Here is a 56,528-nt window from a genome sequence, read left to right as displayed (position 1 = left end):
TCAGAAGATCCGTAGATATCGAGAATATTATATATACTTGCACTATTCAAAACAGGCGGTACGGAACTTCCCGAAAAGGTAATATTCCGCATCTTCGCAGGAACGTTTACCGTTACCGTTTTACTGGTTGCTGTAAAGCCGGAATTGCCATCGAAAAAAACATCGTCCGTTTGCCCAGGTACAACCAAAGGGATTCCTGAACCTCCTGAAGAAGTCCTCCAGTGGATAAGCTCACTCCAGTTTCCGCTGCCTCCCACCCAATAATAATTGGCAGCAAATCCTTTTACCGAACATAAAAACAGAAAAAGGAATAGTACATATTTAAAATTTTGTTTTTGTTTTATCATAATTTCCAATCCATTAATTAATTTAATCTATTATTTAACAGACACTTACTTCACCACAAAAACAACATTCATATACGTTGGCTTGCTCTTATCCGCTGTACTTTTAACTTCATAGGTGAGTTTTCCACTCGCATCAATGACTACGTTTTCAAAAATGGTATTGTCATACCACGTGACATAATACTCCAGGGCATTGGCTGCATAGATGGGAATACTGCCAGATGCACCGGTACTGCTGGCCATAGGGGAGGAAAACTGTCCCGTATAATTGGTATACAGGTCTATAGAACCTGAAGCCACACTGGTTGTGATGGGAATAGAGGGAGAATAGAAGAATTTGGGAGCATTCACCAATACCGGCTCCCATTTATCGGTGGCATCTTTCCAGTACCAGTAGCCAATTCCTGTAATGTCTTTGGCAGCTGCCGTAGATGCTGAGGTACTGTAGACCAAAGTTCCGGATTTCAACCCGGAAGTATTAATCGCTTCTATATCATTTCCAGATAGTTGCGGAAAAGCTATTCCGGCTTTGGTTCCAGAAGCATATCCGGCAGGCAGGTTTACATCCAGCGTTGCCTGAGGATTTGTTGTGTTTATTCCGACCTGCGCACAGGTAATACCTGAAATCATAACAAACAGGGGTAACATGTTTTTTCTCATCATATTTATTTAAAAAATGTTTTTAGTACAATGAAATAGAAGCGGACTCTGTAAAGAAAAGTATTAAACCCATTCCAAAATCAAAATGTTGCTTATGAAAAAAGAGTCCACTTCTAAAGAACGGTAAACATATATCGATGTAAAGAATCGCACAAGGCAAAGGCTGTCACTATTCGCGAATAGTGACAGCCTTTGTCTCGTAACCAGTTATAAAACAACTTTTTAAAAAATTATCATTTTTAATAATTTCTTATTGGTAATCCCGGATTAATCATATTAGGTATACATCTTTTCACGGTAATACTTTCTTCCACTACACAATAATCACCAGATCCTACGGTAGAATACGTTACTTTAATATGGTACTTTCCATATCCGAAACTTCTCATATCCAGAGAATTTTCGGTTGATATAATGCCCGGATAAACCAGGTCATCAAGTTTAGTCCATTCATATAAGGTAGATGGATTTCCATAAAATCCGGCAGAACTTAAAGTATAGGAAGAGGAATCATTGTTATTGAATCCCGCACAGTTCCAGTTCTGTCCGGCAAAACCAGAAAAAGATCCAGGACTATAGGGATCAAATGTAATATGATCATTGTTCCCAGTATCTGAAGACTTGCTTCCAAAATGCAGAGGCTCTCCCACAGCACTGATATCTTTTACATTGGCAAAATCAAAATGGGTAGATGATGCCTGTACATTCAGATTTGCTCTTGTTCCGCCTGCAGAACTCTTTAAGAACAGGATAAAACATGAGTTTCCACTTGCGTATAACTGATCGGTCACGGTTTGTGTTTTTCCGGATTCAAGGGTATAGGTCCTTCCTGCCATTAAGACCAGTTCTTTGATCTGGTTATCCATCATCAGTTTTCCATTTCCTTTAAACTCTACATAATCATAAAATGCTTTGTCTGTCTGGTTCTGGCCCAGCTGGCCTGAGGTACTGCTTTCATCAAAGCTTATCTTATTAAATACGTGACCTGCATAAGGATCCATTATTGCATTTTCTCCTGAAAAATGAATAAAAGAAGTTCCTGAATGTAAGGTCAGCGCAGAAGCATTGGATGAAAAAGTTCCGTTATTACCTGTTATATAAAAATCAGAGCTTCCCATATTAATCGTTTTGGGTCTTGTTTTAAAATAATTCCCAAAATATCCGGATCCTAAAGTTACTTTATGGTTATCTGTTGTCCATGTTCCTACATTATGCTGCAGTTTTCCTGAAGCAGCAAAATCATCCAGGAGGCTTATAGAATCTTCTTCATCAAAGTAGACATCTCCCGTTATTAAACTTCCATTGCTTTTTATAGTTTTAGCCTTACCACTGTTTCTGTAATATATAGACCGGATGTCTACTTTCATCCCTGGCTGCCATTCTGATGATCCGTAAATATTAAGTTCTCTATTGATACCTGTTACTGTAGGTACAGCCAGACTTCCTGAAAATAATATATTGTGACAGTTGGCGGTCACATTCACCGATACTGCTTTATCTGAAGCACTGAATCCTGAGCTTTCGTTAAAAAAAACATTGTCAAAAGGTCCGGGTATACAGAATCCGCCTGTTCCTCCGCTTGTCTGCGACCAATGGGTTTTATCATTCCAGCTTCCGCTTCCTCCTACCCAATAGAGATTTTGAACAGCAGAGGTTGAAAAATTCCATCCTGAATTGTTACCGCCATCTGCTGAAGCTGATGTAGTAAATGCAGCCCCACCTGATGCAGCGATATCTCTGATGATAGTCCTTGAGATATCCATGGCCACTCCGTGCGCTGCCACCAGTCGTGCCTGTGTACCAGATGTTGAGGAATTGATCATAATCCAGTCCCCGCAATCCAAAGCATGAGCGACCAATGAAGAAGTTACCGTCTGTGTGGCAGTATCCTGTAAGCTGTATGTTTTTCCTTCTGCAAAAATCAAATCTTTAATCTGATTATCACCAATAAAGCTTCCGTCACCTTTGAATTCTACGCGGTTATAATATGCTTTAGCCGTTTGGTACTGTCCCAGCATTCCTGTAGTTCCCGCTTCAAACGTTATATTATAAAAAGTCTGATCTTTGTATGGACTCATAACAGGTGCTGTGCCCAGGAAATGAATATGAGAGGTCCCCGCATTCACGGTAATGGCCGTCGAGCTGTTGGTAGAAAAAGTACCGCCGCTGCTTCTTGAAATATAAAAGTCTGAACTTCCCATATTAAGGACTCTCAGCCGAGTTCCCGAATCTCCGTAGAAACTTCCCAGTGTAAGCTTATGGTTATTGGTATTCAGTGTTCCAGCATTATGGAATAGGGCACCTGCTACTGTTAAATTGTCTAAAAGACTTATAGAATTTTCTTCATCAAAGAAGACATTATCCCCCACCATCGATACTCCATTGGTTTTTACGGTCCTGTTTTCTCTGCTGTTTCTGTAATATACAGACATGATACCCACGGACATTCCCTGCTGCCATTCTGATGATCCGTAAATATTAAGTTCTTTTCCTGATCCTCTCAATGCAGGTGCTACAGAACTTCCGGAAAACGTTATATCATGACAGTTGGCAGTTACATTAATAGTTATCATCTTAGCTGCTGAAGTAAAACCTGACTGACTGTCAAAAAAAACATTATCTGTAGGTCCGGGCATACAGTATCCACCTGGCCCGCCACTGGTCTGAGACCAGTGGCCTTTATCGTCCCAGTTACCGCTTCCGCCTACCCAATACAAATCCTGACTGGCAGAAACCGGAAATGTCCACCCGCTGTTATTACCACTGTCAGCTGATTTTACAGCTGTAAATGCTGCTCCACCTGATGCATCAATATCTCTTATAATGACTCCTGAAACATCTATATTGACTCCAGGTCCGGCAACGATGCCTGCCTGTGTTCCGGACAGTGAAGAATTGATCATGATCCACGCTCCGCAATCCGGTGTATGCGCTTTCAGCGAAGATGTTATGGTTTGTGTCGTATTGTTCTGAAGACTGTATGTTTTGCCTTCTCCCAGGATCAGTTCTTTGATTTCATTATCTCTGGTCAGTTTTCCATCGCCTTTAAACTCAACCCGGTTATAGTATACTTTGTCGGTCTGGCTGAGTCCCAAACTGGATTTGAGTCCACTGTTTTCAAAGGTTATATCATAGAATACCTGTCCTGCATAAGGATCTAATGTTGTACTATTTCCTGTAAGAATGATTCTGGAGGTTCCGGAATTCAATACCAGTGATGGAGTCTTTGAAGAAAAAATCCCCGAAATATAGAACTCCGAACTTCCCATGGTGAGAGTCCTTGGTTTTGCACCGGAATTTCCTATATAGCTTCCTAAGGATACTTTATAGTGATTAGTCAAAAAAGTTCCTGCATTATGCTGTAAGTTTCCAGACACAGAGAAATCATCTGCGAGGCTTACTGTACTTTCTTCATAAAAAAACACATTGGAAGCTGTAACTGAAACCCCATTACTTTTAATGGTTTTTGGTGTATTTTTGTTTCGGTAATAAATGGAGGTCACTGTGATTGACATCCCTGCCTGCCATTCTGATGATCCGTATATATTGAGCTCTTTCCCGGTCCCTGTCAAGGCAGGAGCTATTCCACTTCCTGAAAACATGATATTGTAGCAGTTGGCTGTTACATTCAGGGTTATTGTTTTACTGGTTGCTGTAAAACCGGAATGGGAATCAAAAAAAACGTTATCAGTAGGTCCTGGAACGACTGTAGGCAATGCAGTTCCACCGGAAGCCGTACGCCAATGCCCAATTTCACTCCAGTTTCCACTCCCTCCTACCCAATAGTAATTGGCAGAAAATCCTTTTGCTGATAAGCAGAACAACATGAGAAGTGAAATGATAGATTTAAAAATATGTTTCTGATTTTTCATAAGGAATAATCTGTTCGTTAGCAAAGTATCTTGGGTGAACTTTTCACGGAAGTACTTGAAGTACTTATTGTTTTAATTACTTTTCCGATGATAGGACAACATTTTTTGAAGCAGGTTTCCGCTACCAAAAGAGTTCATCAGATCATGACTTAAAAACAGAAACCGATCAAAAAATCTTTGCAATTTTCTCCTATCTTATTTTACTTTTAAAAGAGCGAAATAAAAATAGGATGCTGAAATAAATGTCATTTCCCCGCAACCAACCGGCACTGTTTTAAGGGGCTGCAAAACTAACCCGAAAAGATGCGATATACAAGGAAAAGGCTGTCACTATTCGGGAATAACAACAGCCTTAATAGAGCATTAAAATACTGATAAACAATACAATACAACCAAAAACAAGATAACAAACCCAACCAAGGCTATTTCTATAATTTCAGGAGTTTTCAATAATAATTTTTCATAAAAAACAAAAATAAGATGAAAAAAACACATCATTTCGCGACCACTTTTTCAGCTCTTTTTGTCGTAGCTGATCCATTCCTTAAAAAAAGAAGCCACAGAAACGAAAGCAAAAAATATCGGGGTTAAAATCAAAGAATTCAAAGCTTCTTCAAAAAGGAGCTTTGCTTACAAAAAGTTTATTTTTTTAAGGTTTTACATTATATTTGTGAGATCATTTAACTTCACAAAAACTCAACATATGAAATTCGGCCAGGTAGAAGATCCATCAGCAATAGATTTTACGTTACCAAAAGATCATTCAAGAACCAAAGAAATTTTAAGTCAAAATAAAAAAGGCTTAGAGAATATTTCCATAGGATGTGCAAAATGGAATAAAACCGATCTTAAAGGATTTTATCCAAAAGGAACGAAAGATGAGCTAACATATTATGCGACGCAATTCAATTCTATTGAACTGAATGCTACCTTTTATGGAATGCCCACTCCTGAACAGGTATTGGTATGGAAAGATAAAACTCCTGCAGATTTTAAATTCTTTCCGAAGATTACCAATACCGTATCCCACTTCAGAAGACTGATCGACGTAACGGAACCTGTCACTCATTTTGCCTCAGCGATCATGAATTTTGATGAAAAACTGGGTATGGCTTTCCTACAGCTTCATGATAATTTCAAACCTAAAGATTATGACAGACTGGAAAAGTTTGTCAAGGACTGGCCTAAAGAGGTTCCCCTCGCGATAGAACTTAGAAATACAGAATGGTTTACCAACGAAGAAATCCTCAATACAACCTGCGAACTCTTTGAAGCGAACAATATTACCAATATTATTGTAGATACTGCAGGAAGAAGAGATATGCTTCATATGCGCCTCACGACCCCCAATGCGTTCATCCGCTATGTGGGTGCCAATGCAGAAAGTGATTACGAAAGACTGGATGACTGGTTGAAACACCTCAGCCAATGGAAAAAGGACGGGCTTCAAAATCTGTACTTCTTTGTACATCAGAATATTGAAAAAGCCTCACCTCTTCTATCTGCCTACTTCATCAAAAAACTAAATGAAGAATGGAAAACCGATATTCACATTCCACAAATGGCCACTGAAAATACGGGTACTCTTTTTTAGTAAAAATGCATCATTATCCTCCAAAAACAATAATTATTTAACTGTTAAAAAATTAAATAGACTCATTTTAATTTACCCTCACAACAGCAATAAAAGTCCTTTCATATCGGAAAATTTTATACATTAGAGTACATCATATTTCACTAAACGAATACGATGTACTTAAAAAAATTGATCATGGAAAAGGAAATTTGTAAAATCAGTGTTTCGAGCAGCTGGCTTGGCGATGAATATATCTTTTATGAGGATCATACCATAAAAAGAGTATATGATAATCACAGCCTGAACTCCAATAAAACGGAATGGCTGAAACCTAAAGAAATCAGTAAAAAAATTAAAGACAAGATCGTGAAAGGCTGTCCGGAAGAATGTAAGGAACAAGTTATGCAGATATTAGACTACCCTTGATCAACAACCATTAATAATTAACAGGTAATGAGTATTTTTCACATTACTCATTACCTATAAAATATTTATTTTTTATTCTTTTTCAAAAGCAGCGCCAGATTAAGAAATAAAAGCAGAAAATCTAACGTAATCCAAATTCCTAACTTCGTATTTTCATAATTGTAAGCGTCTACCTGCTTCTTTGCGGCATCAGAAAGCTTCATACTTTGGTTTATATAATTCTGCACTTCTACAATCTGATCCATATTCTTATTAGGAACAGAATGCTGGGAAAAGTATACAAGATTCTTTTTTCCCAGATACCCCACAATCCAATATTCATCAGACTTATCCATCTTCAGGTATTCTACCCTATAATATTCTGGTCGTACTTTACCAATGTGCTTGGGCTCTAGTGAAACGTTTTTATCAATCTTATTAACATTAATCAGATAAAAATCCAGGGTTTGTGGGAGTTTATTGATCACCTGCAGCCCTACAGAGTTGTCTACAAATGCTACAGCACTTTTCTTAATAAACCAATAAGTGAAAACAGAGATGGATGAAACCACCATTACAATACGGAACAACCTTGCCCATTTTGCCAATCTTCCTGATTTTATTTTATACAAAATCAAAGAAAGGATACAAGCCCAAAAGATAACAAGAATGAAAAATACCATACTGCAAAGATACTGATTTCAAAATTTTTCAGAGAATGTTAATCCACATTCCACTCTTTATAAAACTCGTCAAGGAAATTGAGCATATAATGATGCCTTTCTTCAGCCATTTTCCGCCCTTTTTCAGTATTCATGAGATCTTTCAGGAGTAATAATTTTTCATAAAAATGATTAATCGTTGTACCATTAGATTTCTTATACTCTTCTTTGGACATTCCTAAGTTAGGCTGTATAGCAGGATCATACATTGGATTATTCTTAAATCCTCCAAAATTGAAAGTTCTGGCAATACCAATAGCTCCAATGGCATCAATGCGGTCAGCATCCTGTACAATCTGCAATTCAAGAGACGGTTCTATAGGGGCATTGCCTCTGTTTTTAAAGGAGATATTTTCAATTATATATAGAACCTTTTCAATAGTTTCATCAGAGACATTCTGCTGTTCAAGAAACGCTCTTGAGATTTTCGGGGCAATGGTTTCGTCCCCATCATGAAATTTAGGATCCGCAATATCATGCAGTAATGCAGATAATTCTACCACTTCCTGATTACAGTTTTCTGTTTCTGCAATTTTTTTAGCCAGTTTCCATACTCTTTCAATGTGAAACCAATCGTGGCCTGCTTCTGCTCCTTCTAATTTTTCCTTTACAAATTCTACGGTGTTGTCAATCGTACTTTTCATTTATCTATCAGTTCATTTAAAATAATATTCCAAAGTTTATGATTGTAGCTTCTAAAAAAATTAATGTGCCCGATTTCTTTTTTCTCAGATTCCGAGGTTTTTACGAGTCTGTAGGTGGGTTTAAGGTTAGGATAAGTAGTATTTAATAAACTCAATACTCCTTTTTCTGTCAGCCAGACATCATCCTCCGCACGAATTACAAAGACTTTTTGTGTTAAATTTTTAGAATAATCATCAATCTTTTCCAACAATCGGTTGGTTGATTTCTTATTTAAAATTAAGGTTCTCCAGTCATATGCGCAATTTTTTGGAAGACTTTCTCCAAGCCCAAACCAATTTGCCGGAAAATAACCTAGTAATGAAGTGGTTACAGGCTGAACAATTCCAAATCCCAAATAGGCTTCAATTTTTGTTTTCAACTTTAGATTACCCACAAAGGCATTTTGAGTTCCTACAAAAATAAATTCCTCAAACATTTCTGAATCATCATTCATTCCCAGGATCAATGCACCAACAGAATGTCCCAGGCAATATTTTCTGTGGTCAGGAAACTGAGTTTTGATATATTCGGTTAACGCTTTATAATCTCTTGTTCCCCAAACTCTCATGGAACTATGAAAACCTTTCATATTCTTTGGTTTAGAAAGTCCGATTCCCGTATAATCATAGGTTATTACTGTAAAACCTTGCTCGGAAAAGTAATTGGCAAATGAAAAATATACCTGCTGTTTCACACCGGTTGCAGAGTTGATTAACAGTAGTTTTCCATTATTTTTTTCAGGTTGAAAAAGATGTACAGCCAGTGAAGCATGATCTTGTGTGGTAAGTATTAGTTTTTCCATAGGATAAAAGAAAAAATCCACTATAAAAGTGGACATTTTCAATATATTTTTATGTTAAGTTTCTGACTTTTGATATGTCTTAAATAGCTTTAGGGCTTGAAATCTGATCTTCTTGGTAATCCTGTCTGAGATCCTTTCCCTCCGGAAACCCTTGAAGATACCTCATTTCCAAATTTCACACATTCTTCAATGGAATTCCCATGGCAAAGTGCTATGGCAAACCCCGATGTAAATGCATCTCCCATTCCCATCTTATAAACAGTGGTATCTTTATCGTTTCTGTAATATTTCATCTCTGTTCCATCAAAGTAAATGGTAGAATTGGAATCATCTCTTACAAAAACCTTATTAAAGTATTTTTTTAGTACCTCTTCTCGCTGTTCTTCACCAAAAATAATATATAGTTCACTGCTTTTGGTTACAATAAAATCGACAGCCTCCAGGATTTCATCACTTACCCTCATGGCAGGAGAAGCATATAACCCTACTTTTTTGCCATATTTCTTGGCTTTTTTAACGGTATATTCTACAACTTCCATGGAAACTTCAAGCTGAACAAGGACAAGATCAGAGGTATGAAAATACCGGTCTGCCTCGTCAATATGGGATGTATTAAGATATTTGTTGGCGGCAGGCACTACTACAATGGCAGCATTACCCCCAGAGGTTGTCACATAGGCAGTACCTGTAGATTCTCTATCTGTTTCATGTACAAAACCTACATTTACACTTTCGCTTACCAGATTTCTCATGATTTGCTGTCCCAGCGGATCCATTCCTACACACCCTATAAAATAAACACTCGCCCCCAATCTTGCAGTACCTACCGCCTGGTTAGCCCCTTTTCCTCCAAAATAACTTTCTGAATTAACAGCCAGAACAGTTTCGTTAGGTAAAGGAAGTTTATCGGTTTCTAAAACAAGATCTATTGAGGAACTACCTACAACAATAATTTTGGGTTGATCTGATGAGAAATTCATTGTGTTTTATATTAGTTTTAAAAATTATAACAGACAAAATTTCATGTCAAAAATAACTAATTTTATTTAACTTATTTCAATAAATTCAGTAATAATCTTCACAGGCGATTGATCTTTACTATAACCAATATAACTAGCATAGAACCCTTCTCCATAACCGGTCTCAAAAGCAAATATAGTTCCGGGATGAGCTGCTGATGGTTTCAAAAATGCATATTGATCTATGGCTCCATTCTCATCAAAGAAATATTCATGGAAAAATTCTTCATAGATTCCCATGAAATCAGCAGCTTTGTTATGATATAGTTTTTGTTCCAGATCATTAAGGCTGTTTTGAGTATCTACATCCATGAAGCATCCCATTCCACTTTCTACAGGATATCCAAAAACCTCTTCCTTTGCCAGTTCTTTGATATTTTGTCCTGCTGTAGTCGCAAGCTTCCAGTCTGTAATTTCATCATTACTGAATACAATTTCTGTATAAGCAACACAGTTGCTTTCTCTCTCTTTATGAAGCATTACAGAGAATTCTCCTTTCGGAAAATTTGTAGAAAAAGCAAGCATATCATTCGTAATTAACGGATCACAGGCTACTAACTTTCCACTGGAAAGATAAATTTTTCCTACCTCAAAACTTTCTAACAAAGGGCTTTCTACAAAATCCTTCGAAAATAGTTTTTTAATGTTTTCTATATGTGTCATTTTATATCTTTTCTTAAACCATCAGGCTGGATACAAGTTTTCATCTGTACCCAGCCTGATAGTAAGACAACATGTTGTCTCTATTTTAAATTTACAAACTTTTCAGCTTCTCTTCCAAGATCGCAATCTTGTCAATAGCATCTTTTTGCTTTTTACGTTCAACTTCTACCACCTCAGGTTTTGCATTAGCAACAAACTTTTCATTGGAAAGTTTCTTATCTACTGAAATCAAGAACCCTTTTAAGTATTTTAATTCTTCTTCGGTTTTTATTTTTTCTTCTCCTAAATCTAAGTTTTCACTTAAAGGAATAGAAACCTCAGTTGATCCTACCAGGAAAGTAAAGCTTGGTTTATCTGTTTTTTGCCCGAAGTTAATTTCAAAAACATTAGCCAACTTTCTTACGACAGCTTCGTTGGCAAATCCTGTAGCATTGGTAAATACCTCAACTGTTTCCCTTGGTGAAATTCCTTTGGTCTGACGGTAGTTTCTAACACCGGAGATCAATTCTTTTGAAATCTCAAAGTTCTTAATTACGTCTTCGCTGAAGTCATCTGCATTTTTCTGCTGGGCAATAACAAGAGCATCCTCAATGCTTCTTTCTGAAATCAGATGCCAGATTTCTTCTGATTGGAAAGGCATAAACGGATGAAGTAATTTCATTAATTCTTCAAAGAAAATAATCGTTCTGTCATAAACCTCCTTAGAAATTCCCTCTCCATAGTTCGGCTTGATTGCTTCAAGATACCAACCACAAAAATCATCCCAAATTAATTTATAAATCAAATGAAGTGCATCTGAAATTCTAAATTTCTCGAATTGATCATTGATCTCAACAATTGTTTTGTTTAATTTATTTTCAAACCATTCGATAGCCTGATGGTCTGTCGCGATTGCCGGCTTATCTTCATGGTTCCACATGTTGATTAAACGGAAAGCACTCCAGATTTTTGTCATAAAGTTTCTTCCCTGAAGCATTAGATCTTCATCAAAAAGAAGGTCATTTCCTGCTGCAGAACTCAGTAGAATCCCTACACGAACACCATCTGCACCATATTTATCCATCAGTTCAAGTGGATCCGGAGAGTTTCCTAAAGATTTTGACATCTTTCTTCTCTGCTTATCTCTTACAATTCCCGTGAAATAAACATTCTTAAAAGGAACTTCTTTTCTGTATTCCAATCCGGCCATGATCATTCTTGCTACCCAGAAGAAAATAATATCCGGACCTGTAACCAAGTCAGAGGTAGGATAGTAATAATTAATATCCTTGTTTTCAGGGTCAAGAATTCCATCAAATACAGACATTGGCCACAACCAAGATGAGAACCAGGTATCCAGTGCATCATCATCCTGTCTAAGGCTTTCTACTGTTAAATCCTGATTTCCTGATTTCTGTTTTGCCAATTCTAAAGCTTCTTGCTTAGTTTCAGCTACTACAAAATCTTCATCTCCTGTACCATAAAAGTATGCAGGAATTTGTTGTCCCCACCAAAGCTGACGGGAAATATTCCAGTCACGGATGTTTTCCATCCAGTGTTTGTAGGTATTTTTAAACTTCTCAGGATAGAACTTCACCTCATCATCCATTACTACATCCAATGCAGGCTTAGCAATTTCAGACATTTTAAGGAACCATTGTACTGAAACCTTAGGTTCAATAACGGCACCTGTTCTTTCGGAAGTTCCTACTTTATTTACATAATCTTCTGCTTTCAGTAAAAGATTTTTTTCTTCTAATTCTTTTGCGATTTGCTTTCTTACCTCAAATCTGTTTTTTCCTGCATAATGCAGACCATGCTCGTTAAGGTTTCCGTCATCGTCTAAAGCATCAATCATTTTCAACTGGTGCTTTTGTCCGATTTCATAGTCATTGATATCGTGTGCCGGAGTAATTTTCAATGCTCCTGTTCCAAACTCAATGTCTACATATTCATCTTCTATGATCGGGATAACTCTATTTACGATTGGTACAATTACGTTTTTACCTTTTAGGTGGGCATATCTTTCATCATTAGGATTGATACACACCGCAGTATCCCCGAAAATTGTTTCAGGACGTGTTGTAGCCACTGAAAGGAATTCTTCAGACCCTTCAATTTTATATTTTAGGAAATATAATTTCCCGTTCTGCTCTTTAAATATTACCTCTTCATCTGAAATATTAGTCTTCGCTTCCGGATCCCAGTTTACCATTCTGTAGCCTCTGTAGATTAATCCTTTATTGTAAAGGTCTACAAAGCTTTTGATAACCTGCTGAGAAAGCTTCTCCTCCATCGTGAAACGGGTTCTGTCCCAATCACATGAACATCCTAGTTTTTTAAGCTGCTCAAGGATCGTTCCTCCATATTTATTCGTCCATTCCCAAGCGTGCTCCAGGAATTGTTCACGAGTAATATCGGACTTATTGACCCCTTCAGACTTCAACTTAGCAACAACTTTAGCTTCGGTAGCAATGGAAGCGTGATCTGTTCCAGGAATCCAACAAGCATTAAACCCGCGCATTCTTGCACGACGGACCAGAACATCTTGAATGGTATTGTTCAACATATGTCCCATGTGTAGTATCCCCGTAACGTTTGGCGGAGGAATAACGATGGTATATGGTGGTTTGTCATTAGGCTCTGAGTGGAAATATTTATTTTCCAACCAGTAATTGTACCATTTTTGTTCTGTTTCCTGTGGATTGTACTTTTCTGAAATCTGCATAAATTCTATTTCTTTGGCTTGCAATTTGCAAAAATAGTCTAAAGAAAAAAATTTTTAAGCATGAATTAAAATAATTTTTAACTTTGTTTCACAAAATTTATCTAACAAACATATTAACATTCAAGAATATGAAGAAATTAATCGCAGGAATTGCATTATTCGGAACATTTGCTCTTGCATCTGCACAAACTATTACATTTGATAAAACTACTTTCGACTATGGTACTATTAAGCCTAGTTCTGATGGTACAAGATTCTTCACAGTAACTAATACTGGTGATAAACCCTTGATTATTTCAAATGTAAAACCATCTTGTGGATGTACAACTCCTGAATTCAGCCAAGACCCGATCATGCCAGGAAAATCTGCTAAGATCAAAGTTGGATACAACACTGCCCTTACAGGAGGTTTTAACAAAATGATCGAAGTTTTTTCTAACGACCCTGCAAACAGCAGAAGCGTAATCTACATCAAAGGTAACGTAGATGCTAATGCTCCTGAGCCAAAAGTTTTGACTCCTGCAGAGCAAAAAGAAGCTGCTAAAGCTGAGAAAAAAGCTGCTAAACTAGCTAAAAAGACTGCTGCAAAGTAAGCTCTACACAAAAAATAAAGAAACCGCCTCCACTGAGGCGGTTTTTTTATTACATTTATGTAAGAGTAGATCAGAGACATAAAACAATCTTTTAATCTTAAACAATATATGGACACCAATTTCTCAGATGATTTTAAAGTAAACGGAAAATTTTCTATAAAAAAGACATCAACATCCTATCAGGGAAAACTAACCAAAGAAGAAGGAACTCAATTATTAATTCAGGAAAAAGAAAAGCTTCGTGAGTTACAGGAAAGACTTTATGCAGATGGAAGCCAATCTCTTTTGGTAGTACTTCAGGCAATGGATGCTGCGGGAAAAGACAGTATGATAGAGCATGTCTTTGGTGGAGTAAATCCGCAGGGATGTAATGTAACCAGCTTTAAGACACCAAGTTCCAAAGAGTATTCTCACGATTTTTTATGGAGGCATTATCTGGCCTTACCTCAAAAAGGAATGATCGGAATCTTTAACCGTTCACACTACGAAAGTGTTTTGGTTTGCAAGGTTCATCCTGAATATAATTTAAATGAAAAAACTTGGTCTTCTGTAAAAGATTTTGACGATAAATTCTGGGAAAACCGTTATGAAAGTATCCGAAATTTCGAAAAGCACCTTTCACAAAATGGAACCACCATTATCAAGATTTTCCTGAATGTATCTAAGGATGAACAAAAGAAAAGATTGTTAGACAGAATCAATGAACAGGAAAAAAACTGGAAATTCTCTGCAGCTGATCTTCCTGAAAGAGCTTTATTCAGCCAATATATGGAAGCTTATGAAACAGCCATTAACGAAACTTCAAAAGATCATGCTCCTTGGTATGTACTTCCTGCAGACAATAAATGGTTTGCAAGAGTAGCCGCAGTTCAGATTATCATAGATACTTTAGAAAAAATGAACCTGAAATATCCAAGGCTTTCGGAAAAAGATAAGGAAGATCTACAAAAGGCTAAACAGCAATTATTGGATGAGTAATCCGGAATTAATATATTTCTAAACCGATTTACCGTGAACATATTTAAAGACTTTTGAATGTAAATTTTCAAAGGTCTTTTTCCATGTAAACTGCCCAGTAACTTTTATCTTATTATTTTCCGGCAATAGGAATGGGATAATTTCTTTAGGAATTCGCCAAAAAACTTCGGGTGGGTTCTGCCTGAAAATATGGATGTAAAGTTTTAGGGTTTCCAAATACCAATCCTGATGCTTATTATAATCATTAATTCCGCCTACATTCGGGAAATGATGAAGTTCTCTTTCCAGAATTTTCGGACAGAATTCTTTCCAATATTCTGTGGTATAAAGCAGATGCAGATGCCATACTTTATCTACTGCTATGGATGGAGATGCTCCGTTTTTGGAAACACAGCATAAGTAAACAAATTTTTTATATTCTTCAATAGCAAGCAAACAGAATCTTCTCGTCCAGCCTTCTGTCTGAGCCAGTTTTCTGGAAAATGGAATGGCTACTTCAGCCTGATCAATCTGATAGTCTGAAATCCTTTTCCATAAAGGGTGATGGAGATAATCCAACGATGCGCTATCTAATAGAACGGAGGTAAATTCAGGTTTCATGATGCTAAAATGTTAATCCATTAATCTTTTTAAATGAGTATTTAATCAACCGCCACATCCACAGGATGGAGGGGTGTAGTAAGTGTGAATTTCTTTTTTATAATGATTTCTGAGTAGTTTTTCAAAATCCTCTCGGGTCATTTGACTGTAAATATCTGTATCGGATAAATTCAGCTGAAAATCTTTTTCGGGATGAGGATCTACCGTTACCGAAAGAATTGAGTCAATAATCTGAATTTCAGAAATTTCTTCCCAGTTCAATTGCTTTTTTGCCCTATAATTAACAATTCCTTTTGAGCTGATGGATAATTTTTTTTCGGGCTCTTCGTCCGGCTTCATTCTTTCAGTAATACATCTGATTAAAATTTTTACTGAAGCATAGAAAAATACAGAAATCAATAAAAGAACAATGAGGGATGTTACAACCTTAAAGAGGTTTTTATTGGTAAACAAAAGATAGATGAGTATACCAAGAACTACCAGTAAGCCCACCGACGATATCATAAAAAAAAGAATGGTGATATATCTCGGCTTTTCTTCTGATGACTTGTATAAAGTAATTTCTGATTCCATTTTGATAATACTATTACAATTAACAACCACACCCACAGGATGATGGCGTATTGTAAATATAGACTTCTTTTTTATAATGATATTTCAGTAGTTTTTCAAAACGTCCCAGTGTCATTTGCTTCTGAAGATCTGTTTTGGACAGGTTCAGCTTAAAATCTTTTTTAGGATTAAGATCCACGGTTACAGAAAGTACAGCATCTATAATTTGTATTTCTGAAATACTTTCCCAATTTATTTCTTTGCTTTCTGTGTAATAATTAATTCCTTCTTTCGAAATACTTAGCACAGAATAAATAACAGGCCGTTTTCTTTGTTTATTGATCAGGTAAATAAAATATTTTACAATTACATAGTGCAAAAACATAAATGCGATCCATAGAATATTATTGAGAATTTTTATTAATAGTTCATTGGTGATGTCCTGAAAAAAATACATCAGACATTGATTAATTCCCCAAAACAATCCATATATAAAAGCCACATATAGTATTATAGCAATAAAGCCTGGCTTTTCTTCCGGAACTGACTGTAAAGTAACTGCTGTTTTCATCTCGATTTCTTTATTGTAAAGTTGAGATAACAGAAAAATATAAAAGTCGTCTGTAAATCTTATTTGGCAGTTTTAAAGTCTTATATTAGAATTATAAAAACATAAATAACTGTATAACAAATAAATGTAATATTATTAGGTTCAAAAATAAAAGCTTAAAGAAGTTGAATTATAAGAAAACGAGAAAATCTATAAGCCGGATTTTGTACTTCCTGAGAAGCGCTTGTTATTTATCTACGCTTTACATTGCTGCAAAACTTGAGCTGATTACCCCTCGGTTTTCAGGACGAGCCGCCCCTATTTTCATTACTGAAAAGAACCGATATACTTACCATTGCACCGCAAAGAGTTTACCTGGTTTCACTACAGCCGAACTGTACCTGCTTTCTGTTGCACTTGTCCTACCCTCACGGGTGACGGATGTTATCCGCTTTGCTGCTCTATGGTGTCCGGACTTTCCTACCCCTGCCGAAACAGGAATCAACAAGCCGATTTTCTCGTGGGCGCAAAGATACATAAATTTCGTGGTAAAAGGGTGAAAAGATGAAACAGTAAAGGGATTGGGAAGAGAAAAAATATTTTTATTAATTTTACCTGTTTCCCAACAATTTCCATGACATTGATAAAATCAGCAGATTTATAATCTCCCATTAACTACATTATTTTCAGCATTATTGTTTATCCATCTTTTGGAATTTTACCTTTTCGCGGTTTTGGAATTATTATTCTTCATCAATTACCACATTATTGTTATCTTCGTGCCATTATATATCTATGAATTCCAGAGAAAAAGAATTTGCGCAACTTATCAAAGATAATCAAGGCCTGATTATCAAAGTATCGCGCTTATATACCAATTCCCTGGAAGATGAAGAGGATCTTTTTCAGGAGATTGTCTTACAGCTTTGGAGAAGTTATGATTCTTTTAAAGGAAACTCAAAAATTTCCACATGGATGTACCGCGTAGCGCTTAATACCGCCATTACTCTTTTTAGAAAAAAAAGCAAAAGCCTTCCTACCAATGAACTAGACATCAACCACAAAGATTTTGTGGAAGATGATGATGAAAAGCAACAACAGATCTCGCTTTTGTATACTGTAATCAAGACTCTTCCTAATATAGAAAGAGCTATTGTTATGATGTATCTTGACGATCTTCCTTACAAGGATATTGCAGAAAACCTCGGAATCACTGAAGTCAATGCACGTGTCAAAATGAACAGATTAAAGAAAACCCTTAAAGAACAGATGGAAAAATATGCCTGAATTTGATTTAGATAGCTTTAAGAAAACATGGCAGGAACAACCTGTACAGCCAAAATATGACAACAGTGAGATTCTTCAGATGCTGAATAGAAAGTCACGCAATTATGTAAAGTATATTTTCTGGATCAGCGTTGTAGAATTTTTGTTCTTTTCTGTTTTGGGCTTATTCTACTTCTTTCAGGAGGAAGAATCTGATAGTTTCCGCAAAATGCTGGAAAGATTAGGTGCTCAGGAAGCTCCTGAAGTTGAAAATAACTTTGGCCATGTTTATTTAGCTATAAAAGTTCTGAGCTTATTGATTACCGCTTATTTTGTCTTAAAATTCTACCAGAATTACCGAAAAATCAAAATCGAAGAAAATCTTAAAGGACTGATTACCAAAATAATTAGTTTCAAAAAAACAGTAAATGCCTTTATTCTTATCAGTATTGTATTGCTGATTGCATTTACTTTTATATTAACTGCTTTTATATTTTATACCTTAAACTCTCAAAATATACAGCCTACTAATTCTAATCTTACCATTATTATTGTCGGAATTACCATAAGTACTTTACTGGCTGTATCCATGATTTGGCTTTACTATAGACTGGTATACGGAAGTATCATTAAGAAACTTGATAAAAACCTGAAACAGCTTAAAGAGATAGATTTACAGGAAAATTAGTATTCATAGGCTATAGTTCAAGATATAATTGTTAATTTTATTTAACCAAATCTTATACTATGCCTTTATCTTATGTGTATGGAACTTCTGAGGTTCCATTATTAGGACAGACTATTGGAGGAAATCTTAAAAGTACTGTCGAAAAACACCCCAATCAGGAAGCACTTGTCTGTGTTCATCAAGATTACAGAGCTACTTATCAAGAGTTTTATAACCAAACAACTGCCATTGCAAAAGCATTGTTGTTTATAGGAGCAAAATCCGGCGACCGAATCGGAATATGGTCTTCGAACCGCTATGAATGGGTTCTTTTACAATATGCCACAGCCAGAATTGGAACTATTTTAGTCAACATTAATCCGGCATACAGAACTCATGAACTCACTTACGTCCTGAACCAGTCTGAAGTCCGCTTCATTTTCTCTTCCTTACATTTCAAATCCAGTAATTACAAAGAGATGGTAGAATATGCCAAAGAAGTATGCCCTACCCTTGAACATGAAATTTTCTTTGATGAGAACTGGGAAGAGTTTGTCAATAACGGACAGGATATTTCGGATGAAGTTCTGCATAGTTTTGAGGAACATGTACAGTTCGATGATCCGGTAAATATTCAATATACATCCGGAACAACGGGCTTTCCTAAAGGAGTAACACTTTCCCATCATAACATTCTAAACAATGGCTATTTTATTGGGATAAGACTAAGATATACGGAAAAAGATCGTGTCTGCATCCCCGTACCATTTTACCACTGCTTTGGTATGGTGATTGGAAATATCTGTTGTACAACCCACGGCGCCTGTATGGTAATACCCAATGACAGCTTTGATCCTGACATTACTTTAAAGGCAGTTTCCGACGAAAAATGCACTTCCTTATATGGAGTTCCTACCATGTTCATTGCTGAACTTGCAGTAAAAGATTTTGATACCTATGATTTTTCAAGCCTAAGAACAGGGGTAATGGCTGGCTCAGTCTGCCCTCCTGAGATTATGAAAAAGGTGGAAAATCTGATGAATATTAAAGAAATGAGTATTTGCTATGGGATGACAGAAACCTCTCCTGTTTCAACACAGACTTTAATTGGTACTTCCTTGGAAAAACAGGTCAGTACTGTAGGTACGGTTCAAGATCATCTTGAAATAAAGATTATTGATGAAAATGGAAAAGTCCTGAAGCGTGGTGAACATGGTGAGCTTTGTACAAGAGGCTACTCAGTTATGCTGAAATATTGGAATGATCCTGAAAACACAAAAAAAGTACTGGATAATGCTCGTTGGATGCATACCGGAGATATGGCAGTAATGGATAAGGATGGATATATTACCATTTCCGGAAGAATTAAGGATCTTATTATTCGGGGTGGGGAAAATATTTCGCCAAAGGAAATTGAAGACTTTTTATACACCTATACCAATATTCTAGATGTTCAGATCATTGGAGTTCCAAGTGAAAAGTTTGGGGAAGAAGTAATGGCATGGGTAAAAGTCAGAAAGGGATTCACGATCACAGAAGAAGAATTAAAAGATTACTGTAAAGGAAAAATTGCTCATTATAAAGTTCCAAAATACTGGAAGTTTGTGGATGAGTTTCCAATGACCATTTCAGGAAAAATAAGAAAGGTAGAAATGCGGGAAATTTCCATAAAAGAATTGGGATTGGGAACTAAAGTTTAACCAAGAAATCAAACGATAAAGTCTCAAAATTTTTTTGAAATTCTAATAGAAATATGATAAGACCTTTTTTCAAAAAGATCCTTGACAGAATGATTGTTACAGGTTATTTTGATCTCGTATAAATAATAAAAAAAGCATTTCTAATGAAATGCTTTTTTTATTATTTAAAGTTCTTTTCTTAATCTCGCTACCGGAATATTGAGCTGTTCACGATATTTTGCAATTGTTCTTCTTGCAATATTATACCCTTGTTCTTTTAAGATGATCACCAAAGCATCATCTGTCAAAGGTTTTCTCTTATTCTCTTTACTGATTACCTCCTGAAGATGGGTTTTAATTTCCTTAGTAGAAACTTCTTCTCCATCATCATTGGTTAAACTATCCGAGAACAGGTCCTTAAGATATACAATACCGTTTGGAGTGTCTGCATACTTACTCTTTACGACCCTTGAAATGGTAGAAATATCAAATCCTGTAATGTCTGCAACATCCTTTAAGATCATTGGTTTCAGAGATTTTTCGTCACCTGTAATAAAATAATCTTTCTGGAACTTAACAATAGCATTAATTGTTTGCAATAAAGTATTCTGACGCTGATTAATGGCATCAATATACCATTTGGCAGCATCCAGTTTTTGCTTGATAAATAAAGCTGCCTGCTTATGCTCAGAAGATTTTTTATCGTGTGAGTAGGTGGTAAGAATATCTTTATATTCCTCAGAAACCCTTAGCGTAGGCGCATTCTTGCTGTTAAGCATAGGAATTACCAATCCATCTTTCACCTGAATCACAAAGTCCGGAATAATTTCCTGATTAATTGTGATGGTCTGGGTATCAAAGTTTCCTCCAACTTTTGGTGATAGTTTAGAAATTTCATCCAACGCATCTTTCAGATCATCTTCTTCAATATCATACTTCTGAATAATCTTGTTGTAATGCTTATTGGTAAGTGCATCAAATTGATGTCTCAAAATATTAGCAGCTAAAGAAACAGCTTTATCTGAGCTCACTTTCTTTTCAATCTGTAATAATAAACATTCCTGCAGTCCTCTTGCTCCTACACCGGATGGATCCAACTTTTGAACATAGTTCTCCAAAATGTCTTCTACTTTTTCCTTTGTAGTATAGATTCCTTGTGAGAAAGCCAGATCATCTACAATTGATTTAATCTCTCTTCTCAAATATCCATCTGTATCTAGGTTTCCGATTAGATATTCTGCAATCTTAAGATCTTCAGTACTGATATTCACCAGGTGAATCTGTTCCATCAGATAATCATATAATGACTGCCCTTCTGTTAAAAGGCTTTCGTTATCAAATTCCTCATCATCCGGAGAGTAGTTGCTGGATGCAGTTTTATAGCTTGGTTCGTCGTCATAAAGATATTCGTTAACGTCGAAGTCTGTTTCAATGCTTTCTGTACCCTCATCCTGATAAGCCTCTTCCAGGGAAGAATATTCATCTTCCTTAGAATCCTCCTTTGCAATTTCCAAAGCAGGGTTCTCTTCTAGCTCTCTCTCCAACTCCTCTTCAAATTCAAGAGTATGAAGTTGAATAAGCTTCATCAACTGGATCTGCTGAGGGGCCAGCTTTTGTCCTAATTTGAGTTGTAAGTGTTGTTTAAGCATATTCGTATTTGCGTTTTAACATAACATATTCTACGAATTTAATAAATTTATTTGATAAAAGATGCATTTAGCATGATTTTTGCTTTATACACTTTACATAATAAACTATTGAAAAATAAAAAAAGCCTTAAACAAATGTTAAGGCTTTTTTTTATATCTCTAGAATTCAGCGCTTTTCGGCGTTCTTGGGAAAGGAATCACGTCTCTGATGTTTGTCATTCCTGTTACAAAAAGAACTAATCTTTCCAATCCTAAACCAAAACCTGCATGGGGTACAGAACCGAATTTTCTGGTATCAAGATACCACCAAAGTTCGTGTTCATCTACATGCATATCTGCCATTTTCTGTTTTAAAACGTCTAATCTCGCTTCTCTTTCTGATCCACCGATGATCTCTCCAATACCCGGGAAAAGAACATCCATAGCGGCAACAGTTTTATTGTCTTCGTTCAGCTTCATATAGAAAGCCTTGATTTCTTTTGGATAATCGAACAATACAACCGGGCACTCAAAATGTTTCTCAACTAAGTATCTTTCGTGTTCAGACTGAAGATCTGCTCCCCAGCTCTCCACAGGATAAGCAAATTTTCCTTTTTTGTTTTCTTTTGAATTCAATAAAATCTCAATAGCTTCTGTATAGCTTACACGCTTGAAACGCTTAGCTATTACATTTTCAAGCTTCTCAATAAGTCCCTCTTTCGCTCTTTCTTTTTCTGGTTTTGTCTTTTGTTCTTCTTCAAAGCGCTTGTCCAGGAATTCAAGATCGTCTTTACAGTTATCCAATACATACTGGATTACATATTTTAGGAAATCTTCCGCTAGGTCGATGTTGTCTTCAAGATTGTTGAATGCCACTTCCGGTTCAATCATCCAGAATTCAGCAAGGTGTCTTGTTGTGTTTGAATTCTCAGCACGGAAAGTGGGTCCGAAAGTATAAATTCTTCCTAATCCCATTGCTGCAGTTTCTCCTTCAAGCTGTCCTGAAACGGTAAGGTTGGTCTTTTTCCCGAAGAAATCCTGTGCAAAATCAATTTCACCCTCTTCAGTTCTTGGCATATTGTTCAGGTCAAAGTTTGTTACTCCAAACATTTCTCCCGCTCCTTCAGCATCTGCACCTGTAATTACCGGTGTGTTAATATAGAAGAATTGGTTTTGGTTAAAGAATGAATGAACGGCAAAGCTTACTGCATGACGTACTCTGAAAACAGCTCCGAACAGGTTGGTTCTGAATCTTAAGTGGGCCTGCTCACGAAGCTTCTCTAGGCTATGTTTCTTAGGCTGAAGAATCGTACTTTGAAGCTCTTCTGTAAAGTTATCTCCTAAAACAATGATCTTTTTAGCAACAATTTCCACAGACTGCCCTGCTCCCTGACTTTCTACCACTTCACCTACTATTTTAAGAGAAGAAGCTGTACTAATATTCTTGATGATTTCTTCATCAAAATTTTCGAAATCAACAACTATCTGCAAATTATTAATCGTAGATCCATCATTAAGGGCTATAAAGCGATTGGCACGGAATGATCTTACCCATCCGTAAACTGTAATGTCATGATGTAATACTTTCTTGTAATCCTTTAGGATTTCTTTGATCGTTTGCTTTTTCATTTGTTGATAATAAATTTTCGTATAAAAATTAATGTTTGCAAAGTTACAAAAAAACGGCGCAACTTGATGATTGCGCCCTCTTTAAAAATCATTAATCAATTATTTAATACATTAGTTAAAGAAAATGGACTTTTTCCTCTGTTTTCCATTCCTTATTTTCAGGGCATGATAACAACTGGGAACATCATATTGCCATTGTGGAAGGAATAAAATAATGAGGATAACATCAATGTGAGAGATCAACCCAAGAATAATCGCCAGATTAAAAGCCCATCCCGCTTCCTGAAAACCGATCAGATAAGTAAATGCCAACAGTAAACTCAAGCCCCACATTTTTGACAAAAAAGCATGAGTACAGGTTTCTTTACCAAATTTCCAGATACTAACAATGTAGCAAAGTGCTTCCATGACGAAAATTAAAAGGATGCCATACCATTCTTCTTTAATTAATTCAGGATTCAGAAAATAGGATGCAAGCCCTAGTGAGAGCCAGAAAATCAAGTCAGTCTGGCTATCTAGTCTTCTCAATTTTTCTGAGGAAACCCCAACTTTTCGGGCAATAATTCCGTCGAAAATATCGGTTAATATTCCAAAATACATTAATGCAAGAATTAAAAACCTCGCTTCTGTACCTTTAAAATAAGCTAATAACAGAATAATCGGAGCCAGGATAAACCTGGTTGCGATAAGCAGATACGGTATATTTTTCATAAGTCTTTATTTTTCTTGTTTCTTAAAATTCCAGTTAATTAAAGGCAGCTTTCTCTTTCCATTTTCATTCCATGCTCCGATCTGTATTCCGCGAAAATCTTTACAATGGTTGTAAAGACCAATCTGAAGTCCCCTGCATTTCTGGCCTACATTCGCCAATGGAGCTACAGAAACACCTTTTATTTCATGATGCAAATTGAAAAAAGGAGATAGAGCAGCTCCATTTGTTATGGCATAGGTATTTATATTGCTTGATATAGTAATCTCCAAACCATTGGTAACCGTAGGCTCCATATTGATGAGAGATAACTGAACTCCGTTGATTTTGTTCATTTTATGCTCTGGAACAATTCCATAATCATTGTTTAAGCTCCACTTACCTGCGTCAGGTAAATACACAAGCAGTAATACCGGAAAGAAAAACCCTACCGGATTAAGTCCCAACCCCAATCCGTTAATTTTTTTAGGAATATTTTTTTCGTCTTCATCAAAATACTTGAACATAATTCCGTTCACGTTTCTGACATTCTTTGAAGGAGAAGCTCCGAGAAACCTGGGTTTCAAAGAATCAATCTTTATACTATCTGATGCATAGGCCAAACTACTGAAAAAAAGAGCCGTTAATAATACTATTCGTGTTTTCATAACTCATATTTTTTAAATTACAATTCAAAATTATCCGTAGAAGAACCAATTCTGAATGTGAAAAAAAATTAAAAAAAATACTACATTTGTGAAAATCACAAAAACATGTACCAGGAACTCTTACTTAGGGAAATTCGCAGAAAAATTGGTGATAAATCTTTGAATGATGAGATCGCTAATATTCTGAATATAAGCTATGATGCATCGCACAGAAGGACTTCTCTGAAAGCAAAGTTCAGTTTTGAAGAGGCTTTGAAACTGGCCAAATATTATCAGATTTCCCTTAATCAATTTATAACTTCAGACCAACAGATTTTGGTTCAAAAAACCTTGGTCGTGAACGAAACAGAAGATTTACAGTCTTTTTTTCAGAATAATCTCAGCATTTTTGAAAATTTGCCACTTTCTGATGAGATGACTATTTATTATTCTGCGAAAGATATTCCTTTTTTTTATACACTTTCAGACACTCTGCTTTCCCGTTTTAAAATTTATGTCTGGATGAATCTGCTTAATGCAAAACAGGTTTTCATTCCCTTTCTGAAATTTTCTCCCCCATATTTTGAATCAAATACACAGGAACTCAAGAAAAAATATGAGGCACAAAATATCGTAGAATTATGGAATGACAGGACTATTTCCAGTATTTTGCAACAGATCTTATTTTATTATGAGACTGGGCTTTTACAAAAAAATGAGGGTCAGATTATTCTGAAAGAGCTTAGAGAGCTTATCGAATATATTGAGCAAAAGACAGAAAACAATCCAAAATTTCACTTGTATGAAAATGAGCTAATGCACCTTTCCAATGACATTTTTTTTCATCATCCACAACAATCACTTTTTGCATTACCTGCAAATATGTTTGGCTACATTTTGATTAATGACGCAAAAACATGCAGTGAAACACGGAATTATTTTGAACATCAGATTAAAAATTCAAAATCCCTGAATACATCCGGAAACAGGGATAGAAAAATCTTTTTCAATAAAATGTATGAACAGATTGAACGGTTAAAACAGAATTTATCATGAACAATATCCATTGGATGAATATTTCCGTGAAACCAATCAAATAGTTAATTATTTTACTGCTGAAATAATCTCATTCACGATTTGGATACATCATTCCCCGATTCGGCTACATTTTTCCCTCTGTAACTTTCCATCTTTGTACCATCATTTAAACAAAAAAATATTTAAAAATGGAAACAAAAAAAGTATGGTTCGTGACAGGATCCTCAAAAGGCTTAGGATTCGAATTGGTGAAAAAATTACTATCCGAGGGATTTCAGGTGGCCGCAACAAGCCGTACCATTGAATCCCTGATCTCCAGGATTGGAGAAACTTCAGAAAGCTTTCTTCCACTCAGTGTAGATATCACAGACAATAGCGACATCAAATCTGCTATTGAAAAAACAGTTAATCATTTTGGAAGAATTGATGTAGTTGTCAACAATGCAGGCTACGGGCAAATCGGAACTCTTGAAGAACTTACCGATGAGGAAGCAAGAGAAAATTATGCCGTGAATGTTTTCGGAACATTAAATGTGATTAGAAATGCCATGCCTTATCTTCGTGAACAAAGATCAGGAAACATCTTCAATATTTCTTCTGTTGGCGGATATTCTGCTAATTTTCCAGGTTGGGGAATTTATTGTTCTACAAAATTTGCCGTTGCCGGATTTACAGAAGCACTGGCTGAAGAAGTAAAAGATTTCGGAGTTCATGCTACCGTTGTTTATCCAGGATATTTCCGTACAGATTTTCTAACTAAAGATTCTGTGAAAACGCCTGCCAATTCCATTCAGGCTTATGAAGCGGCAAGAAATTCGGAGCAGGCTCACCTTAATGAAATCAATGGAAACCAGCCTAACGATCCGGAAAAAGCAGCTGATGTTCTGATCCAGATCAGTAAAGAGAAAAACCCTCCCGTGCATTTATTATTGGGGGTAGGAACACTCGAAATTTTGAATAATAAAATAGATATTTTAAAGAAAGATACTGAGAAATGGGAAAGTCTTACTGTTTCTACTGCTATTTAATCTGATAAATGTATCTTCAGCTCTACTCAGGATGGCACTCTAATCCATCTGCTATATAATTTGATCATACCATGTTAGACAAGTCATCCTGACCGGAGTTGAAGACCTTTTTAATTAATACATTATACTTTTTACAAAAACAATTAACTTAGCTCTTATGAAACAGCCTGTACGTTTTAATTCTATTTCAGATTTTCATGCTTTCTGTGGTCTTCCCAATCCTGAGCATCCACTGATAAGCTTGATAGATTACAGCAAAGTTCGTTATATTGTAGATAATGAGGAACTGAAGTGGATTCAGAGTTTTTATTCAATTGGTTTGAAAAAGAATGTCACACCCAAGTTCAATTATGGGCAGCAGCAATATGATTTTAATTCAGGAGTGCTGTGTTTTGTTTCACCCCAGCAATATCTAAGTCTTGAAATCAATCCGGATATAGAAGTAGAACCTACTGGATTTTTATTGCTCATTCATCCCGATTTTCTGTGGAATACTTCATTAACCAGAAAAATAAAATCATACGATTTTTTTAGTTATCAGGTGAACGAAGCTCTTTTCCTTTCTGATAAAGAAGAGACAATTCTTGTTGATATTTTTAAAAATATTGAACGGGAATATCAGTCAAATACCGATAGATTTACGCAGGAACTGATTATTTCTCAGATTGAATTATTACTGGTTTATTCGGACCGTTTTTATGAACGTCAGTTTTTCACCAGAAAAAAATCAAGTCACGAATTATTGTACAAGTTCGAAGATATTCTCTCCCAATATTTTGAAAGCGGGAATCTCCTTGAAAATGGGATCCCATCGGTTAAAACCATTGCCGAACAAATGAATATTTCTCCTAATTATCTGGGAACATTACTCCGCTTGCATACTCAACAAAATACACAGCAGCATATTCAGAACAAATTAATTGATTCTGCCAAACAACGTTTAAGCACTACGAGTTTATCTGTCAGTGAAATTGCTTATGAGCTGGGTTTTGAGCATCCACAATCTTTCAGCAAGCTCTTTAAACAGAAGACCAATCAGTCTCCGGGAGAATTCAGGAAAATGTTTAATTAGAAATTTTATTATAGACCCCCCTTTGCATAGAGAGGGAATTAATAAAGTTTAGAAAAAATAGATTGCGGGTGTAAAATAAAGCGTATTGCTATTGCAAAATTATTCATCTTTCTTAGATGGAACCAAGAATACGTCCATCAAGCCTTCTGGCAGTTGCATTTTAATGAACCTTTCTTCTCTATTCACTTCAAGAACCCAGTCTTTGATTAATGGAATAACGATTTCTCTTCCCTCAAATCCAAGGATAAAGTAATTCTGTGCTGTCTGATCATTTACAGATCTTATCACACCACATTCGTTATCATTTTCATCAAGAATATCATAACCTATGATTTCGTGATAATAGAATTGTTTTCCTGAAAGTTTAGGCAATGTAGCCAACGGAAGGTAAACACTTTTACCAAGAACCTGATCTACTATTGCTTCAGAAGAATTTTTGAATGCAAGATTCAGAGCATCTAGTTTGCTCCATGATGATTTTTCAATAAAAAATGGAACCAATAATCCGTTGATTTCAACGAATATTGATTCCAATTTATTGTAAAGCTCGGGTTGGTCGGTATCTAATTTAAGGATAACGTTACCCGCAAGTCCATGTCTGCGTGTGATTTTACCTAAAAAATAGCAATCTTCTTTACGCATAACAGGAAATGTTCTTAAGCTTCAGTGTTTTCTTCAGTTTCAGCAGCAGGAGCTTCTCCTTCTGTAGCTTCAACAACTTCTTCAGCAGGTGCGTTTGCAGCTTCTTCAGCAGCTTTAGCATCAGCATCAGCTTGTGCAGCAGCAGCAACTCTAGCTTCGTTTACTTTTACTTCAGCTTCTAAAGCAGCTTTCTTAGCATCAGCTTTAGCAGTAGCTAAACCTTCTACTTTACCTTGAACTTTAGATTCTTTAGATTCTAACCAAGCGTTGAATCTTTTTTCAGCTTCAGCTTGATCAAAAGCACCTTTAGCTACACCACCTTGTAAGTGTTTCTTGTAAAGAGCACCTTTGTAAGAAAGAATAGCTCTAGCAGTATCAGTTGGCTGAGCACCGTTGTTTAACCACTGTACAGCAGAATCAACGTTCAATTCGATAGTTGCCGGGTTAGTAATTGGGTTGTAAGTTCCTAGTTTCTCGATGAATCTACCATCTCTTCTAGCTCTAGAATCTGCAACCACGATGTGGAAAAAAGGTTTTCCTTTTTTACCGTGTCTTTGTAATCTGATTTTTACTGACATAATGTTTGAATTTTACGGGAACTCGTCCCAGTTAAATATTTAAGAGTGCAAAGATAGTACTTTTTCTGATATGTTGAAACGGAGATACAATAATTTATTGATTTTTTCCAATATTCACTGTAATATCATCATCTTAAATACTAGGGTAATGTAAAAAAATAAAAACAAAAGAGCCCTCTTCATGAAAAAGGCTCTCTATTTATCAACTTTTTATTTAGCGGACTTTATTATCTTATGTTTAGCAGAAGTGTTGTCCTGATACATAATTTCAATAAAATAAAATCCATCAGCCAGTGAAGTACAATCTATTTTTTCATGGTGTGTATTGTTTACTGAAAATGATCTCAGTTGTCTTCCGGAAACATCTGTCAGTGTAATTCCTACGATATTTTTTGTTGCTTTGATCTCCAGGAAATCACGTACCGGATTGGGATATAGCCAGGCAGATTCCGGTTCTGATATAGTATCCTTCGTTCCAAGTATAGAATCATATTCAATGACAAAGTATAATAAATTCCCCTGAAATAGATCATTCCATTCTCCGGCATCTCCGTAAATCCAATCTGTTAATGCCAGTCCCAATGCATTCTGGTTTGAGTTATAATTATCAGGTTCCCCTCCCCAGTTTTCATAAAGGCCTCCTACAGATGAGCCGGTAAAATCTCCCTGCCAGAATTGCGGCCCTACACCATCATTATTTCCATCCCAGATCCACTTTCCTTCCTCAGCCAAATCATTCCCTCCTATCCATATATAAGAAGAGCCTCCACCATCCGGTGCTGTAGTATTAAGCAGTGAAACACCCGCACTTTGAAGACCTGCAAAGACAGCATCCTGCTCGTCCTGACTATTGATTTCAGCCAAAATCCCCCCTTTTTCTACAGCACAGGCTGCAGCTCCTATCCAGTTCTTATTTTCTTTAACAACCTGATAGGTTTTTCCACTATAATTAAATGAATATATATTGGCTGGATTAGCACACTGCCCCTGTAGATTGAAACCGGAAACAGCTACCGTACACATCAGTACAGCTTTAATAAAATAATTATTTTTCATAAATTCAGTTTAAAATGAAATGTCAAGATAAATATATATCATGACAAAATCAAAAATCCGAATACCAACCTGAGCCTTATGAAAACAAGATTTTCTTTAATAAAAATCAATTATATTAAATATTTAAAATATCTAAAATTTCACTTAAGATTAGTTCTGAAAAACATTTTATTTAAGAATAAAAATTTTTTTGTTTTTTTTAAAAATTGGATTTTTTTTACTCCAAACTTCCCATATAAAAAAGTCCCAAACACTTTTGGTTTTCTTCAATTATTAAAGATTCTTTCAAGGCATTAACAATTGTAGGAGAACTCCAATAGCAGCCAATATTATTTGCAGTACAGCTTAGGTACATGTTTTGAACAGCCATTGAAGTAGCCGCAATTTCTTCCCATTCAGGAACCATTCCGCTGAAATTAACAATAATGGATACTACAACATTAGCTTTGTTGATTTTAAAACCTATGTCATTGTATTTTTTCTCCAAAAAAAGCTGTTCGGTTTGGGTTGCTTTATAGATAGCCTGCATTTCTGAAGCTAGTTTTGCCTTTTCCTCACCTTTGAATATTTTGAAACGCCAAGGCTTCGTACGTTTATGATTGGGAGCTAAAGTCGCTGAATGTAGAATTTCATCAATAACTTCCTGAGAAATTTCCGTGTCTGTATAATCCTTTGGAAAAATACTTCTTCTTTGCTCTATAATTTCTTTTAAGACTGTTGCTTTATTCATAGAAACAAAATTACGAAAAAGTTGAGAGTTTGTATTGGTTATTACCGGTTTGAGCTAACCCATCCACTATTTTTTCGCTTCATTGAGTTATCATTTGAAAAAACCGCAAGCAAATTTAAACCTATTATATAATAGAAGTATTAATCTACCAACGAGCTTCTCTACAATACTTCCACTACTTTTTGATGAATTTTATTTAGGGTAAACTCATCTCCGGCTCTCATTCCCATCAGTTTTCTTGCCATGGGACTTTCAGGAGAAATGGCATAAAACCGGTCACCCTCGAAGAAAAACTCACCCAATGAAACAGAAATATAAAAACGAGCCTTATTGGTAATCACCAAAGAACCTAGCTGAACTCTTTCTGTAGTTGCATTCAGTACTTTAGCCATATTTTTTTTCAGATCATTCAAGGCTCCAAGCTGGCGCTGCATTTGGTAAATTTCCTCCTGCATTTCCTCTCTCATGCTGTCATACTTTGGAGTCTTTTTGATGTCACGGCTTGCTTCCTGGGTAAATTCTATAAAATTTTTAAGCTTCTCAATTTTCTCTGCAATAGTACTATTTACAAAGTCCCTGATCCCGCTTTTTTCAAATACAATCTTCTCCATAAATCGATTCTTTATATAAAGATAATATTTTTTAGAATAATAATTTATACTTTTTTCCATTCATAGAACTATGCTGGTAATAACAGAAAATGATGACTTCTCATCATAAAAAAGCCTTGTATCATTTTACAAGGCTTTCTGTTTATTTTTCTGATAGTTTTTTGAGATCATCGAGTCCCTGTCCAAACATTTTATCCATATTACGGTCCATCATTGGTTTCATCACTTTCATCATGGTATTCAACTCATTATCTATTTTCCATGTTACCTTTGTTCCGCTACCCTCAGGGGTCAGTACAAAAGTTCCTTTGGCATTCCCATCAAAAGGCTGAATAAAATGAAGCTTAGTGACCAATTTTTCATTGGGTACAGTTTCTGTGATGGATTGTTCTCCCTCGCTGTCATCCCCTTTCCAATGGTAAGAATCTCCCATTTTATCCCCCTCTCCGGAATAGGTAATCGTAATGTTTTTTATTTCCTTCGAAAAAGGATCCCACATATTATATCCCTTTAAGGAACCTACATATTGCCATACCTTTTCCTTTGGAGCATTGATGACAACGGATTTTTCATAATGATAATCTTTGCTAAAAGCCAGGATAGCGATTACAGCGTATACAATAATCAGTAGAATGATTATTCCTATAATCTTTAAGAGTGTTTTCATAGTCTATATATTTAAGGTTATTTATTTTAAATAGGATTACTGAATCTGTTCTCAAAATTAAATATTACGACATCACCCGCTCTTTCCATATGACAAGATTATTTAAAGTTAATGCATTTTTGTCATAACTTGGTATCCGGGCATCATTTTTGTGCCTTTCAGCTATGATTCTTTGATGAATCGCTACATTTACCTTAACTAAAAATCGGAAAAATGAATATTTTAACAGAAAAATTTAACACTCCATATCATTCAGCACCATTTGGTGACATTAAAAATGAAGATTATCTTCCTGCTTTTAAAGAATTAATTCAAAAATCTGAAGAAGAAATCGATACCATTGTTAACCATTCTGACGCTCCAACTTTTGAAAATGTTATCGAAGCATTAGCGTATTCGGGTGAGCAATTGGATGTAGTCTCCAATATATTTTTCAATTTAAATTCGGCAGAAACCAGTGATCAGCTTCAACAGATTGCTCAGGAAGTTTCTCCAATTTTAACGGAATATTCTTCAAAAATCTCTCAAAATGAAGCCCTTTTCAATAAAATCAAAACAGTATATGATGAAAAGGAAAAATACAACCTTAATGAAGAGCAGGCAATGCTTTTAAATGAAACCTATAAGGGTTTTGTAAGAAGTGGAGCTTTACTGAATGAGGAAGACAAGGAAAAATTAAAAAAAATCAGCATGGATCTTTCTTTAAAATCCCTGCAATTCGGACAAAATGTATTGGCTTCTACCAATGCTTACTTTAAACATATTACCAATAAAGAACAATTAACAGGAATTCCAGAGGCTATCATTGGGCAATACGCAGAAGAAGCCAAAGAGAGAAATCTTGAGGGCTGGGTGGTTACCCTACAATATCCAAGCTATATCCCATTCATGACCTATGCGGAAAACCGTGATCTAAGAAAGGAGCTGGCATTGGCTAATGGCAAAAAATCTTTTGATGATGGAGAATTTGACAATCAGAATCTCATTAAAGAGCTTCTTCATTTAAAACAGCAGAAAGCTGAGCTTTTAGGATATAAAGATTATGCAGATTTTGTTCTTGAGGAAAGAATGGCAAAATCCCCGGTAAAGGTTTTTGACTTTTTAAATGAGCTTTTAACCAAGGCAAAACCTTACGCTGCTAAAGAGATAGAAGAATTAAAATCTTTAGCCAAAGCTGACGGAATTGAGGAAGTACAAGGCTACGATCATGCTTTCTATGCTGAAAAACTTCGTAAGGAAAAGTATGATTTTAATGATGAGGAATTGAAACCATATTTTCCATTGGACCAAGTACAGGATGCTGTTTTCGGGCTATCCGGAAAACTGTTCGGATTGACTTTTGAGGAAAGAAATGATATTCCGAAATACCATGAAGATGTAAAAGTGTATGAGGTAAAAGAGAACGGAACATACAAATCTTTGTTATACGTTGATTATTTCCCAAGAAAAGGGAAAAGAGCCGGAGCATGGATGACCAGTTACAAGAACCAGTACAAGCAAAATGGTGAAAATTCTCGTCCCCATATCTCTATCGTTTGTAATTTCAGCAAACCAACCAAGGATACTCCTAGTTTATTTACTTTCCAGGAAGTGACAACTTTGTTCCATGAATTTGGTCATGCCCTTCACGGAATGATGGCGGATACTCAATATCCTACTCTTTCGGGAACTTCTGTAAAATGGGATTTTGTGGAATTACCCTCTCAGTTTTTAGAAAACTTCTGCTACGAACCTGAGTTCCTGAAAACTTTTGCCAAACATTATAAAACAGGAAATGTACTTCCTGACGAAAAAATTGAAAAAATTGAGCAGTCCAAAAATTTCATGGAGGGCTATCAGACATTGAGACAAATAAGTTTTGGACTTCTGGATATGAACTACCATACAAAAGTGGCAGAACTTGAAAATGAAAGCGTGAAAGAATTTGAAGATAAATATACCAAGGCTACGGCGCTCTATCCTACCAATCCGGAAACAGCAATGAGTCCAAGTTTTTCACACATTTTCCAGGGCGGGTATTCTGCGGGATATTACTCTTACAAATGGGCGGAAGTTCTGGATGCTGATGCATTCCAGTATTTTAAGGAAAACGGAATCTTTAATCCTGAAATTGCAGCTAAATATAAAGTGCTCCTTTCTTCAGGAGGAACCAAGGATCCGATGGAATTATACAAAAATTTCAGAGGGAGTGAGCCTAAAGTGGAGAGTTTGTTGAAAAGAGCATTTGGATAAGAAAAACATTAAAATATACTTCAAAAATAAATGAGTAACATACCTCAAAGACTTGAAAACGTTAAAAAACTCCAGGCAAAAAGATGGCAGAATGAAGATCATTGGGATACATTAAACGATCTTTTAGTTAAAGAATTAGATGAAATTTTACTTATTGAACCTGAGAATACTTCTGCGTTAATTAACATTGGTGCAATTTATTCTGATATGGGCGAAAATGAGAAAGCTTTGTATTATTTAAAAAAAGCCTTAAACCTAGGATCGGAAGATAAAAACCTTTTTGTAAATCTGGCAATTGTTATGATTTATATGGAGAAGCATCAGGCAGAATATTTAGAATATCTAGAAGAAGCTGAAGGTAAGGTTGAAGATGCACTTACTTTTAAAGCCTATTTCGACCCACAATCTCATTAAAACGAATTGTATCAAACTTTCTGAAGAACTGAACCTCCTAAAGTGGAGGATGTATTGAAAAGAATTTTCATATAATTTACCTTTAAATTATGACAGAAAAATTAAATAAACTAGAAGCAGCTTTTAAAGAGTCTTTAAAAGCTGCTCTTCATAATATCGATTCTGAAAAGATTGATGAAACCTTAGATAATCGAGATTTGCCTGAATTTTCCGATGCCTGGATGGAAGCCTATCATGCCATTGATGAAAAAAAAGTTGAGGAGGAAATAGAAGATAAGATTACCGATATTCGAAAGGAGATTTTTGTAACCATTTTCAGGATTACTGAATCAACAGAATTACCAGCTTATATTTCGGATGATTTTGAATTAGTTTCTTCATATTATCTTCACGACATTGAAAACAAATGGGTAACCAATTTGCTTTTCACTTATCTTAATCACAGAATCCCACAGGGGAATCTCCTTATCCAAACAGATAAAACGATGAAAGAATTACTCCAAGGCAATGCACCATTCTTTTCAGAATAAATTAAGAATATTTATAAATGAGAGTACCTCACCAATAAGTTTAGAAGTTTTTTATCAATTTACCGGAGACATTGACTTACTAAAGATTAATTAAATTTTAACATTGAGAAATTATAAATATTGTAATGATCCCATCGTTTTGATAAAGCATGTAAAGGAAGACTCAAAGTTTTCAGGGAATGTACAGAGAAAAGATGAAATAAGAACATGAATAATTAATTTGTAAATTGCATACATTCAAACTGATCTATTACCCTTAAAAATTTAAATCATGCTACTAGCCATTTTACTTCCCTTTTTCTCTTTTATTATCCGAGGAAAGGTCCTTACCGGAATCATTTGTCTGATCTTACAGATTACTGTCATAGGCTGGCTTCCCGCTGCAATTTGGGCTGTTTTATCTTTAAACAATGAAAGAGCTGATAACCGAAATAAAGAATTAATTCGTGCCATGCGCCAAAATCAAAGGTAAGACACTTTTGACTATAAAAACTTCTCAATCCTTTATCCATATAAAGGATTTTTTTGTTTTTAAAAGTCTTTCAGATTATAGTTGTAATTTTATCATCATTTATTATTGAGAGCCAATATTAAAAACAACAGCAAACCTCCTTATCCTATGAAAGAAAATAAATACGATAACCCGTCTTTTTTTGACCAGTATGAAAAAATACTCCGGTCCCAGCTGGGATTGGAGGGAGCCGGAGAATGGCATGCCCTAAAAAATATGTTACCTGATTTTACAGGAAAAAACATCCTTGATCTTGGCTGTGGCTTTGGATGGCATTGCCGTTATGCGATGGAAAATGGTGCAAAATCTGTCATTGGAATAGATCTTTCGGAAAAAATGCTGACTAAGGCAAGAGAAATCAATAGCCTTGAAGGGATTCGATATGAAAGAAAAGCCTTAGAGGATATTCATTATCCTGTGGAGCAGTTTGATCTTGTTTTAAGTTCTCTGACCTTGCATTATGTGGAATCTTTTGAAGCAATTGCTCAAAATGTTTATCAATGGCTAACTTCTGGTGGTCATTTTGTCTTCTCAGTAGAGCATCCTGTATTTACGGCTGAGGGAAGCCAGGACTGGAGCTATGATAAAAATGGTAATAAAACCTTCTGGCCTGTTGACCGTTATTTCATAGAAAGAAAAAGAAACACCACTTTTTTGGGTGAAAATGTGATCAAATACCACCGGACTTTAACTTCTTATATAAACACGCTATTAAAGCAGGGTTTCAAAATAAAAGAAATCACGGAACCGGAGCCCGGCCAAGAAATGTTGAAAGAAATCCCAGAAATGAAAGATGAACTTCGGCGTCCTATGATGCTATTGATATCTGTAGAGAAAGGATAAAAAAAATCAAAGAAATAATACGCAATAATTCTCATGAAAATTCAGTCCGGGAACATATAAAGTAGATTTTAAAACCCGGACTGCTTATTATACTCTCACTTTCCGTACCTGATATAATATGAATTATCAGATCATTTTAATTGCATGAATGAATACGTTTTTAATCAGGAACAATAAAAATCAATACATTAAATAAATCATTTTTCAATTTGGATTACATTATTCTCAGACCTTTAAAAGATTGAAATCATCCTCACTCAACACTTCTTTCCGGTAATATATATAATGGGCCATCATCCCACAAATTATAGAATAAACTACTGCAGTTCCATTGCCAAGAGTACTAAGATTTGAAGGGAGAAGGTAAATAAGTGAAGATAAAATAATACTTATACCAATAAGAGTCAAAGCTCCTTTCCACATTCCTTTGATAAAAAATAGATAATTTCGAAAAAGAAAGCATAAAAATTCATACTGATACGGGCTTTCATTTTAAATCCAGGCCTTTGTTTCAAGGCATTCTTAAATGTTTTAGAATCTGGAGCTCCATTGAGCTGGAAAAACTGGAGCCGATCATTCCATATTTCATCATATTCAGCTGTATTCCACTTTGGATCCAGCTCATTAAAATTTTCTTCCATCATTTGTTTTTGATACTAATGTGTTTATTATTTTAATTGGATCAAAAAAACTGTATTTCCATTCATATCATCGATGATTACATAGATATCAGCGTTTTTCATCCGGCTGCAAAATTATCATGGGAAGAAATCTGTCCAACAGAAAGGCTGTCACTATTCGCTAATAATAACAGCCCTCTTCTTTAAAATACCCCTCTGACTGCTTTTTAATGACGGAATTTATATCAGAACATCTATTAAAAAAAGGAATTTCATTCTATTTGATGCAATTAAAAAGATCAATAACTCTACTTTTCGACTCAAAGAAAAAAAACACAAAATAAAAACAACATGTTGAAATTCAATAAACTAATACGTAAAACCTGTTAATATTCGCGAATAGTGACAGCTAATATATTGCAGCCCCATTTATTTCAGTTTAATTTTGTCTCCCAATATGAAACAACTTTAATCCTAAAAGTTATTTTTAAGAAAACAATGAGGGAAAATTATAGCCAACAGAAAAAAGAAGATTTTGTTTTATTTATTCTCCCAAGTAGGAATTACCCCCATAATTTCACCAGAATTAAAAGAACTTTACTTACAGTTAAAAATGGAATTACAAGATTGCAAAGTACTTCTAATTCAGATTTCTATATTCTTGCAAAATGGGTTAGAAATTTTGCCATACACAAACTGGATTAAGTTTGAAAATAATTACTGTTGAAAAATAACGGTTCTGAAAACACAAATTTTACATAAAAACACAAATGATGATTTTATTTTTAGCAGCAGGCTTTTCAAAAAAACCTTTCAAAATAGTCCTGTACACCTTATATCTTTTTATCATTCTAAGAAGGTTCATTTTTTATTTCTCTCATTAAAACAGTCATTTCCAGGTTGAACATCCTTGTAAACAATCACCATAAACTATTCTTTTTCAGTATATTTTATCATTTAACAGGAATACTTTTTCATTCCCCATCAATCCATCGGTAAATAAAACACCTGATCAAAAAACAATTACATATGTATGAAATCAATTATATCTTACAGACCGTCTCCTTTACTTAGTGTCATATATGGCCTTGGGTTTGCGCTCAGTCTTTCTCTGCTCGCAGCCTTAGGATATATTACTTTATCATATCCCGTGAAAAAAGAATATATAGGCCCCTACCTTCTTTTTATCCTATGTCTTTTTTTTGGATATCTCTTTTTTAGGCATCTCAGAAAACCTGTATTCCATCTTTCAGGAAATGAGATGAGTATTGGTAGTGAAGTAATTCTTTTAAGCAGTATTGAAGATGTATTTCTTTTTCCAGCAGGAAAAAACTTTGAAAGCGGGCGCAACAATCTCGCTTTTCGAACCGGAACAGACCGTTGGTATACCATTTCATATGATTATTCCGGCAATACAGATTTTTTTTTAGAAAACTATTTATATTATAGAGCTCCTTTTCTATTACAGCAACTTGAACAGAGCAAGACTGTTTTTTTTTATTACCTGACCGGGAAAGATGAGAAGCAGCCTGCTACCATCCCTAATTTTACTGTAAAAGACCTGACAGCAAACATTATTTCCATGACCGCAAAAAATATTGAAATCAATCATCATTCTTATACGTATGAAGATTTAAAACCTCTGTATCGCAACAGAGAATATTTCGAAATAAAAACTATGGAAGGTGAGATTATTTTAAATTTCAGATACAGAGACCTTTTGAGTTTTGATGTTTTTATGGAGGTTTATAATGAAAAAGTTCTCAGATCATAAACAAGTTTACTATGTTATTTCTTCTTCCTGATTAATAATAAAACGACCCTTTTATAAACAGTTTTTAATATGGTGAAAATTATTATTATTCGCGAATAGTGACAGCCATTTTCTTGTTACGGATCTCTCCTCATTATAAATTTATCTACAGAATACAAATCTCTTAAATAAAAAACACCAATAATTATATTTCGTATGAAAGTAAAAATTTTTTCTTACCAAGATCTTATACTGGCCCTGAATGGCAATCCTGCAGTTTTAATAATTAACAGTTCCATTCTCTGTCCTGATTCAATTATACTACCACCGGGATTCAGCCTGATAGGATATGATAATGAGAGCAGCATTTTAAGTTTCAGTAATGGAGATGGAATCGGACTTACTGCCGATAATGAGGTATCCAACCTTATCATCCAGACCAATCCTAATAACAGAGCTATATTTACCTTAAGCAATATGCCTGATCTGGGAAATTTAACTTTAAACAATCTCGTTATAACCGGACAGGTACAGATCATTACCAGATCAGGTACAGACAAAGCCCGTTTTATTGCAAGAAACGTAGACATTCTAGCCTGTGATTCCAGAAGATATAGTGAAAGACCTCAAAAAATGGATGATACAGTTTATCAGGGAGCATTTACAGTTTATAATTATAATAGTAATCCTGAAAGTACAATCAATATCAGCCTGTTCAATATCAGTATGGGAAGAAAAGGAGCACCAGTAATTGGATCAGGATTATTTATCTGTGGCTATAGTGAACATGGCGGATGGGTAAAAGCTGATCATATCAGTACAGGCGATATTTATTCCAACGGTATGCTTCCTTATGGACAGGCCAATATCATAACAGGAGCTGTTTTTATTTTATACGGAGCAAAGGTGAAAAATCTTATCAATATGGGAAGCGTAACCACCTATGGTATCAATGATATGGTTCTGGATACCTGGGGAGAGGTGGATGAATGGATAGCAGAAAGTCCTGTGACCTCCTATGGAGCAAGTGGTGTCGGTTTTGTGAATTTTGGTATAGTCCACCAGTTCGAAGCAAAAGCAAAAATAGAAACTTTTGGAACCGGAGCAAGAGGATTTAATCAATATGAAGGAACTACTTTCAAGGCTTCATTTCACTCTATCATTACCCATGGGGATGGTGCAGTTGGTATGCAGTTCAGTAAAAATGTCGGGGATATTGAGGTAAAGCATGGTATAACGACCTATGGCTCTACAGGACAGACTTTGGTAAAGGGAGTCATCATGACATTACCTGCTGATGGAGTAAGTATTAAGACTGGCGGCGAAATTCAGCAGTTAAGAATAGAAGGAGGAATTACTACATACGGCACTCATGTAACCTCTTACAGCGTAGATGGCGGTACAGTTAAAGATCTTGAAATATCAGGTGATATTATCGCACATGGTGCATTATCCAATGCTGTTATGGTAGTTAATAACGGACAGACTCCATTAACTGGCTTTTCTGCGATATCCAATCTTGGAATAGCAGTACTGACTGATACTACTATAAAATTTAGTCATGAAACCGTAAAAGCAAAAGGAACGAAAGGCGATTTTGCTGAACTCCCTTTACTTAATAAAGATTGAGGTTAATTTTTGATTTAAAATTGTTTTGGTAACTTCGTATTTTGACTCTAAATTCTAATTAGAAAATTAAAATATAAGTTGATGAGTATGAATATTAAATGCGATCAGTGTAAGGAAATATTTACAGCCACCCCAGATCAAATTCGTTTCATCTCAGATTCACAGAAAAAAGGAATGAAATTTATCATGCTGGAATGTCCTTCCTGCTACGGCAGTTTCTCATTGAATCCTCAAACGATGGATGTTCCTTATGCTGTAAAAGAGACAGACGGAGACTGTTTAAGATGTCCATGTAATTCTTGTTATGGCTTCATCTCTCCTATATCCGACGAGAAAGCATTCTGGGGATGTGGTGAATGCGGAATGGTGTGGTTTATCCAGTCGGATTTATTTGATGCCATCACAGACAGTATACAAAGACACCCTTACCGCTCTAATGTTTACACCAAAAAAGGAGATCATTATATTTCTGTTCCTCTAAAAGATGAGCCGGATAATTATGAAGAGATCGTTGCCAGAGAATGAAAAAATTCTCATTCATCAGTCATAAAAGAAGAGTTTGAAAAATAATATTTTCAAAGTTTACAATAATATTTCTTTACAAATTATATAAACCTTTTAACTTTTTAGAGAATTTTTTATTTTTCGAAAATAACTATATTGTATAACATAGTAATTGTAATAAATTATATCTTTGTATAACAACATACGTAACTATGACTATTAAAAAGCTAATAACCGGAATTGCATTACTTTTGATTTTTGGCGGAACAATAAATGCACAAATCATCACGGCAAGTTATGAAAAGAAGATTGACAGTCTTATACACAGAGAATTTGGGAATAAAAATGAGCCGGGAGGCGTTTTTTTGATCGCACAGAAAGGTAAAAATATCTACCGAAAAGCTTTTGGAAAAGCTAATCTCGAATTGGATGTCACTATGACTCCGGACAATATTTTCCAAATTGGATCCATGACCAAGCAATTCACAGCCACAGCAACTCTGATACTTGAACAACAAGGGAAACTCAACGTAAATGACCCTGTTTCAAAATATATCAAAGATTACCCGAATGGAGATAAAATAACGATTCATCATCTTCTTACTCATACCTCAGGAATTAAAGATTTTACAAAAATGAAAACATTATCTTCCATTGCACAGAAAGAAATGAAGCCAGAAGCAATGATTAACTTTTTTAAAAATGAACCTGCTGACTTTTCTCCCGGCGAAAAATTTGATTATAACAATTCCGGATATGTGGTATTGGGCTATATTATTGAACTGGTCTCAGGAGAAACTTATGAGGACTTCATCAAAAAAAATATTTTTGAAAAGGCAGGAATGATAAATTCCTATTACGCAACCGACCGCAGGATTATTCCCAAAAGAGCATATGGATATCACCAGAAAGAATATGGATTTGTCAACAAAACGGTGATCAGCTTCAGTGTACCTTTTTCTTCAGGTTCCCTGATGTCTACCGTTGATGACATGCTGAAGTGGCAGCAGGCACTACATCAGAATATCCTTTTAAATTCTAAAGAAACCCAAAAAGCCTTTCAAAAATACAAACTGAACAATGGTGAAGAATTCTCCTATGGATACGGATGGCACCTGAAAGATATCAATGGAACTCCGGACCGGGAACATGGGGGAAGTATTTTTGGATTCAAAAGTATGGGCGTTTACATTCCCAGTGAAGATATTTATGTGATAGGACTCAGCAATTGTGACTGCCACTCTCCGACTGCCATTACCAGAAATATAGCCCAAATCACCTTAGAAGAGTTAAAAACCTCAGCAAAGAAGCCATAAAAATAGACAACATGCTAATTTTTCTATGTCAGTTTTTTTTTTTTTAGGGAGAACGTATTCCGGTACTTTAATAATAGCAGCTATGACAAAAATTAAACAAAGAATATTAATCAATACAGCTATTGAAAAAGCTTTATGATAATCCTGTATTAAAGGTTTTTCACCAACAAAATAATAAAAAATACTTCCAATGGCTACAATGCCAATGATGGCAGCAATCTGTTGAAATGTATTATAAACACCTGACGCATTTCCCATCAGTTTTTCGGACATGCCTGATAAAGCAATATTCGCAAGTGACGGAATGATGGAACCTACCCCTATCCCATGCAGGAACAACAATAGGCATAAAAGATAAAAGTCTGCTGGAGTTTTGAAAAATAAAATCTGAAGAAAAAGAATCATAATGATAAAAACCAATCCTACGATCAGTGCCTTTTTCCCATATTTTAAAATTAATTTTATTGAAAAAGCAGAAGCCAATATAAAGCCTAATCCCTGAGAAACAATTATTTCTCCAGCATTCAGAGGACTCATCTTTAATCCGTCCTGAAAAAACAAAGAAAGAATGTAAAAATAGGAATCGAGCATAATAAAAAAGAAAGAAACAGCTATAATTCCCAGATTAAAATTTTCATATTGAAATAGCTTAAAATCAATTAAGTATGGTCTTTTTTGATTCAGTTTATTTTTCTGGTTTTTTATGAAGTAAATTAAAATACAGGCAGAAACAGCAACCAGCAATATATTTTGAATGCCAAGCCCTTCTTTTTCGGAATCCGTCAAAGCATAAGTAGCCCCAAAAAGCCCTGCAGATAATACCAAAACGCCCCAAATATCAAAAGATTGACTAGCCGCAATTTTTGACTCATCCAATTGTTTTAAACTATAAAAAACAGCAAGAAGACAAATAGGAATATTAATTAGAAAAATAAGTCGCCAAGGCTCTTCAAATACTATTAATGAGGAAAAATATCCTCCTAAAAACTGTCCCAAAATAGTTCCTATCCCGATCGTAATTCCATACCACCCCATTGCTTTTGTCCGCTCTTCATGCTCCGGAAATAAAGTATGTATCATAGAAAGTACCTGTGGAGCCATCATGGCAGCGCTTACTCCCTGTATAAATCTTGAAATGATAAGCTGAGCAGCTCCTGATGAAATCCCACATGCTATGGAACTGACCATAAAAAATATCAGTCCGATAATGAAGATTCTTTTCCTGCCATATAAATCCCCCAGCCTCCCACCGGTAATTAAAAAGGAAGCAAAACCAATAAGATAAGCCGCTATTATAAACTGCATTTCCCCATTGGAAGCATGAATACTCTGTTGTATAGACGGAATGGATACGTTAATGATAAAGATATCCATTATAGTTAACAGTTGTCCAAAAAGTATAACAATTAATTTCAGATAGTTATGTTTCATTTTTATATAGATATATCTATTTTTTAATAGAAAAAAAATTAAGGTAATAAGCCCTTAATCATTTTTTTCACCTGATCGAAGGAGTCATTTCTTTTAGTAATTGTAGAGGTAACTACAGCACCTTCTATTAACAGGAAGATATTATCAGCCACTAAACCAATATCTTCTAATTGTTGCTTATCACTGTATTCTGTTATGATGCTACGGATCATTTCTTTTTGTTTATCCTTGTGTTTCTTCACAAAACCTGACACTACAGTATTCCCATCTCCTATTTCAGAAATTATCTTGATAAAATGACATCCTGCAAATCTTGAGGATTGCTGTAGTTTTTTTCGGTAATCAATCACCGCAATGATCTTTTCCTTTGGCTCCTGAATATTGGCAATACTATTTTCAAAGCCCTCAAACCATTCTTTTTCTTCTTTAATCAAATAGGCTTGAAGAAGGTCATTCTTGGATGAAAAATGATTGTACAAGGAACCTATTGCAATATCAGCTTCAGCTATGATCTGATTGATCCCCGTAGAATTGTATCCTTGCTTATAAAAGAGATCAGAGGCTACCCTGATGATTCTGTCGTGAACTTTTTCTTTTTTCATTCCAAAAAATTTTTACAAATCTACATAAAAAATAGATAAGTCTATCTATTTTTAAATTGAAGAAAAATTGTATTTTTAAATAGGATTAAAAAATGATCTCTAAACAGTAAAAAACCAACGATGTTCAACTTATTTAAGAAGAAAAAAAATAAAGCTAATATTCATTCTATTGCTGTTCCTGATCAGGGATGGAATAAATTATCTGAAGACGGAGATGCCATCAGATGGGTCAATCCACAGCAGTCAGCTCTTATTGTTTTACACTATTTTGATAAAGAGCCTGATCTTCCTACTGTAAAGGATCTTGATTACCTGAAAAAGTTTTACAGAAATATTGCAGCCACTGCCAATGGCGGTAGCATAGAAACAGATATTATTCATATTCATGATATTCCCACGGTAAAAACCATTATTAAAATTCCTCAACAGGAAACAGGAATGGTCTATATTGCATCCATAACAATTCCCTTTGAAAACTGCAGCTATGTTGTAAAAATTCAAGCCAATGAAATTGGGATTACGGGAATGAGAGATGCTGTTATTCTGAACAGATTAATGGAAACCGGAGAGGTAGAAATAGGTGAAGAAACCATGACCAACTGGTTTGAAGATCCTTATGATCCGGACTTTAAACAAGGAACTCCCATGAATAAGTCTGAACTGGAAAAATATGACCATGAATTTCCGGAACATCCTCTTTCCATAGCAAGATCTCTGATTAAGAAAATAGTTACCGAAATGATATTTCATCCAACCATACAGGAGCTTCCATCATTTAAAAAATAATTTCAAAATAAAACGGCTTGAATAGAATCTTCTTTATGAGTTTACAACGGTCATTATGCCTATTTTTGATTGTGATCTGTGTATCTTGTAACCAGTCACAGAAAACCATTCCTACGAAAATTATGAGCAAGACTAATCCTGTTGTTTATTTCGAAATTCCTGTTAATGATCTGGAACGCGCCGAAAAATTCTATTCTGCTGTTTTTAACTTTAGTTTTGATAATGAAATTATTGATCACTATGAAATGGCCTTATTCCCTTTTGAAGAAAAGAACAGTGGCATAACGGGTGCTTTGGCCAAGGGAGATGTGTATAAACCCTCAAAAAAAGGTGTTATCATTTACTTTAAAACAGTAAATATTGAGGTAACTCTAAACCAGGTACTTCAGCACGGAGGAAAGATACTCTATCCAAAGAAAATTGATGAGAAATATGGTTTTGCGGTTGCTGAATTTGAAGATTCTGAGGGCAATAGAATAGCTTTGCATGAAACTCTTTAACTCAATGACAGTGAGAATTAAAATTTTCAAAACCTATCATTTTCCTTATCCATTCTCTACATAATACTTTTTAGAAAAAGTCTCGGTATATTTTGTATCTTTAATTACCATTTTATAAAAAATATTTGGTTAATAGATATGGCAGAAGAACTTTATTTCATCAAAACCAATCCTAATATTGCCAAAATTAATTTGTACAATAAACTCTGCCGTGAAGAAGAAAATATCCTAACCTTTCTGCAACCTAACGGAAGAGCTAACCTCGACATCATAAAGGACAAGGTAAAAGACTCTGTGGAAGAGCTTACCAAGGAAGAACTGTTAAGTATTTTTTCCTGGTTCAGCAAAATGTATCATTCCGATGATGAGGAAATAAAAACCCAGTTGTTCATCCATGGCATAGATCTTTTCTATGAAATTCCCTCTACCAATCATGTGGAAAACTTTCTGCAGATTTTGTCCAATTATGAAAAACTCTTTCAGCAAGATCTTAATTATATTGTCAATGCCCAGAATTTTAATCAGTTTCTGGTCTACGGAATCTTTTTAACAGAAATAATCAACAAGGAACAGGGTAAAGAAAATATTCTTTATGACTATCTGAAATCTGATTATCAATCTTTATATGTGCTCGCCGAAAAACAATCAAAATTAGAAAGTTTTGAAAAAAATGATAGTGCGAATCTGCAGCATTATTTCAGTGATTTGTATGATTTAACTAAGTTTTATAAAGGCTCCATTATCCAGCTTTAATAAAAAAAAAGCATTTCTTTATCTTCATTTAAGATTTCAAAATCTAACACTCATTCATCATTGATATGAGTGATTTTTCATTTCTTATTTATTCCTTTTTACGGCAATACTGAAAAATTATTTTTTATAAGGTCATGTAATATCCTGTAATTTTTAATTGTCTTGTATAAAAAACGAAACATGAACCGAAGGATTATTCTTCTTATAAGTCTTATCTCCACCTCTTTTATTTATGCTCAAAGTATTGAAGGAACTGTTACCGATAATGCCAATAAACCTGTATCTGAAACTGAAGTCCTGATTACAAAAGACACTGCTAAATTTTCTGCAATTACAGATGAAAAAGGAGCGTTTAAAATTCCTTTAAAAGAAAATGGAAATTACTTACTAGAAGTCATAAAAGATGGGGTAAAAACCAATAGTGAAAATATTACAGTAAAAGGCAATGCCAGAAATGATGTTCAGATTAAGGAAGAACCAATTGTACAGAAAGTAGAAGGGGTGACCGTTACTGTGAAGAAAAAATTATTCGAGAGAAAGGTAGACCGCCTGGTCTTTAATGTGGAAAACTCTGTAGCTTCTCAGGGAATTGATGCCATAGAAGCTTTAGCCAAAACTCCCATGGTAAAAACCAGTGATGAAGCCATAAGCATTGCAGGAAAAAGCAATGTGGCTGTTATGATCAATGACAGGCTTCTGAACCTGAACGGGCAGGAACTTATTAATTATCTGAAGACACTCCGTTCTGATGATATCCTTAAGATTGAGGTCATCACTACTCCACCGGCAAAGTATGATGCAGAGGGAAAAAGCGGACTGATCAACATTATTTTGAAAAAGAATGCCAACCTTGGCTGGAATGGTTCTCTTCAGACTTCAGGAAATTATTTTTGGGGAAAACCAACAGTTTCCGCCAGAAGTGGGGCTACTTTTAATTATCAGGGAGAAAAACTTTCTTTAAGCACTAATCTTTCGGTTGGAGATAATTATTGGCAATACAATACTTACAGCAATATGGTGGGTACTACAAACAATAATTTCTGGAACAGAGATAGTGATAACCTTAATAATTATAAATACAAAAGTGGAAATATAAAGGCTGAATACAAGATCAATGATAAAAATGTGGCAGGTTTCAACTACAATTATTCACACAGCAATCCTTGGGAAAGGAGTGAAAACACCTCAACCAGATTTAATGATAAAGGCCTGGTGAACATTAACTCTAATTTCAGTAACAGAAATAGTAGGGATGTTCACAATGCAACGGCATTTTATGAAGCAAAGATAGACAGTATGGGTGGTAAATTGAATCTGACGGCCAATATGATGCTTAATAATGCCAATGGAAGAAACTTTTCTAATACCCTTAGTCCTGAAACAGTTTATACGATGGCTAACCCTATCAGTAAATACAGAATCTACTCGGGACAGGCTGATCTTGAAAAAACCTTTGGCAAAATCAAAACAGAGTCAGGGATAAAGTATACGAAGATTAAAAATGATTCGGACTTTAATTTCTTTGATATTAAGGATGGACAATATAATCTTAATACGGATAAGACCAATACGTTTCTGTATAATGAAGAAAACTATGCCGCTTACTTTTCTACCAATTTTAAAATTAATGACAAATGGGATGCAAAAGCCGGGCTTCGCTACGAGTACACTACACTGGAGGGAGTTTCCATGAATGATGATACTTCTGCAAACATTAAGTATGGTAAGTTTTTCCCTACCGCCTATTTAAGTTATAAACCGAACGAGAATCATTCATTTTCATTGAATTATTCACGTAGAATTTCACGTCCTTACTTTGGTAATCTGAATCCGTTCAAATACTTTATCTCAAATTATGAGTATACTACCGGAAATCCTTATCTATTACCATCGTTTTCTGATAATTTTGAACTTGGCTATGTCTTAAATAACAACTTCAATGTCACCTTATACTACAACTACAATAAGGACAACTGGGACAGGGTTCAAATGGTGGATGACAATTACAGATACACCGTTGCCAAGAACTTTTATAATGAAGATCAGGCAGGAATCAACATTAGTTACAACTACAACAAATTGAAATGGCTGGAATCCAACGTTTTTGTGAATGGCTTTTATGCAAAATCAAAATCCTACGATCCTGCCATTATATCTACACCGGCAGGCTACAGTGCCAACATTAATATTGATAACAACTTTTTCCTTAACAAAGAAAAAACAGTTACCCTGATGCTTGGCCTTTGGGGAAGCCTCCCTAACAGAAACGGAAATACCTATTATTATACCAATGCCTCATTGTATACGGGAATGAAGCTCAGTCTGATGGATAAAAAACTTCTTGTGAATCTTTATCTCAATGATATTCTGAATACCAACCGTGAAAAAGGAATAGAGTATTATCCAACCTACAATATAGATTATCAATACAAGGGAATTACAAGAAATATACATCTTTCTCTTACCTATAAATTCGGGAACAACAATGTAAAAGGAGCTACCAAACAGGTGAAGTTTGAAGAATCCAACAGAGCGAGTGGAGGCAACAATTAAAACAGATCAATTGAATTCAATATAAAAACAGGATAGAAACTATAACCCCGACCGGCACTTCCTTCATATAAGGTTCTGCCGGTTTTTTTATTAAAACTAATGGCTGTATCTTTAAATATAAGTTGGCCTGATCTTAAAAATATAATATATCATTCCTCCCGTACAATATGCCAATACATCAAAAATATCTCCTGTAAAATGTTCCGATAGCTTTGGACAAAAAATTTCAAAAAGAAAAGAGAGATATACAACTGAGGTCAAAACAAACCTGAGATCAGGTTTCCAACAAAACCCCAACAGGGAATTCATCATATATTCAATCAGATAACAATACATGGGAACTGTGATAAAATCTGTGAAATGATCATTAATAACAGGAATATAAATACTATTCTGTCTCAGCAGGATAATAGCCATCCACACAGCCAATCCTGATAAAAACCAATATGAAATTCTCTTTTTCATTACATGTGCAGGACTGCCATAATAAATCCGATGATGATCTGCAGGGCTTTTGCCATTATATCCTGTAGATCTGTTTCATTCTTCTTATCACTCTTTGACACTGCTTCGTAATCAAACTTTTGTTTTCCTTCCATTGTAATAACCATTTGATATTGCAAAAATACCAAATTAGAACAATTGTTCTAATTTTGAAAATATGATTTAATACAGCTCTTATATTCTTATATTTGAATCATGAACACAAAAGAAAAGATTCTGTCTAAAGCGCTGGAACTCTTTAATGAAAAGGGCTGCAACAATATCACCACCAGGCATATTGCGGCAGAACTTACCATAAGTGCAGGAAATCTACATTATCATTTCAAACATTCGGAGGATATTATCAAGATTCTTTTTGCCGAACTTACCCTGAAAATGGATGAGCTGCTGAATAAGATGAAAAAAATGGAGATGACAACACTGGAAGATCTCTATAAGTTTACCTATTCTACTTGTGAAATTTTCTATTCTTACCGATTCATTTTTATCAATTTTGTAGATATATTAAACAAAATCCCTGAGGTAAAATCTAATTATGAGCAAATTAATTTCAACAGAAAAGAGGAGTTTCAAGTGATTTTTTCGGGTTTTCAGAAGAGTACTATTTTCCAGGAAGATATTCCCAAATTTATTGTAGATGGTCTTACAGAACAGATCTTCATTATTGCAGACAATTGGCTTACCCACAACCGATTAATCTCAAAACTTAATAAAAAAGCTGCCATTCAGCATTATACGCTTCTACAGATGAACCTCTTTTATCCTTTACTTAATAAGAACCAACAAAAACTCTATGAACAGCAATATATCAACTAACTCTCAAATATCCATTAGAAATGGAAACAAAGATGATCTGCAGAAAATGCTTATCCTATTTCGGGAGACCATTGGCAATGTCTGCAAAAATGATTACACTCATGATCAGCTTGAGGCATGGAAATCCGGTGCAGAAAATAAGGAAAGATGGGAAAATGTGATCTGTAACCAATTTATTTTAATGGCTGTACATCATCATAAAATTGTTGGTTTCTGTACCCTTGAGAAAGGAGATTATATTGATTTACTTTTTGTACACAAAGATTATCAACATCAGGGAATTGCTTCTCAACTCTATCATCAGATTGAAAAAGAAGCTGTAAGACAAAATAAAAAATACCTGACAGCAGACGTCAGCAAAACTGCAAAATCTTTTTTTGAAAGAGCAGGTTTTGAGATCATAAAAGAACAGACGGTGAATGTAAAAGGGATTGATCTCATTAATTATAAAATGGAAAAGAAACTCACCTCATCAGCAGAATAATGGAATTAGAACCGGAATATCATCAGTATAGAATTTCAGTTCCTCAGGAATTTGAAAAAGTATTTACTCACTTTTATTTTGCTGAGAATACTTCCGACACACCGGTTACCAAGACCCTGCTTCCTACTTACCACACCATTTTGTTATTTTGTTTTGGGGAAAGTGCCTCCATGATGACACGAAAAAAAACAAAAATAGTTGTTGATAAGAGTCTGGTATTTGGACCTGTAAGGCAGGCTTTCGAGTATACTCTTCCGGCAAATAGTTCTATTCTTGTTGTTAATTTTAAAGATGACTCATTTTTCAGATTCTTCGGAAAATTTTCTGTTGAAAAATGGATAAAACATCCTGATGAATTAGTACCGGAAAACTGTTTTACTCATCTTTGGCATCAGTTGAAAGAAATAGATTCAACCACACAACAAGTTCATTATATCTTAGAGTTTTGCAAACCTTATCTTCAGCATCAGAATACAACAGGATTGCTTTTAAGCACTTATGAAAATGATCTCTTGAATCCTATTAAGGTCATTGCCGAGCAGACTCATCAAACGGAAAGAAATATTCAGCGTAAACAGAAAGAGCAGTTTGGATATTCTTTTAAAGAGTTTAATCGCTACAACCGATTTTTGAAAGCAATAAAAATGATTGAGGAAGAAATAGAGAAGAAAAATAAAATAAAGTGGTTTACAATTATTGACCAATGTGGCTATTATGACCAAAGCCAGCTTATTCATGATTTTAAACATTTTTTAAATATCTCTCCCACCCGCTACCTGAAATTTCAGCAGGACATATGCAATCCAAAATCCGAATAATCATTTCGTTTTCTTACAATTTTCGCCTATACAGTCTCTTTACTTTTGTCTTATTAATCTTAACAATCAAAGCAATGAGACACCTAATTATTTATGCCCATCCTAATGAAAACAGTTTAAACCACAGTCTTTTAGATATTGTGGTTGAAAATCTGAAACTCCAAAATCATGAGATCATTATCCGAGATCTATACAATATCGGTTTCGATCCTGTTCTTTCTTTAGATGATATAAAGAAACAGCACCTGGGAAAAGTAAATGATGATATACTACTTGAACAGGAATACATTTCCTGGGCAGAACAAATAACTTTTATTTATCCTATCTGGTGGACGGGGTTACCTGCTATTATGAAAGGGTATATAGACCGTGTATTCAGCTATGGTTTTGCGTATCGCTATGATCTGGGGATACAGAAAGGACTTTTGAAAGGAAAAAAAACAATTATTATCAATACCCACGGGAAATCTCATGAAGAATATGAACGGACTGGAATGGACAAGGCATTAACTTTAACTTCTGATAATGGTATTTTTATCTATTCCGGGCTGGAAATCATTAAGCATCTCTTTTTCGATAAAGCCGATAAAGCAAGTCACGAAGATCTTGAAAACTGGAAAGACCAAATCAAAAATGTGTATTCACAACCTAATATCATCATGAGTAATAACAGATAAAAACGTATACCATTTATTAAATGGTATACCAGCAAAGAAATTAATCTGATATCGTTTTTGCCACTCTATATGATATTTTACATATAAGAAGTTTATGGCATAGAATTAGCTTCAGGAATGACAAGTAAAATTGTTTTGAACCTCTATTTTAAACCATTAAGATTAGTAGACGGTTAAGTTTTTTTATAAAAACAGATCTTGTTATAACCTATACAATGCATCTTAATGGTTTAAATATTGGATTTACAGGGGAAACCTGTTATATTTACAACCCAATGAAACATTTAAACAGCATATTGCGTCTTCCTTTTTTCAGTGAGTATTACTCTCCGAGCTATCGTTCGGGAAGATTTTCTATATCTGTGATTCAATAATTACAATAATCTCAATTTATATAGAGCCCGGACAGATACTGTCCGGGCTTTTTTATTTCAAAAATATTTCAAAATGATCAATACATTACAAGAAAATGTGGCCATCATCCTTCCGGAAAACGGATTGGAAGAAAAATTAAATCAGGCCCAAAAAGAAAACAGAAAATTATCCATTAAACTAGGTTTTGATCCTACGGCTCCCGATTTGCATTTGGGGCATGCAGTGGTACTCAAAAAGCTAAAGCAATTTCAGAATCTGGGACATCAGATTATTATTGTTGTAGGAAGCTTTACGGCGAGAATTGGTGATCCTACCGGAAAGAATAAGGCAAGAAAACCTTTAGGTGCAGAAGATGTACAACACAATGCACAGACTTATATCAAACAGCTTTCCAAGATAATTGATGTTGAAAAAACAAAAATTGTCTTCAATTCTGACTGGCTGGATGCGCTGCCTTTTTCAGAGGTGATCCAGCTGATGTCAAAGGTTACGGTGGCCCAACTGATGCACAGAAATGACTTTAACAAAAGATTTACAGAGAATACACCTATTGCAATGCATGAACTGGTATACCCTATTCTTCAGGGATTTGATTCTGTAAAAATTGAATGTGACATTGAAATGGGTGGCACCGATCAGCTTTTCAACTGTACCATGGGAAGACAGCTACAGGAAGTTCATCAGATGCCTGCCCAGATTGTGATGTGTATGCCATTGCTGAAAGGATTGGATGGAAAAGAAAAAATGAGTAAATCCCTGAATAATATCATTGGGTTAACTGATGAGCCTAATGAAATGTTTGGAAAGACCATGTCTATTCCGGATGCTTTGATTGAAGAATTCATTGATCTGGCAACAGATTTATCCATTGAAGAAAAAGCAGGTTTAAAATCAAGGCTAGAAAGTGGTGAAAACCCTATGAACATCAAAAAACTGATTGCAAAAAATATTATCCGTCAATACCATGATGAAACAGCCGGAGAACATGCAGAGGTGTTTTTTAATAATCAATTTCAGAATAAAAATTTTGAAGAGAAAGCATTTGAGCCTGTTTCTATAGATACTCTACATCATGTTCAAAATAAAACAACCTTAGTTGAGCTTTGTCATCAATTAAAAAATGATCTCAGCAAATCTGCTGTACGAAGACTCATCATGAGTGGCGGAGTTCAAATGAACAGTATAAAAATGACAGAACCTGATCAGGAAATTGAGCTTTTAAAGGAAATGAAGATAAAAATTGGAAAAAGAAACTTTTTTAAGCTGGTATAACAGAGAAACGGAAAGCTGGAAGTTGTTCAATAATGATCACTTCCAAGCTTACTTTTCGGGTTACAATCCGGGACTTTTTATTTTCTGAGTCAGCTTAAATCAATATCTTCGCTTTCGTAAACAGATCGTAATGACTCACGCCGATATTCTGACCCTGATTGATGATGAACTGCTTCTGGACAATATTAAAACTGAGCTGAATAAGCAACACATTGTCTGGACAGATCATTCGGGTACGGAAAATTCTATAAACATTCAACAAACAGCTGTCAACAAAGATGGAGTTATTGCCTGGTGGCAGTATAATGAAGCCGGAAAAGAACAGGTTCGTGTTAGAGTAGAAGAAAGAAAGATTATTACCTGGAAACCTCCCATTAATACCTTGGGACTACCATCGTTTAGGGATGGCTTTTTATCTTTTTATGAGAACTACCTGATTATTAAATATAAGGATAAGCATTATCAGAGATTATTTATTTTTAATATCAAAACCTTAGAAACTGAGGAGATCATTCTCAATGCTCTTACCATCCAGACAAAAATAATAGGCAATGAACTGTTTTTGGGTGGATTTTATCAGGATGAAGAATTTATCAAGGTAACCATGTATTCTGACTATTTTGAAAAAGAAAATATTGATGAGGCTTACCTTCAACAAAGAAATATTACTTTTGATTAAATAAAATGGCAGGGAGTAAACAAGTTTCACTTCATAACATTCAGATAGGGTCTAAAATTGGAATTAAAAACAATATGAACACTTCACTTACCTATAGAAAAGCTACAAAAAAAGATCTTGATTATCTTCTTGATCTCAGAACGAAGACCATGGTTCCGCACTATGCTGAAGCCAATCTCCCTACAGACCATGACACAACGCTTAAAAGAGTTCTTCATGAATTTGAAAAAGCAAATATCATTCTGATGGATAATCAGCCAGTGGGATTATTAAAAATAAACAAAACCAGCTCTGCAACGGAAGTTCTACAGCTTCAGATTGATCCCGCCCAACAAGGAAAGGGGTTGGGGAGATTAATTCTTACCAATATTCTGGAAGAAGCTTCGTTGGTGAAAAATATTGTTTCATTAAGTGTTTTAAAAACCAATAAGGCACAGCACCTCTATTCTAGTCTGGGTTTTAAAATTGTAAGCGAAGATGAGCATTCTTACTTCATGGAATTCTCTCCGAGTTAAAATATAAATTCTTATCCCATTCAACTTCTACAATAGAGTTATTGATTGGCCATTGTCACATAGATCAACCGGCCTCCCTCTTCAGCAGACAACAAGATTTTTTTACCATCCGTAAGTTCTACCATAGAACCTACAGGAATTTCTTTTTGTTCTGTAATGTCTTTCATATCGGATAAGCTTTGATTCACCAATACCCACTTTCCCTGATGAAAAGTAAAGTAGCCTACCGGCATTTTATCCTGCATGGTCAGATTTTCATTACGAATCACCTTTCTGGATACATGCCACTTGAATAAATATTGATTATGATAGACCATCAATCTATGATTTTCCGGTTTCCAGACCTCATCATCAAACCTGAAATAAAGATCCAGAACAGGTAATGTTCCCTGATGTGGGGTTCCGCAGAAAGGACACTTCGGGCTACTGGTATTATCAAATACATACCATTTTTCTGTACACCCGGAATTATGACAAGGCTGGATCAAATCTACGGTCTTCAACAGCGCTGTTTCCCATTCATTGGCAGTAGGACGCCTGATGGGATCATGTAATCCGTCCACAAATGTTTTTCTGAATAAATCGGCAATGTATGGCCCCGTTACAGTATAGGGAATCTTTTGAGGGTCACCCCAGAATGCATCCCATTTTCTAAGATGATCTGCTTTCACATGATTTCCTGAATCATTCGGATGCTCTATAAACATCGCTTTTTCACCCATTGATAAAATTTCATCTTTTTCAGAATCCAGATCCCAGATTTTTCCGCCCCGCAGAGGATGTCTTCTGAGCAAATACATATAGATGAGTACTGCAAGAGCATGTAGATCTGTTTTTTGGTTGGGTAAATGTCTTTCGGGATCCTGAAGTTTCAAATGTTTGGTTTTTAAAACTTCGGGAGCAATAAAATCTGCCGTACCTATTACTTCAGGAGGAAATAGTTTTGGAACAACAAGCCCATCTATATCAATAATACAGGCTGATTTTGTCACCGGATCCACCAAGATATTATTATAAGACAGATCGGAATGAGCAAGGCCCATCTGATGTAGTTT

59 protein-coding genes and 1 other RNA gene (1 of these 60 only partly in view) are annotated in these 56,528 nt (G+C 35.2%); 30 read left to right on the top strand and 30 right to left on the bottom strand.

Features of this window, described 5'->3' with window-relative positions; translation table 11 throughout:
* The 3 genes from SCA31_RS19675 to SCA31_RS19665 form a co-directional block, all read right to left on the bottom strand.
* Positions 1 to 347, bottom strand: a 347-nt coding sequence (locus SCA31_RS19675; protein ID WP_410698714.1) for a hypothetical protein, incomplete at its 3' end; no start/stop codon positions are given.
* Positions 348 to 392: 45 nt separating this feature from the next.
* The gene (locus SCA31_RS19670; protein ID WP_410698713.1) at positions 393 to 1,007 is read right to left on the bottom strand and encodes a hypothetical protein; all 615 of its coding nucleotides are present in this window, start codon (positions 1,005 to 1,007) and stop codon (positions 393 to 395) included.
* A gap of 239 nt (positions 1,008 to 1,246) precedes the next feature.
* On the bottom strand, positions 1,247 to 4,879 hold the full coding sequence (locus tag SCA31_RS19665; protein WP_410698712.1) for a hypothetical protein: 3,633 nt from the start codon (positions 4,877 to 4,879) through the stop codon (positions 1,247 to 1,249).
* 703 nt (positions 4,880 to 5,582) lie between these two features.
* Here SCA31_RS19665 and SCA31_RS19660 point away from each other — a divergent pair.
* Together SCA31_RS19660 and SCA31_RS19655 are read left to right on the top strand one after the other, a co-directional pair.
* On the top strand, positions 5,583 to 6,473 hold the full coding sequence (locus SCA31_RS19660) for a DUF72 domain-containing protein (RefSeq protein ID WP_410698711.1): 891 nt from the start codon (positions 5,583 to 5,585) through the stop codon (positions 6,471 to 6,473).
* Between the two features lie 177 nt (positions 6,474 to 6,650).
* A complete protein-coding gene (locus SCA31_RS19655) occupies positions 6,651 to 6,881 on the top strand; it encodes a hypothetical protein (protein ID WP_410698710.1) in 231 nt (76 codons plus the stop codon).
* Positions 6,882 to 6,946: 65 nt separating this feature from the next.
* Here the strand turns inward: SCA31_RS19655 and SCA31_RS19650 are convergent, their stop codons facing one another.
* The 6 genes from SCA31_RS19650 to SCA31_RS19625 all read right to left on the bottom strand — a co-directional run bounded on the left by SCA31_RS19650 (position 6,947) and on the right by SCA31_RS19625 (position 13,457).
* Positions 6,947 to 7,543 (bottom strand): hypothetical protein, encoded by a 597-nt coding sequence (locus SCA31_RS19650; protein ID WP_410698709.1) that lies wholly within the window; start codon positions 7,541 to 7,543, stop codon positions 6,947 to 6,949.
* A gap of 38 nt (positions 7,544 to 7,581) precedes the next feature.
* Complete coding sequence (locus tag SCA31_RS19645; protein ID WP_410698708.1) at positions 7,582 to 8,226, bottom strand: HD domain-containing protein; 645 nt, start codon at positions 8,224 to 8,226, stop codon at positions 7,582 to 7,584.
* Positions 8,223 to 9,068 carry an alpha/beta fold hydrolase gene (locus SCA31_RS19640; RefSeq protein ID WP_410698717.1) on the bottom strand — a complete coding sequence of 282 codons (846 nt, stop codon included), beginning with the start codon at positions 9,066 to 9,068 and terminating at the stop codon, positions 8,223 to 8,225. Before SCA31_RS19640 ends, SCA31_RS19645 begins: the two co-directional genes overlap by 4 nt.
* Before the next feature lie 89 nt (positions 9,069 to 9,157).
* Positions 9,158 to 10,048, bottom strand: a complete 891-nt coding sequence (locus SCA31_RS19635; RefSeq protein WP_410698707.1) for a ribokinase — start codon at positions 10,046 to 10,048, stop codon at positions 9,158 to 9,160.
* 66 nt (positions 10,049 to 10,114) lie between these two features.
* On the bottom strand, positions 10,115 to 10,750 hold the full coding sequence (locus SCA31_RS19630) for a DUF4241 domain-containing protein (protein WP_410698706.1): 636 nt from the start codon (positions 10,748 to 10,750) through the stop codon (positions 10,115 to 10,117).
* A 91-nt stretch (positions 10,751 to 10,841) separates the two neighbouring features.
* Positions 10,842 to 13,457 (bottom strand): valine--tRNA ligase, encoded by a 2,616-nt coding sequence (locus SCA31_RS19625; protein ID WP_410698705.1) that lies wholly within the window; start codon positions 13,455 to 13,457, stop codon positions 10,842 to 10,844.
* A 128-nt stretch (positions 13,458 to 13,585) separates the two neighbouring features.
* On the opposite strand from SCA31_RS19625, the gene SCA31_RS19620 reads away from it, so the two are divergent.
* Together SCA31_RS19620 and SCA31_RS19615 are read left to right on the top strand one after the other, a co-directional pair.
* Complete coding sequence (locus SCA31_RS19620) at positions 13,586 to 14,050, top strand: DUF1573 domain-containing protein (protein WP_076352624.1); 465 nt, start codon at positions 13,586 to 13,588, stop codon at positions 14,048 to 14,050.
* A gap of 108 nt (positions 14,051 to 14,158) precedes the next feature.
* Complete coding sequence (locus SCA31_RS19615) at positions 14,159 to 15,028, top strand: polyphosphate kinase 2 family protein (protein ID WP_410698704.1); 870 nt, start codon at positions 14,159 to 14,161, stop codon at positions 15,026 to 15,028.
* Between the two features lie 18 nt (positions 15,029 to 15,046).
* On the opposite strand, the gene SCA31_RS19610 is transcribed toward SCA31_RS19615, so the two are convergent.
* The 4 genes from SCA31_RS19610 to rnpB form a co-directional block, all read right to left on the bottom strand.
* Complete coding sequence (locus tag SCA31_RS19610) at positions 15,047 to 15,628, bottom strand: glycine-rich domain-containing protein (protein ID WP_410698703.1); 582 nt, start codon at positions 15,626 to 15,628, stop codon at positions 15,047 to 15,049.
* Positions 15,629 to 15,673: 45 nt separating this feature from the next.
* Positions 15,674 to 16,201, bottom strand: coding sequence for a hypothetical protein (locus SCA31_RS19605; RefSeq protein WP_410698702.1), 528 nt, complete (start codon positions 16,199 to 16,201; stop codon positions 15,674 to 15,676).
* 19 nt (positions 16,202 to 16,220) lie between these two features.
* Positions 16,221 to 16,751: a hypothetical protein gene (locus tag SCA31_RS19600; protein ID WP_410698701.1), complete on the bottom strand. Its 531-nt coding sequence runs from the start codon at positions 16,749 to 16,751 to the stop codon at positions 16,221 to 16,223.
* A 176-nt stretch (positions 16,752 to 16,927) separates the two neighbouring features.
* Positions 16,928 to 17,251, bottom strand: an RNA gene (gene rnpB, locus SCA31_RS19595) — RNase P RNA component class A.
* 274 nt (positions 17,252 to 17,525) lie between these two features.
* Between rnpB and SCA31_RS19590 the strand changes: the two genes are divergently transcribed.
* From SCA31_RS19590 to SCA31_RS19580, 3 genes are read left to right on the top strand one after another with little or no spacing between them, the layout of a single operon-like run.
* A complete protein-coding gene (locus SCA31_RS19590) occupies positions 17,526 to 18,017 on the top strand; it encodes an RNA polymerase sigma factor (protein ID WP_027374652.1) in 492 nt (163 codons plus the stop codon).
* A complete protein-coding gene (locus SCA31_RS19585; RefSeq protein WP_410698700.1) occupies positions 18,010 to 18,684 on the top strand; it encodes a beta-carotene 15,15'-monooxygenase in 675 nt (224 codons plus the stop codon). Before SCA31_RS19590 ends, SCA31_RS19585 begins: the two co-directional genes overlap by 8 nt.
* 59 nt (positions 18,685 to 18,743) lie before the next feature.
* Positions 18,744 to 20,363 (top strand): AMP-binding protein, encoded by a 1,620-nt coding sequence (locus SCA31_RS19580; RefSeq protein ID WP_410698699.1) that lies wholly within the window; start codon positions 18,744 to 18,746, stop codon positions 20,361 to 20,363.
* 164 nt (positions 20,364 to 20,527) lie between these two features.
* Here SCA31_RS19580 and rpoN read toward each other — a convergent pair whose 3' ends face one another.
* From rpoN to SCA31_RS19560, 4 genes are all read right to left on the bottom strand, one after another.
* Positions 20,528 to 21,991 (bottom strand): RNA polymerase factor sigma-54, encoded by a 1,464-nt coding sequence (gene rpoN, locus SCA31_RS19575; RefSeq protein ID WP_410698698.1) that lies wholly within the window; start codon positions 21,989 to 21,991, stop codon positions 20,528 to 20,530.
* A gap of 159 nt (positions 21,992 to 22,150) precedes the next feature.
* The gene (gene asnS / locus SCA31_RS19570) at positions 22,151 to 23,599 is read right to left on the bottom strand and encodes an asparagine--tRNA ligase (protein ID WP_410698697.1); all 1,449 of its coding nucleotides are present in this window, start codon (positions 23,597 to 23,599) and stop codon (positions 22,151 to 22,153) included.
* A 111-nt stretch (positions 23,600 to 23,710) separates the two neighbouring features.
* Positions 23,711 to 24,310: a CDP-alcohol phosphatidyltransferase family protein gene (locus SCA31_RS19565; protein ID WP_410698696.1), complete on the bottom strand. Its 600-nt coding sequence runs from the start codon at positions 24,308 to 24,310 to the stop codon at positions 23,711 to 23,713.
* 6 nt (positions 24,311 to 24,316) lie between these two features.
* Positions 24,317 to 24,955 (bottom strand): hypothetical protein, encoded by a 639-nt coding sequence (locus SCA31_RS19560; RefSeq protein ID WP_410698695.1) that lies wholly within the window; start codon positions 24,953 to 24,955, stop codon positions 24,317 to 24,319.
* 105 nt (positions 24,956 to 25,060) lie between these two features.
* Between SCA31_RS19560 and SCA31_RS19555 the strand changes: the two genes are divergently transcribed.
* From SCA31_RS19555 to SCA31_RS19545, 3 genes are all read left to right on the top strand, one after another.
* The gene (locus tag SCA31_RS19555; RefSeq protein ID WP_410698694.1) at positions 25,061 to 25,990 is read left to right on the top strand and encodes an XRE family transcriptional regulator; all 930 of its coding nucleotides are present in this window, start codon (positions 25,061 to 25,063) and stop codon (positions 25,988 to 25,990) included.
* A 170-nt stretch (positions 25,991 to 26,160) separates the two neighbouring features.
* Positions 26,161 to 27,000, top strand: coding sequence for an SDR family NAD(P)-dependent oxidoreductase (locus SCA31_RS19550; RefSeq protein ID WP_410698693.1), 840 nt, complete (start codon positions 26,161 to 26,163; stop codon positions 26,998 to 27,000).
* A gap of 157 nt (positions 27,001 to 27,157) precedes the next feature.
* Positions 27,158 to 28,072: a helix-turn-helix domain-containing protein gene (locus SCA31_RS19545; protein ID WP_410698692.1), complete on the top strand. Its 915-nt coding sequence runs from the start codon at positions 27,158 to 27,160 to the stop codon at positions 28,070 to 28,072.
* Between the two features lie 99 nt (positions 28,073 to 28,171).
* Here the strand turns inward: SCA31_RS19545 and rimM are convergent, their stop codons facing one another.
* The 6 genes from rimM to SCA31_RS19515 all read right to left on the bottom strand — a co-directional run bounded on the left by rimM (position 28,172) and on the right by SCA31_RS19515 (position 32,356).
* On the bottom strand, positions 28,172 to 28,714 hold the full coding sequence (rimM, locus tag SCA31_RS19540) for a ribosome maturation factor RimM (protein ID WP_410698691.1): 543 nt from the start codon (positions 28,712 to 28,714) through the stop codon (positions 28,172 to 28,174).
* 14 nt (positions 28,715 to 28,728) lie between these two features.
* Positions 28,729 to 29,292: a 30S ribosomal protein S16 gene (locus tag SCA31_RS19535; protein WP_410698690.1), complete on the bottom strand. Its 564-nt coding sequence runs from the start codon at positions 29,290 to 29,292 to the stop codon at positions 28,729 to 28,731.
* Between the two features lie 210 nt (positions 29,293 to 29,502).
* Positions 29,503 to 30,348, bottom strand: coding sequence for a T9SS type A sorting domain-containing protein (locus SCA31_RS19530; RefSeq protein ID WP_410698689.1), 846 nt, complete (start codon positions 30,346 to 30,348; stop codon positions 29,503 to 29,505).
* A gap of 217 nt (positions 30,349 to 30,565) precedes the next feature.
* Positions 30,566 to 31,078, bottom strand: a complete 513-nt coding sequence (locus SCA31_RS19525) for a nitroreductase (protein WP_410698688.1) — start codon at positions 31,076 to 31,078, stop codon at positions 30,566 to 30,568.
* A gap of 161 nt (positions 31,079 to 31,239) precedes the next feature.
* Complete coding sequence (locus SCA31_RS19520; protein WP_410698687.1) at positions 31,240 to 31,689, bottom strand: hypothetical protein; 450 nt, start codon at positions 31,687 to 31,689, stop codon at positions 31,240 to 31,242.
* Between the two features lie 142 nt (positions 31,690 to 31,831).
* Positions 31,832 to 32,356, bottom strand: coding sequence for an SRPBCC family protein (locus SCA31_RS19515; RefSeq protein ID WP_076352644.1), 525 nt, complete (start codon positions 32,354 to 32,356; stop codon positions 31,832 to 31,834).
* A 213-nt stretch (positions 32,357 to 32,569) separates the two neighbouring features.
* Here SCA31_RS19515 and SCA31_RS19510 point away from each other — a divergent pair, with 213 nt between their 5' ends.
* The 5 genes from SCA31_RS19510 (at position 32,570) to SCA31_RS19490 (ending at position 36,886) form a co-directional block, all read left to right on the top strand.
* Positions 32,570 to 34,588: a M3 family metallopeptidase gene (locus tag SCA31_RS19510; protein ID WP_410698686.1), complete on the top strand. Its 2,019-nt coding sequence runs from the start codon at positions 32,570 to 32,572 to the stop codon at positions 34,586 to 34,588.
* A 30-nt stretch (positions 34,589 to 34,618) separates the two neighbouring features.
* The gene (locus SCA31_RS19505; protein WP_410698685.1) at positions 34,619 to 35,002 is read left to right on the top strand and encodes a tetratricopeptide repeat protein; all 384 of its coding nucleotides are present in this window, start codon (positions 34,619 to 34,621) and stop codon (positions 35,000 to 35,002) included.
* A gap of 89 nt (positions 35,003 to 35,091) precedes the next feature.
* Positions 35,092 to 35,532 (top strand): hypothetical protein, encoded by a 441-nt coding sequence (locus tag SCA31_RS19500; RefSeq protein ID WP_410698684.1) that lies wholly within the window; start codon positions 35,092 to 35,094, stop codon positions 35,530 to 35,532.
* 271 nt (positions 35,533 to 35,803) lie between these two features.
* Complete coding sequence (locus tag SCA31_RS19495) at positions 35,804 to 36,004, top strand: YqaE/Pmp3 family membrane protein (protein WP_410698683.1); 201 nt, start codon at positions 35,804 to 35,806, stop codon at positions 36,002 to 36,004.
* A gap of 147 nt (positions 36,005 to 36,151) precedes the next feature.
* Entirely contained in the window at positions 36,152 to 36,886 is a 735-nt protein-coding gene (locus SCA31_RS19490; protein WP_410698682.1) for a class I SAM-dependent methyltransferase, read from the top strand.
* Between the two features lie 225 nt (positions 36,887 to 37,111).
* On the opposite strand, the gene SCA31_RS19485 is transcribed toward SCA31_RS19490, so the two are convergent.
* Together SCA31_RS19485 and SCA31_RS19480 are read right to left on the bottom strand one after the other, a co-directional pair.
* A complete protein-coding gene (locus tag SCA31_RS19485; RefSeq protein WP_410698681.1) occupies positions 37,112 to 37,309 on the bottom strand; it encodes a hypothetical protein in 198 nt (65 codons plus the stop codon).
* Positions 37,291 to 37,527 carry a hypothetical protein gene (locus SCA31_RS19480; protein ID WP_410698680.1) on the bottom strand — a complete coding sequence of 79 codons (237 nt, stop codon included), beginning with the start codon at positions 37,525 to 37,527 and terminating at the stop codon, positions 37,291 to 37,293. Before SCA31_RS19480 ends, SCA31_RS19485 begins: the two co-directional genes overlap by 19 nt.
* Before the next feature lie 1,012 nt (positions 37,528 to 38,539).
* Between SCA31_RS19480 and SCA31_RS19475 the strand changes: the two genes are divergently transcribed.
* The 4 genes from SCA31_RS19475 to SCA31_RS19460 all read left to right on the top strand — a co-directional run bounded on the left by SCA31_RS19475 (position 38,540) and on the right by SCA31_RS19460 (position 42,708).
* Entirely contained in the window at positions 38,540 to 39,280 is a 741-nt protein-coding gene (locus tag SCA31_RS19475) for a hypothetical protein (RefSeq protein ID WP_410698679.1), read from the top strand.
* A 195-nt stretch (positions 39,281 to 39,475) separates the two neighbouring features.
* Complete coding sequence (locus SCA31_RS19470; protein ID WP_410698678.1) at positions 39,476 to 40,888, top strand: hypothetical protein; 1,413 nt, start codon at positions 39,476 to 39,478, stop codon at positions 40,886 to 40,888.
* A gap of 87 nt (positions 40,889 to 40,975) precedes the next feature.
* A complete protein-coding gene (locus tag SCA31_RS19465; RefSeq protein ID WP_410698677.1) occupies positions 40,976 to 41,413 on the top strand; it encodes a hypothetical protein in 438 nt (145 codons plus the stop codon).
* Positions 41,414 to 41,604: 191 nt separating this feature from the next.
* Complete coding sequence (locus SCA31_RS19460; RefSeq protein WP_410698676.1) at positions 41,605 to 42,708, top strand: serine hydrolase domain-containing protein; 1,104 nt, start codon at positions 41,605 to 41,607, stop codon at positions 42,706 to 42,708.
* Here the strand turns inward: SCA31_RS19460 and SCA31_RS19455 are convergent.
* Entirely contained in the window at positions 42,691 to 44,139 is a 1,449-nt protein-coding gene (locus SCA31_RS19455; protein WP_410698675.1) for an MFS transporter, read from the bottom strand. The genes SCA31_RS19460 and SCA31_RS19455 overlap by 18 nt on opposite strands.
* A 38-nt stretch (positions 44,140 to 44,177) precedes the next feature.
* Complete coding sequence (locus SCA31_RS19450; RefSeq protein ID WP_410698674.1) at positions 44,178 to 44,741, bottom strand: TetR/AcrR family transcriptional regulator; 564 nt, start codon at positions 44,739 to 44,741, stop codon at positions 44,178 to 44,180.
* A 120-nt stretch (positions 44,742 to 44,861) separates the two neighbouring features.
* Between SCA31_RS19450 and SCA31_RS19445 the strand changes: the two genes are divergently transcribed.
* The 4 genes from SCA31_RS19445 to SCA31_RS19430 all read left to right on the top strand — a co-directional run bounded on the left by SCA31_RS19445 (position 44,862) and on the right by SCA31_RS19430 (position 49,333).
* Entirely contained in the window at positions 44,862 to 45,527 is a 666-nt protein-coding gene (locus SCA31_RS19445) for a hypothetical protein (RefSeq protein WP_410698673.1), read from the top strand.
* A gap of 122 nt (positions 45,528 to 45,649) precedes the next feature.
* The gene (locus tag SCA31_RS19440; protein WP_410698672.1) at positions 45,650 to 46,027 is read left to right on the top strand and encodes a VOC family protein; all 378 of its coding nucleotides are present in this window, start codon (positions 45,650 to 45,652) and stop codon (positions 46,025 to 46,027) included.
* Positions 46,028 to 46,165: 138 nt separating this feature from the next.
* Positions 46,166 to 46,780: a hypothetical protein gene (locus tag SCA31_RS19435; protein ID WP_410698671.1), complete on the top strand. Its 615-nt coding sequence runs from the start codon at positions 46,166 to 46,168 to the stop codon at positions 46,778 to 46,780.
* A 180-nt stretch (positions 46,781 to 46,960) separates the two neighbouring features.
* Positions 46,961 to 49,333, top strand: a complete 2,373-nt coding sequence (locus SCA31_RS19430; protein WP_410698670.1) for a TonB-dependent receptor domain-containing protein — start codon at positions 46,961 to 46,963, stop codon at positions 49,331 to 49,333.
* 111 nt (positions 49,334 to 49,444) lie between these two features.
* On the opposite strand, the gene SCA31_RS19425 is transcribed toward SCA31_RS19430, so the two are convergent.
* Together SCA31_RS19425 and SCA31_RS19420 are read right to left on the bottom strand one after the other, a co-directional pair.
* Positions 49,445 to 49,798, bottom strand: coding sequence for a hypothetical protein (locus SCA31_RS19425; RefSeq protein ID WP_410698669.1), 354 nt, complete (start codon positions 49,796 to 49,798; stop codon positions 49,445 to 49,447).
* Positions 49,798 to 49,932 carry a hypothetical protein gene (locus SCA31_RS19420; RefSeq protein ID WP_410698668.1) on the bottom strand — a complete coding sequence of 45 codons (135 nt, stop codon included), beginning with the start codon at positions 49,930 to 49,932 and terminating at the stop codon, positions 49,798 to 49,800. Before SCA31_RS19420 ends, SCA31_RS19425 begins: the two co-directional genes overlap by 1 nt.
* A 100-nt stretch (positions 49,933 to 50,032) precedes the next feature.
* Between SCA31_RS19420 and SCA31_RS19415 the strand changes: the two genes are divergently transcribed.
* The 7 genes from SCA31_RS19415 (at position 50,033) to SCA31_RS19385 (ending at position 55,473) form a co-directional block, all read left to right on the top strand.
* On the top strand, positions 50,033 to 50,653 hold the full coding sequence (locus tag SCA31_RS19415; protein ID WP_410698667.1) for a TetR/AcrR family transcriptional regulator: 621 nt from the start codon (positions 50,033 to 50,035) through the stop codon (positions 50,651 to 50,653).
* Positions 50,631 to 51,137: a GNAT family N-acetyltransferase gene (locus SCA31_RS19410; RefSeq protein ID WP_410698666.1), complete on the top strand. Its 507-nt coding sequence runs from the start codon at positions 50,631 to 50,633 to the stop codon at positions 51,135 to 51,137. Before SCA31_RS19415 ends, SCA31_RS19410 begins: the two co-directional genes overlap by 23 nt.
* The gene (locus SCA31_RS19405) at positions 51,137 to 51,955 is read left to right on the top strand and encodes a helix-turn-helix domain-containing protein (RefSeq protein WP_410698665.1); all 819 of its coding nucleotides are present in this window, start codon (positions 51,137 to 51,139) and stop codon (positions 51,953 to 51,955) included. Before SCA31_RS19410 ends, SCA31_RS19405 begins: the two co-directional genes overlap by 1 nt.
* A gap of 74 nt (positions 51,956 to 52,029) precedes the next feature.
* Positions 52,030 to 52,632, top strand: coding sequence for an NAD(P)H-dependent oxidoreductase (locus SCA31_RS19400; protein WP_410698664.1), 603 nt, complete (start codon positions 52,030 to 52,032; stop codon positions 52,630 to 52,632).
* A 447-nt stretch (positions 52,633 to 53,079) separates the two neighbouring features.
* On the top strand, positions 53,080 to 54,279 hold the full coding sequence (gene tyrS, locus SCA31_RS19395) for a tyrosine--tRNA ligase (protein ID WP_410698663.1): 1,200 nt from the start codon (positions 53,080 to 53,082) through the stop codon (positions 54,277 to 54,279).
* Between the two features lie 130 nt (positions 54,280 to 54,409).
* The gene (locus tag SCA31_RS19390; RefSeq protein ID WP_410698662.1) at positions 54,410 to 54,958 is read left to right on the top strand and encodes a hypothetical protein; all 549 of its coding nucleotides are present in this window, start codon (positions 54,410 to 54,412) and stop codon (positions 54,956 to 54,958) included.
* 5 nt (positions 54,959 to 54,963) lie between these two features.
* Positions 54,964 to 55,473, top strand: coding sequence for a GNAT family N-acetyltransferase (locus SCA31_RS19385; protein ID WP_410698661.1), 510 nt, complete (start codon positions 54,964 to 54,966; stop codon positions 55,471 to 55,473).
* A gap of 38 nt (positions 55,474 to 55,511) precedes the next feature.
* On the opposite strand, the gene SCA31_RS19380 is transcribed toward SCA31_RS19385, so the two are convergent.
* A protein-coding gene (locus tag SCA31_RS19380) for a helix-hairpin-helix domain-containing protein (RefSeq protein ID WP_410698660.1) crosses the window boundary here: on the bottom strand, positions 55,512 to 56,528 show its 3' portion. It continues 495 nt past the right edge of the window; 1,017 of the gene's 1,512 nt are visible here — the last part of the coding sequence; its start codon lies off the right edge, out of view — the gene reads right to left on this strand; the stop codon is at positions 55,512 to 55,514.

Source organism: Chryseobacterium sp. SIMBA_028, assembly GCF_046535285.1.
Classification (GTDB): Bacteria; Bacteroidota; Bacteroidia; order Flavobacteriales; family Weeksellaceae; genus Chryseobacterium.
Note: the sequence above shows the minus strand (reverse complement) of the source record. Positions and strands in the feature narration are given on the sequence as shown.

Bases quoted from the DNA above. Each gene is read 5' to 3' on its own strand.
- SCA31_RS19585 (WP_410698700.1), top strand. From the start codon at position 18,010: ATGCCTGAATTTGATTTAGATAGCTTTAAGAAAACATGGCAGGAACAA.
- SCA31_RS19605 (WP_410698702.1), bottom strand. From the start codon at position 16,201: ATGGAATCAGAAATTACTTTATACAAGTCATCAGAAGAAAAGCCGAGA.
- SCA31_RS19520 (WP_410698687.1), bottom strand. From the start codon at position 31,689: ATGGAGAAGATTGTATTTGAAAAAAGCGGGATCAGGGACTTTGTAAAT.
- SCA31_RS19490 (WP_410698682.1), top strand. From the start codon at position 36,152: ATGAAAGAAAATAAATACGATAACCCGTCTTTTTTTGACCAGTATGAA.
- SCA31_RS19420 (WP_410698668.1), bottom strand. From the start codon at position 49,932: ATGGAAGGAAAACAAAAGTTTGATTACGAAGCAGTGTCAAAGAGTGAT.
- SCA31_RS19545 (WP_410698692.1), top strand. From the start codon at position 27,158: ATGAAACAGCCTGTACGTTTTAATTCTATTTCAGATTTTCATGCTTTC.
- SCA31_RS19475 (WP_410698679.1), top strand. From the start codon at position 38,540: ATGAAATCAATTATATCTTACAGACCGTCTCCTTTACTTAGTGTCATA.
- SCA31_RS19510 (WP_410698686.1), top strand. From the start codon at position 32,570: ATGAATATTTTAACAGAAAAATTTAACACTCCATATCATTCAGCACCA.
- SCA31_RS19460 (WP_410698676.1), top strand. From the start codon at position 41,605: ATGACTATTAAAAAGCTAATAACCGGAATTGCATTACTTTTGATTTTT.
- SCA31_RS19610 (WP_410698703.1), bottom strand. From the start codon at position 15,628: ATGAAACCTGAATTTACCTCCGTTCTATTAGATAGCGCATCGTTGGAT.
- SCA31_RS19435 (WP_410698671.1), top strand. From the start codon at position 46,166: ATGGCAGAAGAACTTTATTTCATCAAAACCAATCCTAATATTGCCAAA.
- SCA31_RS19470 (WP_410698678.1), top strand. From the start codon at position 39,476: ATGAAAGTAAAAATTTTTTCTTACCAAGATCTTATACTGGCCCTGAAT.
- SCA31_RS19665 (WP_410698712.1), bottom strand. From the start codon at position 4,879: ATGAAAAATCAGAAACATATTTTTAAATCTATCATTTCACTTCTCATG.
- SCA31_RS19500 (WP_410698684.1), top strand. From the start codon at position 35,092: ATGACAGAAAAATTAAATAAACTAGAAGCAGCTTTTAAAGAGTCTTTA.
- SCA31_RS19555 (WP_410698694.1), top strand. From the start codon at position 25,061: ATGTACCAGGAACTCTTACTTAGGGAAATTCGCAGAAAAATTGGTGAT.
- SCA31_RS19640 (WP_410698717.1), bottom strand. From the start codon at position 9,068: ATGGAAAAACTAATACTTACCACACAAGATCATGCTTCACTGGCTGTA.
- rimM (WP_410698691.1), bottom strand. From the start codon at position 28,714: ATGCGTAAAGAAGATTGCTATTTTTTAGGTAAAATCACACGCAGACAT.
- SCA31_RS19645 (WP_410698708.1), bottom strand. From the start codon at position 8,226: ATGAAAAGTACGATTGACAACACCGTAGAATTTGTAAAGGAAAAATTA.
- SCA31_RS19480 (WP_410698680.1), bottom strand. From the start codon at position 37,527: ATGGAAGAAAATTTTAATGAGCTGGATCCAAAGTGGAATACAGCTGAA.
- SCA31_RS19425 (WP_410698669.1), bottom strand. From the start codon at position 49,798: ATGAAAAAGAGAATTTCATATTGGTTTTTATCAGGATTGGCTGTGTGG.
- SCA31_RS19410 (WP_410698666.1), top strand. From the start codon at position 50,631: ATGAACAGCAATATATCAACTAACTCTCAAATATCCATTAGAAATGGA.
- SCA31_RS19440 (WP_410698672.1), top strand. From the start codon at position 45,650: ATGAGCAAGACTAATCCTGTTGTTTATTTCGAAATTCCTGTTAATGAT.
- SCA31_RS19465 (WP_410698677.1), top strand. From the start codon at position 40,976: ATGAATATTAAATGCGATCAGTGTAAGGAAATATTTACAGCCACCCCA.
- SCA31_RS19670 (WP_410698713.1), bottom strand. From the start codon at position 1,007: ATGAGAAAAAACATGTTACCCCTGTTTGTTATGATTTCAGGTATTACC.
- SCA31_RS19525 (WP_410698688.1), bottom strand. From the start codon at position 31,078: ATGAATAAAGCAACAGTCTTAAAAGAAATTATAGAGCAAAGAAGAAGT.
- asnS (WP_410698697.1), bottom strand. From the start codon at position 23,599: ATGAAAAAGCAAACGATCAAAGAAATCCTAAAGGATTACAAGAAAGTA.
- SCA31_RS19560 (WP_410698695.1), bottom strand. From the start codon at position 24,955: ATGAAAACACGAATAGTATTATTAACGGCTCTTTTTTTCAGTAGTTTG.
- SCA31_RS19495 (WP_410698683.1), top strand. From the start codon at position 35,804: ATGCTACTAGCCATTTTACTTCCCTTTTTCTCTTTTATTATCCGAGGA.
- SCA31_RS19615 (WP_410698704.1), top strand. From the start codon at position 14,159: ATGGACACCAATTTCTCAGATGATTTTAAAGTAAACGGAAAATTTTCT.
- SCA31_RS19445 (WP_410698673.1), top strand. From the start codon at position 44,862: ATGTTCAACTTATTTAAGAAGAAAAAAAATAAAGCTAATATTCATTCT.
- SCA31_RS19415 (WP_410698667.1), top strand. From the start codon at position 50,033: ATGAACACAAAAGAAAAGATTCTGTCTAAAGCGCTGGAACTCTTTAAT.
- SCA31_RS19655 (WP_410698710.1), top strand. From the start codon at position 6,651: ATGGAAAAGGAAATTTGTAAAATCAGTGTTTCGAGCAGCTGGCTTGGC.
- SCA31_RS19650 (WP_410698709.1), bottom strand. From the start codon at position 7,543: ATGGTATTTTTCATTCTTGTTATCTTTTGGGCTTGTATCCTTTCTTTG.
- SCA31_RS19515 (WP_076352644.1), bottom strand. From the start codon at position 32,356: ATGAAAACACTCTTAAAGATTATAGGAATAATCATTCTACTGATTATT.
- tyrS (WP_410698663.1), top strand. From the start codon at position 53,080: ATGATCAATACATTACAAGAAAATGTGGCCATCATCCTTCCGGAAAAC.
- SCA31_RS19565 (WP_410698696.1), bottom strand. From the start codon at position 24,310: ATGAAAAATATACCGTATCTGCTTATCGCAACCAGGTTTATCCTGGCT.
- SCA31_RS19390 (WP_410698662.1), top strand. From the start codon at position 54,410: ATGACTCACGCCGATATTCTGACCCTGATTGATGATGAACTGCTTCTG.
- SCA31_RS19505 (WP_410698685.1), top strand. From the start codon at position 34,619: ATGAGTAACATACCTCAAAGACTTGAAAACGTTAAAAAACTCCAGGCA.
- rpoN (WP_410698698.1), bottom strand. From the start codon at position 21,991: ATGCTTAAACAACACTTACAACTCAAATTAGGACAAAAGCTGGCCCCT.
- SCA31_RS19400 (WP_410698664.1), top strand. From the start codon at position 52,030: ATGAGACACCTAATTATTTATGCCCATCCTAATGAAAACAGTTTAAAC.
- SCA31_RS19630 (WP_410698706.1), bottom strand. From the start codon at position 10,750: ATGACACATATAGAAAACATTAAAAAACTATTTTCGAAGGATTTTGTA.
- SCA31_RS19535 (WP_410698690.1), bottom strand. From the start codon at position 29,292: ATGTCAGTAAAAATCAGATTACAAAGACACGGTAAAAAAGGAAAACCT.
- SCA31_RS19405 (WP_410698665.1), top strand. From the start codon at position 51,137: ATGGAATTAGAACCGGAATATCATCAGTATAGAATTTCAGTTCCTCAG.
- SCA31_RS19635 (WP_410698707.1), bottom strand. From the start codon at position 10,048: ATGAATTTCTCATCAGATCAACCCAAAATTATTGTTGTAGGTAGTTCC.
- SCA31_RS19620 (WP_076352624.1), top strand. From the start codon at position 13,586: ATGAAGAAATTAATCGCAGGAATTGCATTATTCGGAACATTTGCTCTT.
- SCA31_RS19590 (WP_027374652.1), top strand. From the start codon at position 17,526: ATGAATTCCAGAGAAAAAGAATTTGCGCAACTTATCAAAGATAATCAA.
- SCA31_RS19485 (WP_410698681.1), bottom strand. From the start codon at position 37,309: ATGTGGAAAGGAGCTTTGACTCTTATTGGTATAAGTATTATTTTATCT.
- SCA31_RS19530 (WP_410698689.1), bottom strand. From the start codon at position 30,348: ATGAAAAATAATTATTTTATTAAAGCTGTACTGATGTGTACGGTAGCT.
- SCA31_RS19660 (WP_410698711.1), top strand. From the start codon at position 5,583: ATGAAATTCGGCCAGGTAGAAGATCCATCAGCAATAGATTTTACGTTA.
- SCA31_RS19580 (WP_410698699.1), top strand. From the start codon at position 18,744: ATGCCTTTATCTTATGTGTATGGAACTTCTGAGGTTCCATTATTAGGA.
- SCA31_RS19385 (WP_410698661.1), top strand. From the start codon at position 54,964: ATGGCAGGGAGTAAACAAGTTTCACTTCATAACATTCAGATAGGGTCT.
- SCA31_RS19550 (WP_410698693.1), top strand. From the start codon at position 26,161: ATGGAAACAAAAAAAGTATGGTTCGTGACAGGATCCTCAAAAGGCTTA.
- SCA31_RS19450 (WP_410698674.1), bottom strand. From the start codon at position 44,741: ATGAAAAAAGAAAAAGTTCACGACAGAATCATCAGGGTAGCCTCTGAT.
- SCA31_RS19455 (WP_410698675.1), bottom strand. From the start codon at position 44,139: ATGAAACATAACTATCTGAAATTAATTGTTATACTTTTTGGACAACTG.
- SCA31_RS19600 (WP_410698701.1), bottom strand. From the start codon at position 16,751: ATGAAAACAGCAGTTACTTTACAGTCAGTTCCGGAAGAAAAGCCAGGC.
- SCA31_RS19430 (WP_410698670.1), top strand. From the start codon at position 46,961: ATGAACCGAAGGATTATTCTTCTTATAAGTCTTATCTCCACCTCTTTT.
- SCA31_RS19625 (WP_410698705.1), bottom strand. From the start codon at position 13,457: ATGCAGATTTCAGAAAAGTACAATCCACAGGAAACAGAACAAAAATGG.